The organism is Klenkia soli (assembly GCF_900103975.1).
Lineage (GTDB): Bacteria > Actinomycetota > Actinomycetes > Mycobacteriales > Geodermatophilaceae > Klenkia > Klenkia soli.
Genome location: NZ_FNIR01000010.1, coordinates 1 through 57,671, shown reverse-complemented (window position 1 = coordinate 57,671; position 57,671 = coordinate 1). Strand labels below are relative to the sequence as shown.

Here is a 57,671-nt window from a genome sequence, read left to right as displayed (position 1 = left end):
CCAGCTGTCGTAGGCGTCGCGGACGTCGTCGTCGATCTCGACGTCCCGCAGCGGTGGCCGCTCGAGGGTGCTGTTGTCGCGGTCGACAACGGACACGAGCCCATGCAGAGCGTCGGGCAGCGCCGGCGCCGGATCGGACACCACACGTGGCACGCGGACGACGACGTCGCCGGTCGCGGCGTCGAGGTCCAACGCGGCCAGGTCCCGGAGGTCCTCGAGCCACAGGTGGTCCAGGTGGGCGCTCACCTGACGAACGGGAACGGCTTTCGCGGTCACCAAGTCCTTGAGGAACTGCACGAGCCTCCCGACCTTGTCCTTCAGCTGAGGATCCGAGGCGCGCACAGCAGCAGGCGTAGACGTCAAGCTCTCCCCCGAGGCAGGTGCGGGCCGACGCAGCTCGGCCCCTTCGAGCAACCTACGTTCCGTATCCGACAAGTCTCCAGACCCCGCCGGGGTGAGCGCGGCAGTTGTAGCCCAGGAACACCACCGACCACATGCGCCTCCTTCTGGGCACACCTGACGGTCGGGTATCGGAAATGTCGGGGCCGCCGGTTAACGTCCGTCCACCAGCAGCGAGCGCTGGGTAACGGGGCGAACGGAGTTGGCATGGAGGCCGTGGTTCACGACGAGGACGTCGTAGACCCCTGGGTCGTGCTGCGCCGGTTGATGGCGGAGAACCACTCCCTCAAGGCTGAGCGGGACGAGCTCACGCGAGACAGGGACGCGCTCGCTGAACGGATCGCCGTAATGGAGCGGTTGGCGGCTCCAGCGGTCTCTCCGCCATCCCCCCCGCCCGCACTCCGCCCCGCCGGCCAGGACGATCGGGGCCGCCACCGGGCGCCCGCAAGGCCCGCCGCAGCTCAGGCCCCGACGCAGTTGACGTACCAGCCCAGCCTGTCTGCGCCACGCATCCCGGCCTTGCCTGACCTGGCCCACCGCCTTCGCTCTTGGCAGCGAGATGCGCTTGCTGCCTGGCGGGATGCGGGCCACCGCGGAGTCGTCGAGGCGGTGACCGGGGCCGGCAAGACATTCGTCGGGCTCGAGGCTGCCCGGGAGACGCTCGGCGACGGGGGCCGGGTGGTGGTGCTGGTGCCCACCACGGAGCTGCAGGAGCAATGGTTCCGCACGCTGGTGGAGACGTTCCCCGATGCGGACGTCGGACGTCTCGGCGGTGGGCGGAGCGACGAGCTGACGGACTGCCACGTGCTCGTCGCGCTGGTCCAGTCCGCGAGCCGGCGGACCCTCCGCAGCCAGGCCACGGATCTCGTCGTCGCCGACGAGTGCCACCGCTACGGGACACCCGTCTACGCCGATGCGTTGGAGCCTGGGTTCGGACGGCGGCTGGGCTTGACGGCCACCTTCGAACGGGAGGACGACGGGGTCGAGCAGCTGCTCGTGCCCTACTTCGGCCCGGTGGTCTTCCATCTGTGGTACGACCGCGCCCTCGCCGACGGCGTCATCGCACCGTTCGACATCGCACTGGTCGGGGTCCGGCTCACCGGCCTGGAGCAGCAGGCCTACGACAACGCCGCCGACCGGATGGAGCAGGTCGGTCGGTCCCTGCAGCACGTGCACGGCATCCCTCGCGAGCCACACGGCCAGTTCCTCAAGACGCTGAACCGGTTGGCGCAGTCGCCCGCGGATCCGGCCTCCAGAGCTGCCCGGGCATACCTGGCACCGATGTCTGAGCGTCGCCGGCTGCTGGCCGCATCCCGCAACAAGATCGATGTGCTCGCCGCTCTGGAGCCCGTCGTGCGGACGGCGCAGGGCGCCCTCGTCTTCACCCAGACCAAGGAGAGCGCGGAGTCAGCCGCGACTGTGTTCGAGGACGCCGGGATCCCTGCGGCGGCGCTCTACTCGGGCCTTGACCGCGACGAGCGCCGCGGGCGGATGGATGCCTTCCGCGAGCGGACATCGCAGCTGCTGGCTGCGCCCAGGGTTCTGGACGAGGGCGTCGACGTCCCCGAGGCTGACCTCGCGGTGATCGTTGCTGGTAGCCGGAGCCGGCGCCAACTGGTGCAGCGACTGGGTCGGGTACTACGTCCCAAGACGGATGGCCGCCACGCCAGGCTGGTGCTCCTGTTCGCGTCGGGCACCGTCGAGGACCCCACGTTGTTCCCGGACAGTCCGCTCATGAGCGTTCTGCCGCATGGACGGCGGCGCGGCGACTTCACTGTTCCCCAGGACACCCGAACCCTGCTGGACTTCCTCGGCGCAGCCTCAGGGAACCGAGCCGACCCCTCACTGGTCGTCGAGCCGACCAGCAGCTGCCCACTCGCTGCAGAGCAGCCTCCCGAGCTGGAGCCAAATCACGCACCGCGGGAGGTGAGAACACCCCGGAAGAAGGCCGCTGCTGGCGCCCGTAAGGCCCGCTCGGCCGACGCGGAGTCCGTGCAGATCGCGCCTGCGCCGGACGCCGACGCGGAGGAGGTGGAGCTCGAGGAGGACGAGGCCGACCTCGCCGACGAGCCCGCCGTCCCGGCCGCCGCCTCCGGTTCCTTCGAGTGGGACGAGGAGGAGTCGCTCGCCCTGCAGAAGGCTCGCAAGGACGCCGAGCTGGCCACCTCGACCGACGCCGTCCGCGCCTACCTCAAGCTGATCGGTCGGGTCGCGCTGCTGACCGCCGAGCAGGAGGTCGATCTCGCCCGCCGCGTCGAGGCCGGGCTCTACGCCGCGCACAAGCTCGCCGACACCGACGCCAAGTTCACCCCCACCATGCGCCGCGACCTCAACTGGGTCGTGCGCGACGGCGAGCGGGCCAAGACCCACCTGCTGGAGGCCAACCTCCGCCTGGTGGTGTCGCTGGCCAAGCGCTACACCGGCCGCGGCATGGCGTTCCTGGACCTGATCCAGGAGGGCAACCTCGGTCTAATCCGCGCGGTGGAGAAGTTCGACTACACCAAGGGCGTCAAGTTCTCCACCTACGCCACGTGGTGGATCCGCCAGGCGATCACCCGGGCGATGGCCGACCAGGCGCGCACCATCCGCATCCCGGTGCACATGGTCGAGGTCATCAACAAGCTCGGTCGTATCCGGCGTGAGCTGCTCCAGGAGCACGGACGTGAGCCCACAGCCGAGGAACTAGCCGTCGAGATGGACCTGACTCCGGCTGCTGTTCTGGAGATCAAGGCTTACGCACGTGCTCCGTGGAGCCTCGACGAGCTTCTCGAACTCGACCTGGAGCTCCCAGTCTTGGTGGACGCCACTAGCGATCCGGGGTCCGAGCACGCGGGCTGGATCCAGTGGGGCCGAGACGTCCTCGGGTTCGTCCATCAGCGCGAGGCGAAGATTCTCAGCCTCCGCCACGGCCTGGGCGGAGGAGAGCCCCAGACGTTGGACGAGATCGGCCAGGTGTACGGCGTCACCCGGGAAAGGATTCGACAGATCGAGAGCAAGGCCCTGGCCCGATTGCAGCAGAAGCTGGAGGGGGACGGTTCGTGGCGGGAACCCATCGCCGCAAGCGCAAACTCTCGGCCAATCTTCGATAATCAATCTGACCTGGCGTCATCCCCTGGCGCTAGAGAGCTACGTGTCCAGGATCGCGGACTTTCATCCTTGAAGCTATCGAGGTAAATTCCCGGCCAATGCGGCAAATTCATCGCCGCAACCGCAATGCTCTTTCGACGCAACACCACCGGGATAACGTGATGAATCAGCACTCCGGACATCGGAATCAAGATTTGCGTCATTCCCGGATCGGCCCGCCCTAAGGCCGAGCCAGCGGTTGCGCACTTCGCCTGGTCCAGCCGGACCGCGACGATCGACATCGGGCGCCGCATCCGACGCTGACCCACGGCGACCCGTCTGCCGGCGAGGGCTGCGCGGTCTTCCACGAGCTCGTCCGCGTCGACCTGAGCGGCAACGACCCGCTCACCGCGGTCGACAACGCGCTCACCTCCGTCCCGGGGCAATCCATCGAACCCTTCGCCAGCGTGGTGAGCCGACGCCGCGATCTGGGCGTGAGCGAGCGGTGCAGCGGCTGGCGGCGTTGCTCCACTTCTCGGTGGGGGGATGGCGGGTGCCCTTCAGCAGCATGGAGGACTAGCTCGAGCTGCTCCTGGCCAACCCGGGCCGGGCGGAGGAGCTAACCGAGCTCAGCAGCGTGCTCCGTGAGGGCATCCGGCATGCCGCGCCCACCCTCGAACCGACGGAGCCGTGGCCGCTCCACCTACACGCGCACTACAGCCGTGACGAGGCGCTCGCCGCCTCCGGCCTACGGGACCTCAGCGGGACTTTGGGACTGCCCAGGGTTCGGTTGACTCCTCACCTGTGAGCCTTGTGGGCTCGCTGGAAGGATCGTCATCGTGCCCAAGCCGTTCCCGCTGGAGTTCCGGCGCGACGTGATCGCCGTTGCCCGTCAGGGTGAGCAGTCCATTGCCCAGGTCGCCAAGAGCTTCGGCGTCTCGGAGTCCTGCCTGTCCCGCTGGCTGAAGATCGCCGACCGGGAGGACGGCCTGACCGGCCGCAGCTCCCCGCCGACCAGCACCGCCGGCGCCGGGGGTGATCTGGAGGCGGAGAACCGGGAGCTGCGCCGGCGGGCCAAGCAATTGGAACAGGAGAACGAGATCTTGCGCCGCGCGACGGCCTACTTCGCCCGCGACATCCTCCCAAAATGATGTACCCGCTGGTCCAAGACCTTGCCGCTGACAACATCCCCGTCGCGGTGACCTGCCGGGTGCTCGGGTTCTCCAAGCAGGCGTTCTACAAGTGGCAGGCCAACCCGGTGACCCAGCGGGACTGGGACGACGCGCACCTGATCAACACCGCCCTGGACATCCACCACGACGACCCCGAGTTCGGCTACCGGTTCATCACCGACGAGCTTGCCGCCGCCGGGGTGAAGGCCTCCCGCAACCGGGTGAACCGACTGTGCACCCAGCAGCGGATCTGGTCGGTCCACTCCCGCAAGCGTGGCACTGGGCGCCGGCCCGGACCGCCCGTGCACGACGACTTGGTGCGCCGGGAGTTCACCGCTGAGGCCCCGAACAACCTGTGGCTCACCGACATCACCGAGCACCCCACCGCCGAGGGCAAGCTCTACCTCTGCGCGATCAAGGACGCCTGCACCAAGCGGATCGTCGGCTACTCCATCGACGCCCGGATGACCTCTCAGCTGGCCGTGGACGCCCTGACCAACGCCCTCGCGCTCCGCGGTGGGACCGGGGGCATCGTGCACTCCGATAGGGGGTCGCAATTTCGTTCCCACGCCTACGTCGCGGCCCTCCGCGACGCCCAGCTACTGGGGTCGATGGGACGAGTCGGCACGTGCGCGGACAACGCCGCGATGGAGTCCTTTTTCGCGTTGCTGCAGGAGAACGTCCTCAACCGCCGGCGCTGGACCACCCGGGCCGAGCTGCGGCTGGCGATCGTCACCTGGATCGAGACCACCTATCACCGCCGCAGGCGCCAGGACGCCCTCGGTCGACTAACACCTATCGAGTTCGAGACACTCACCCACGCTGCTCACGCGGCCTGACCCACCTACCGGACCGGGGTCAACTGAAGTCTGGGCAGTCCCGCCCCAAACCCGTAACGCTTCAACGAGTCTAGGGCCGACGGCAGCCCGCAACCGATACGCGCGCGCTTCGCGCGCGTTCTGTCGCGAGCCTCCGTGTTGGCGGATCCAAAGCTGGCTGACCGTCATGGTTGGCCGTTAGCTCGCTCTGTCATGGCAACTCGTTTGCCGTGACAGCGGTCAGGTCGTCGGGGTTCCAGAGTTGCTTGGCGATATCGCGGTACAGGTGGCCACGCTCGACGATGTCAGCCGCTTTGAACTCCTCGTGGGCGCGGAACGGCAGACCCGCGTCCTTGACGAAGGCCACGAAGCCGGGGTTCTTCTCGTAAGCCTGGGGATCCAGGCTGGCGGCAAGCAAGTTCTGACTGAAGTACCGCGGACGCTTCTGCGCGTAGGTCTCGTCGTTGTAGCTCGCGTTAAACTGCTTGGGCAGCAGCAACAGGTCACCGATCCGGTTTCGATGGCGAGCGAAATCCGCCTCGTGGCTGAAGTCGTCGGCGTGCCGCTCGGGATGGTCGGCCCAGATGTGCTCAACCTCGTACTTCACCTTCGCACCGTTCGTGAGCTCGATGTAGTTCGAGGCTTGGCCGGACTTCACGGTGATGTGGTCGGTGATCCGAGCAAGGATCTTGTGGAGTTGGCTCCGGTTTTGCTGGTGGACGTACAAGCCGTCGTAGTCGAAGGACTCGTCGACCTTGAGCAGGTAGTCACGGAGCACCTTGGCCAGGTCAGGCTCGCTAAGGCCACGGATGTCGCGCATGACGGTGAACATGGCGTATTGCATCGTTGAGTAGGCCGTCGCCCGGAAGTTCCAGATACGGCGGGCGAGGAGGATGTCGGTGAACCGGCCGACCAGCTCCAACTTCCTGTCGATGGCGGCTGTGTTGTCATCGACTCGGAGCGGCGCCAGGAGCAGCTGATTCTGGAGTGTGAAGCCGAGGTCGGCGTTGAACCGGATGAAGCGCAGAGGGCTGTCCGGCTGGAAAGATCCGGTCGATGCGTCGAGGATGCGCGCATAGTGGTGGCTGTAGAACTCGAGGTCACGGAACACGAAGTTGTAGAAGTCGTCGCGCACCTTCAGGCCAACGCTATCGTTGGCGCCGCGGACCCAGCGGTGGAACTCGGTGCCGATCCGGTCCCAGTCCTCGGGACGCGCTCCCTTCTTGCGCTCACGGATCTTGGTCGAGTACTGGCTTCGCAGCCACGTCTTGAGGAAGTCGGAGCTGGCGTCCTCCGCCTGCTCGTCGAGGCTGCGCAGCCGCTTGCGCCACAGCTCGTTGGCCTTGGTGCGAGGCTTCCCGTCTTCCATGTTGGCGAGCAGGTACCCCTTGAGCATGTCTGCCGGAGTGAGCTTGAGGCCGCGATCGTTCATCGTTTCAAAGATGGCGTACGCGTCGTCGTCGCTATACGCGGTGATCTGGACGAGCTGCACCCGGTCCTTGAGCCAATCGATGAAGAACGGGAGCGCGGCGTCCTTCAGCTCGTCGGGGAAGAGCCCGTCAAGTTCCGCGTACCTAGCGACGAGCGTGTGCACCGACTCCGCTGAGTCCGACGGCGGCTCGTATTCACCGAACTCGAACAAGGCCTCCATGCAGTCGTTGCGATCGGGAACGTCGAGGTTGAACGATTTCTCGCCGAATCTTTCGGAGTAGATGAGCTCGTCGATGTTGACGACATCCTCCCGTCCCTGCTGGAGACGCCGCAGGTACGTGAGCAACAGCGTGAGGCTGGTCAGCCGCTGCTGGCCATCAACGACGAAAGGCTGGCTGCCCTTCTGTGAGATAATGATGGAACCGAGGTAGTAGCCGGGGTACTTGGCGACGTCCTTGCGGGCGTGGTCAGCCTCATAGAGGTCGAGGAACTTGGCAGTCAGATCGGCGACGAGCTCAGCGATCTGCTTCGACTCCCACTTGTACTCGCGTTGGTAGTAGTCGATTGAGTACTTCTTTTTCTCCAGGACTTCGGCGATGGTCTTGGCAACCCCGTCGATCGTCCGGTCGATATCGGTCACAGTCATCGCCCCTATCCCGTTACGAGTTCCATCAGCTTGGAGTAGCCGTCGGCGACTTCGTACTTCACCCGGCCCTCGAACTTCTTGTTGACGTCGTCGAAAAATTTCCGGGCGCACGCGATCTTGGCGTTCTCGACACCCTTCAGCTGAAGGGTGGACAGGGAGCCTTTCGTCTCGGCAACGAAGTACACGTGCTTGACCGAACCCTCTGTGAACGCGATTGCCCAGTCGGGGTTGTAGTCACCGACCGGAGTCGGGATGAAGAAGCCGCGCGGCAACTTGACGTACACCTCTACCTCGGAGCTGGTGTCCAAGTCCGTGACGAAGTCGCGCTCAACCGTCGAGTCCGTCACGACGTAGTCGTATACGTGCTTCTTGAGCTTCTCCCCGGCCTTAGAGAAGTCCTGGGCACTCTGATTCTCCGTGAAGATGGCCATGTCGAAGCGGTCCTCTAGCGCTTCGTAGGCCAGATGCTCCACAATGACCGTGGCCTTCTGCTCGTTGATGAGTCGCGCGGCTTCGGTGATGAATTGCTCCGGATTGAGACGGAACTTGCCGAACGTGTTCGGATTGATTCGGCCAAGGATCGCAGCGGCAGTGCGCCGAGTGAGCTGGGTCTTCTCGGTCACCTCCCCCAGCAGGTCGTACTTCACCTGGGACCCAGCAGACACCGACGCGGTCTGGGTGGAAGTCGTGGTGACGTCGAATCCGGTGCCACTGGCCAGGTCATCAGCGTCGAGCGACTCCCGCTGCTTGCCGGCTTGGACGACGTACTGCATGGCTGCGACGTTCAAGTGGGTGTCGAGTGATGCGACGCACTTGCCCACCAACTCGGCTGAGTCGAACTCGACCTGATAGACAGCCTTGTGGTTGATCCGACTCCAGAGCTCTTGGAACTCCTTCTTCTTGAAGTTCGCCTCGTTGAGCGGGATCTTCTTAGGCTTGCGGTCGTTGGTCGGCGCGGGGATGTCGATGTACAGGGCGTCGATCAATGGCCACACGAAATCGATGACCGGCTTGAGCACTTCGGACAACGGCTCGGCCAGCGACCTGGCGTGCTTGTCCTCCTTGTACTTCTGCGTCACGAGCCCGTCGTCGTCGACGTAGTCGTTGCGCACAAGGTAGTTGTACAGAGCGGTCGCGAGCTTCTCGTCGACGGCGCTCTCGCCGGACTCGGTGTGGATCGTCTTGCCAGTGAAGAACTTGACGCTGGCCTTCCGTGGGCGCGCCGCCAGCGACTCTGCAATCTCCTTCTGCAGCCCGCCCACGAAGTCGGTGTAGGACTCGTCGGTCACGACGGTCAGCTGGTTGATGGCATGCACGGTGACCGGGTTGTCCATGCGGTCGCCGTTCTGGTCCACCGCAAGCCGCAGCCCACGCCCAATCTCCTGCCGCCGCGAGATGGTGTTGTCGCTCTTTTTGAGCATGCCCATGACGAACACGTTGGGGTTGTCCCATCCTTCGCGAAGGGCCGAGTGCGAGAACAGGAACCGCACAGGCTCCTTCAAGGACAGCAGGCGTTCCTTGTCCTTGAGGATCAAGTCGTAGGCGGCAACGTCCTTAGACTGACCCTTCTCATCGCCGGTCCTGTGCACGTCGCCGTCGACGAGCCGCTTACTCTTCTTGTCAATCGAGAAGTAGCCCTGGTGCACATCCCGGGCCTCGTCACGGCTGAGGTACTTCTTGTAAGTCGCTGTTGCGTCATCGAGCTCCAGCTCCCCGAGGACCTCCTCTACAACGGCGGCGAATTCATCCTCGAACACTCGGGCGTAGTCGCCCAGGGTGTCCTCGCGGGAGTAGTCGCGGTACTTGGCGACCTCATCGATGAAGAAGAGTGAGAGGACCTTGACGCCCTGGCTGAAGAGCTCGCGCTCCTTGTCGATGTGCGCGCGGATGACCTCGCGGATCTGGATTCGCCGCTTGGTTTCCTCTGTTACGTCACGATCCGCGAGCTGGCCCGCGACGACGACGTCCCCGTTGCTGAGCGTGATGGTGTCGTCGATCGCGCTGACGTCGGTGACCACAAGCTCCTTGTAGACCTCGATACCGTTCGCGAGGTCATGAAGTCGGGAGCCCTTCGTGACCCGCTTGAGCTGCCGCTTGATCGGGCCGCCCTTGGTCTGAACTTCCAGTTCCACGCGGGCCGTGGGTGGCCGGCCCTTCTTGACCTCGACCGCGTCGAGGTAGAGGTAAGCAGTGGAGCCGGCAAGGCCCCTGACCGTGATGCCGCGGACAGCGATTTTCTTGACGAGCCTCTGGTTGTAGGCATCCAGGGCGTCGAGTCGGTGGACTTTGGTGTGCTCCACCTTATGAGTGGCCGAGTAGCGCAGCACCATCAGCGCGTTGAAGCGGGATAGAGCCTCAAGCGACTTCGGAGCGCCGATCTTTTGTGGCTCGTCGATGATGACGATCGGCCGGTTGGCGCTGATCACGTCGATCGGCTTGCGGGACTGGAAGTCGTCCAGCACATCGTAGATGCGGCGGTTGTCCTTCCCCGTTGCGTTGAAGGCCTGGATGTTGATGATCATTACCTGCACGCCCGCATCGGAGCTGAAACGCTCAAGATCATGCAACTGAGAGGAGTCGTAGATGAACGAGCGCGGCTTCGTGCCGTAGGCCTGCAGGAAATGCTCAGCCGTTACGTCGAACGACTTCTTGACGCCCTCGCGGATCGCTACGGACGGAACCACGACGATGAACTTGGACCAGCCGTAGCGCTTGTTCAGCTCCATAATCGTCTTGATGTAGACGTAGGTCTTGCCGGTGCCGGTCTCCATCTCGATGTCGAGGTTGGGGGCACCAGGCGCGGCCTTGCTGTCGATGATCTTCGGCACCGGCGGCAAGTTCCGCGCTTTTTGCACTTGGTGAATGTTAGCGAGCAACTGAGCAGCGGAGAGCTCAATCGCGGCATTGCGCAGACCTGAGTCGGCAGCCGTGCCTGTCTCGAACAGGGCTGGGGCGGCACTCCGCATCACCGTGCCAGGATCAATCCTGTACGCGATGCCTGTACGTCGAGGCTGGCCCGCAAACACCTGAACAACCGAGTCGACTGCATCGGTCTGATACGGCTGGATCTTGAACTGAAGTTTCATTCGCTCAGATGGCCTTCACGTCGGTGGAAGGCGAAAGCTCCTTGAAGATCTGCTGCGCATTGATCCGTGCATCGTCTGAGGCAAACCCTGAGTCACGGAACACGGCACGCAGCGGCTCGCGCGTCGCCAGGATGCGCACCAGTTCGGTGGTCACTGAGCTTTCGAAACAAGCGACGAGTGCGCCGTCCTCGACCACGAAGACTTCGTGGCCCTCCACCTGCTCGACAGCGATGGAGACACCGACGTCGAGCCCCCAGTCCAGCAGTACCTGAAACAGCAGGTCTTCCCCGGTTCGGCCAGGCTTGACGCTGTCCTCAAGCCCGGACAGTGACGTCTGATCGGTTTCATCCGGTGTGCGGAGCACATCAGTCATGTTGGTCGTGTCGACCTTTAGGGCACGGAATCCTACGTCGCAGAGGTCCCCGCCCGAGCCCGCTCCCTCTCGGATCGCTGAGCCTGCTTTACGGAGTCGGTTTCTGGACACCGATGCTATAGTGCCAGCCCCGGCCTTAGCTGCTGCCGATTTCTCGTTCGGCTTCTCGCCCAACTGCACAAGGACATAGCGCCGACTACCGCCGTCGGCGGCATTGACGTTCATAACAGCGTGCCCCGTCGTCGCCGAGCCGGCGAAGAAGTCGAGAACGATCTCGTCTGGACCGCACGCCCAACGAACGATTCGCTGGAGGAGCGCAGTGCTCTTCTCAGTGTCAAACTCCTCCGTCTCGTTACCACTGAGAGTAATATCCATCCAGTTATCGCTCAGCAACTTTCCTTCGCTGGGCGGGACGTAATACTGAACCGTGCCATCATCGCTTCTGCGGACAAAATTCAACTTTACGTTGGTCGCCGTTAGGTGATCGAGATAGTAATCATCGAGGCTGAGCCCGCCTTCGACCTGCGCCAGGAAACGCTCGTAGTTCGCCACAGCTTCGAGTGAGCGACCACGCTCCCAACGCCACTGGCCCGATTCAGGTGTAACGCCCAGCAACTCATATCGCATCGTCGGGCGGTCAGTCCCCCGCCAATATGTGTCCCACTTGCCCGGCTTTCGGTCCTCATGGACCAAGGAAAGTTTGGGCAGCCGAACCTCGGAACTTCTGGCGTAGAGCAATATGTACTCGTGCCCCTGAGAGAGCGCACTGAGGTCCTCGAATTGCGCCTGGACGTTCTTGATACCCCGACGGACCGCGATGGTGTTCTTGTGACTTCCTGCGCCGAAAATCTCGTCGCAGATCTTTCGGAGATTATGCACCTCATGGGAGTCGATGCTGACGAAGAGCAGTCCATCGTCGGTCAAGAGATTCCGGGCCAACTTGAGGCGCGGGTACATCATGCTGAGCCAGTCCGAGTGATACCTGCCGTCTGACTCCACGCTCGTCTTCAACCGGACTCCCTCGTCGTTCACTTGGCCAGATTGAGCGAGGTAAGTCCCAGTATCAGTTGCGTAGCTATCCGGATAGACGAACCGGTCGCTGCCGGTGTTGTAGGGAGGGTCGATGTAGATGACCCGGATCTTTCCGAGGTAGGACTCCTGAAGAAGCTTGAGGGCGTCAAGATTGTCCCCCTCGATGAACAGATTCTTGCTGCTATCGAAATCAACCGACTCTTCACGCATCGGTCGAAGCGTTTTCGCGATGGGCGCGTTCGCGGAGAACGCCGCGACCCGCTTGCCCGGCCAGTCAAGCTGATAGCGCTCCTGGGGCCCTTCCACCACGCGACCGGAGAGCTCTTGGCGGAGCAAGTCGAAGTCGACTACGCGAGCCTGGTTCCCTTCTGCGTCGATGGCCTCAGTAGTGACGCCCGGGAACATCGTAGCGATTTTGTCGATATTGGCCGCCGCGAGATCGGGTGACGTCATTCGAAGCTTCTCCACGGTGGTCCTCAGTTCGTGTTGCCCGTGGCCGGGCTAGGGGTCGGGCTCGTGAGGTCCACGAGCATTGCCTGCTTGGTCTTCAAGATCCGACGCAGCTCGACCTTCCGATTGAGCTGCGGTTCGTTCCGGAGCTTCCGCTCCAAGGCGGTGATCTCGCGCTCGAGCGACTGAACGGTCGTAAGTCTGCTGACGATTTTCGACACACTCTCGCCAGCCCGCGGTGCGACCGGCGTCAACGGTTGCAGGAGCGCCGTGTACATGGTCGTCAAGTCGATGGCCGCCGGGAGCGGGGTTCGGTCGCCGGGTGCGGGTTGCCAGGAGGTGCTCAAGTAGGGGCCCAATTTCGGGGCACCGGTGCCGAGCTGCTTGTGAGCAGCGACCATCCGGATGGTTCCGTTACTCCCCTCCCCCCGGCTGATCTCGAAAATGATCGGAGTTCGGACCGCCTTGTCGATCGCAGCGAGAACGCCGTCCGCGACGTCCTCTTCCTTTGCTCCGATCTCGAAGACCTGGATCTCTGGGACCTCAACGCTGCCCGGAAGGTTGATCGTCGACTCGGCGAGCTTGTAGGCCCATGTGATCCGTCGTACGTCGGAGACGAAGCGGTCCTTGATCGTTGATCCGATGCTCGCGTGCTCGTAGAACTTGGTCTTGGGAACCGTGCGGCCGAACCGGGCTGCGGACGGCCAGCGATAGAGCGGATCCCTCATGCGGTGCCCTGCGCTGGGTCGACGATGGCGATGAAGGCGATGAGCTCGAAATCGTCCAGTCCGCCGATGGTCTGGGTGAGCGCGGTCGTAGCTCCGTCGGAGAAGAGGCTGTCCAGGTCGCGTTCGGCCGTCACGTCGACCATCGAGCTGATCGCCGCGGTGAGCAGCTCCGAGTAGTGCCCCATCTCAGCGCCCTCGTTGGTGGCCGAGTTGAAGACGCGCGTGACCGCACCGACCGGCTCGTCGTACGGGCGGCATCCGGCACGGATGAGGTCGAGGAGGTGCTTGACCTCCGTGTGGTCGGCAATGACGTTGCCGTCGCCGTCTAGATAGACGAGGTAGTGCGGGTGGAGTCGGTTGCCGCGGTTGATGTTCTTGTCGGCGTTCACATCACGAAGGACGAAGAGCGCTCCTGGCTTGAGTCCATTGTCCGCTTGGGCCGGCACGACGGCATGGAGCCCCTTGGGCGCGCCGGCGAGGTCGCCGTACTCCTTGATGTAGCCCAGGAGATCCATGCGGAAGTCGTTGAGGCCCAGGTCGGTGATCGAGACGCCGGTGCGGACGTCTTCGAGCTCGATGACCTCGTTCTGCAGCTTGCGGAGCTGTTCCTTGCGGAAGGCTGCGTCGCCGTCCTCCAAGGTCAGAACGTTGTCGTCGGCGGTTCCCGCTAGGTCAGCGATCACCATGCGGTTCTCGACCCGTTCCTTCAGGTTGATGTACTCGTCTAGAGAGATGTCGGGCCAGAAGTTCACCAGCCGGATGTACGTGTTTGTGGAACCGATGCGGTCGACGCGACCGAAGCGCTGGATGATCCGGACCGGATTCCAGTGGATGTCGTAGTTGACGAGGTAGTCGCAATCCTGAAGGTTCTGGCCCTCGCTGATCACGTCGGTGGCGATCAGCACGTCGAGCTCGCCGGTCGCCTTGGGCATGGTCAGGTGTCGCTGCTTTGACTTCGGCGAGAAGAGCGTGAGCACCTGTTGGAAGTCATAGCCGGAACCGAGCGTGGTCTTCGCGGCGTGACCGCCGCCGGTCACTAGGGCGCACTCGAGGCCAGCCTTACTCAGGCGCGGAGCGAGTTCCCGGTAGAGGTACTCGGCCGTGTCGGCGAAGGCCGAGAAGATGAGCACCTTGCGGTTGCCCTCGTTGATCGGCTGAGCGACCTTCCCGGCGATCAGGTCCGTGAGGGCCCCGAGCTTGCGGTCGTGCTCGGGGGTCACCCTCCGCATCTCGTCGAGCAATTCGCGGAGCGTCTCACGGTCGTTCCTCAGGTCGCGTCGCCACGACTCAACGTCGACGTCATCGAGATCGATCTTGATGTTCTGGCCGAACAAGAGAGCGTTGGCGCCGACTGTGTCCTCGTCATCGACGTCTAGGCCAGCGAAGTCGATGTTCATGTCGGCGATCGCGCTCTCGTGAGAGTCGAGCCGGCCCATCGTGTGGTCGACCGCCGCCTCGATCTTCGCGAGGGTGAGCCGAAAGGCCTCGACCGAGCTCTCCAACCGCTTCAGCAAGTTGACGGTCATCAACTTCTTCAGCCCTTGCTCACGGCCCCGCTGCCCGAGGTTTGACCGTGCCGTTCCACCCTCGACGTTGTACAGGTCTTCGTACTTTCGCACACGGCTATCGAGCACGTACTTCAACGGCGTGTACACCGCGAGCGTTAGCTCCTGCAGTTGCTCAAAAATGTCCTTGAACGTCGGGACATCCTGAAGATCACTAAGCGGCTCACGGATAGAGGCTGGCGGCATACGCTCGGGAAAGGCGCCGATCTCGGTGGTGTCGTAGAACGCCTGGATGTGCTTGCGTGACCGTGCGATGGTGACCGAGTCGAGCAACTCGAAGAAATCGAAGTCGAGCATCTTCGAGATCGCGGCGGGGGTGCGAGACTCCGGCGGTAACTTCGACCACTCGTTGAACGCCCGTTGGGCATCACTGAAGACCCTCTCCACGGTCGTGGACAGGCTGAGATGCTTCGCCAGGTTCTCCGACTCACCCTCATAGGCGAGCTGGAGCTGGTTCTTGAGGTCGTTGAACCGGTTGTTGACCGGCGTCGCCGACAGCATGAGCACCTTGGACTTCACGCCCTCGCGGATCACCTGGCGCATCAGCCGCTGATAGCGAGATTCCTTCTCCTCCGCATAGTCGGCGTTGCGGAAGTTATGGGACTCGTCGATGACGACGAGGTCGTAATTGCCCCAGTTCACTCGGTCAAGCCGAAGTCCCCCTGACTCACCCTTGGTGCGGGACAAGTCGGTGTGAGCGAGGACGTCGTAGTTGAAGCGGTCCTTGGCGAAAATGTTCGTCGTCAAGTTCGCGTTGTAGTTCGTCCAGTTCTCCGCGAGCTTCTTCGGCGCGAGCACCAGGACCGACTTGTTCCGCAGCTCGTAGTACTTGATCACCGCGAGTGCGGTGAAGGTCTTTCCGAGGCCCACGCTGTCCGCGAGGATGCAGCCGTTGTAGGTCTCGAGCTTGTTGATGATGCCGGTGGCAGCGTCCCGCTGAAAGTTGTAGAGCGACTGCCAGACCTGGGTGTCCTGATAACCCGTGCGATCGTTGGGAAGCACGTCTTCGCTGATGTCCTCGAGGAACTCCGCGAACAGGTTGTAGAGGATCATGAAGTAGACTCGCGCGGGCGAGTTCTCTGCGTAGACGCTTGCGATGTGGTCGTAGACCGCGTCCGTGACATCATCAAGCTGGTCGGAGTTGTGCCAGATCTGATCGAACAAGCGGACGTACTGCGCCGTCATCGGCGCATCGTCGATGCGGTGGACCATGTTCGATACGGCGTTCCCAGGCTCGTAGCCAAGGTCTGCGGTCGTGAACCCCTGAAGCGGCATGTAGGCCGCCTCGTCATCGACAACGGCGAACTGCTGCATCGGATTGCCCGTGGAGTTCGACCGGAACGTGACCTTGCGGCGCACCCAGTCCGCGCACTCCCGTGCGATCGCGCGTTGGGTCAACTTGTTGCGCAGGCGGATCTCGAAATCAGAGCCGTAAAGGCTGGACTCGCCACTACCGACCTGTGGGATGAAGAACTCACGGCGTTCCTTGCGGAGCTTGTCCGTCGCCTTGCTGGTCACGAAGGAGGGTGAGGTGAAGATGAACTCCAGCTCGCCGACCTGCTCCAGCTCCTTCCGGAGAGCCTCGAACGCGAAGATTGAGAAGGTCGAGGCGGCAATGCGCACCTTGGATCCCGGCGCGATTTGTTCTTTGAAATCGTCGCCGAGCAACTCGTTGACGTTGTCGATGATCTTCATGCGCCACCCCGTGAAACTCGCGAAGATTGGTCAACGTTCGCCTGTCCCCGGCAAGGACTCAGACGCACCTTGTTCGCCCTTGCACTTGTCCAGTGGCCAGGCCCGCCGGTAGGGGTTAGCGATGCTGCGGCGCCCAGGAGCCCGCATCCCCGGACGATTGGCATCGCCGGGTCGCCCATCACGGGGTCAGCGAGACCTATCAGCTCGGCTGCTCGTGAGGCGTTGACGATCAAAGTCGACATTCGGACTGGCACCTCCCAGGCCGGACATTACATACGGGGACGGAAAGATTCGATGAACCACGATGCACGATGGCCCGATGTGGTCCATGGGCCCAAGCGCAAGCAACGGGACTCAGACGCGCCTGCGCTGGGATGGTGAACCTTCGGGTTCGCGCGGACAGAAGAGGCCTATGAGCGTATCGCTGGCCGCCCCTCCGCTGACGCTGTCGCTAGCGAACGTCGGGCAGTCGCGACAAGGGTTGCGCCTGGAGCAGGATGCCATCACGCACCTTTACTGCGTCCAGCAGCTCTCGCGGCAGCCCCCTATCGGTCCGCGAGCAGGCTGCCGGCAACCGTCGGACTGTCCGGGCGGTCTAGGAACACCCCAGTTAGCGAGGCCCCGTCGGCGCCGAAGTCGTCGGCCGATCGGTCCCACAGCTCGTAGGCCCGCAGCAGCGGCTCGGAAGCCGGGTCCTGACAGTAGGCCTGCCGGGTGATCCAGGCGCCGCCCTTATTGGAGCCCCGGTAGTGAGCCGGGCCGAGTCGCTCCAGGCCGAGCACCCGTTGCCTTCGGGCGGCGAGGTGCGCGGCGGCCGCGGTGCCCATGACGCCCAGGCCCATCACGATCGCGTCGTGTAGCGCAATCTGTCCCCGTCCTTCTGGTTCGCGCCCGGAGCCGAGCTCGTGCTCACATCCGTCGGGGCGGGGTCGGTGCACTGGGACTACCGGCGGCAACGGGGTTGCGTCGGAATTGGCCCGGCTCCTTCGATGCACATGTTGCCACGTTGCGATACGGCGAGAGCCAGCCTGGCTTTACGAGCCCAGGGTTGCCGACGTTCCCGGCGGCAGGTTGCCACACGGCCAGGGACGCGCCGCCCGAGGGCGAGGTGCGAGCCCCCAGGGCCCGCAACTTCCTCCGTTCTGGCCTTCGACGCTCAGAACGCCCTTGTCAGCGCCGGCGCAGCAAGGCGTCGGTGAGCGCGGGCGGGGCGTAGCCGGCGTCGTCGGCGCGGATGTTGGTCCCCGGCGGCACGATCGCGTCGATGGCGTCCAGGACGTCGTCCGACAGCTCGACGTCCACCGCCGGCAGCTGACTGGTCAGCTGCTCCATCGTCCGGGGGCCGATGATCGACGACGTCACCCCCGGGTGCCGGATCGTGAACGCGATCGCCAGCTGCGGCAGGCTCACCCCGGCCTGCTCGGCCACCCCGGCCAACGCGTCGGCGGCGTCCAGCTTGCGCTGGTTGATCGGGTCCGAGAGGTCGTACCGCGATGCCATCCGGCCGCCCATCGCCGAGGCGCGGTGCGTCTCCGGGGCATCGGCACCCTTGCGCCACTTGCCCGACAGCCAGCCACCGGCCAGCGGGCTCCACACCAGGGTGCCCATGCCGTACTCCTGGGTCACCGGCAGCAGCTCGCGCTCGATGCCGCGCACCAGCATCGAGTAGGGCGGCTGCTCGCTGACGAACCGCCCGCTGTGCCGCACCGATGCCGCCCACTGCGCCTGCACCACCTGCGAGGGCAGGAACGTCGAGCTGCCGAAGTAGCGGATCTTGCCCGCCCGCTGCAGGTCGGTCAGCGCGTCGAGGGTCTCCTCGATCTCCGTGTCCTCCGACGGACGGTGGATCTGGTAGAGGTCGATGTGGTCGGTCTGCAGCCGGCGCAGGCTGTTCTCCACCTCGGTCACCAGCCACCGGCGGCTGTTGCCCTGCTGGTTGGGGTCCTCCCCCATCGCGCCGTGCGCCTTGGTCGCCAGCACGACGTCGTCCCGCCGTCCGCCGGCCAGCGCCTTGCCGACGATCTCCTCGCTCTCACCCGCCGAGTACACGTCCGCGGTGTCCACGAAGTTGATCCCCGCGTCGAGGGCGGCGTGGATGATCTTGACCGACTCGTCGTGGTCGGGGTTGCCCCAGGCGCCGAACATCATCGCCCCCAGGCAGAGCGGGCTGACCTTCACACCGGTGCGTCCGAGCGTGCGCATCTCCATGTCCCCTTCCTACTCCCGATCTCGGGCACAGGTTGACAGCATCACTATCGATAGTGATGCTGTCGACCATGCGGATCGCAGAGCTCGCCAGTGCGAGCGGGGTGAGCGCCACCTCGATCAAGTGGTACGTCAGCGAGGGCCTGCTCCCCGCCGGCGAGCGCACCGGCTACAACCAGACCGAGTACGGCGACGACCACCTCGCCCGCCTGCGGCTGATCCGCTCCCTGGTCGAGGTCGGCGGCCTCAGCGTCGCCGCCGCCAAGGACGTCCTCGTCGCTGCCGACGACCCCGACCACCCGTTCGGCAACACCCTCGGGGTCGCCCAGGCCTCGCTGCCCACCCGCACCGCACCGCCGTCGGCCGCCTCCGTCGCCCGCGTCGCCGCCGCCGCCCGTCGCCAGGGCTGGACCGTCTGGGAGGACCACCCGGGCCTGCTCGCCGCCGCCGGCGTGCTGGACCGCTACGACGCCCTCGGCCGGGGCGACCTGGCCACCACACTGCCCGCCTACCTCCGGGCCGCCGAGGTCGTCGCCGACGCCGACGTCGACTGCATCAGCAAGAACCTCGACGCCGGACCGGCAGCAGCGGCGCAGACCGTCGTCGTCGGCACCGTCCTCGGGGACGCCCTGTTCGCCGGTCTCCGCCGCATGGCCCAGACCAGCGAGTCCGTCCGCCGTTTCGACTCCGGGAGCCCCGCATGACCGCCGTCCTCGACCGTCCCGTCCGCCAGCACGGCCTCAACCGGCCGCTGCTCGTCCTCGCCGCCGTCATGGCCGTCACCGCGGTGGTCACGCTCGTCCTGGCCGTCGTCGACCCGGTGCAGATCACCGGCACCGACGGGTGGCTCAAGCCGCTGAAGTTCTCCATCTCCATCGGCATCTACGCGGTCACCATCGCCTGGTTGCTCACCCTGCTGCCGGCCCGCCGCCAGCGGCTCGGGCGTGGCCTGGCCTGGGTGGTCGTCGCCGGCATGGTGGTCGAGATGGTGGCCATCGTCGGCGCCGTCGCCCTGGGCACCACCAGCCACTTCAACGTCTCCACCCCGCTGCACAGCGCCGTCTGGGCCTCCATGGGGACGGCGATCGCCGCCGTCTGGCTGGTCACCCTGGTGCTGGCCGTGCTGCTGTGGCGGGCGTCGGACGACGCCGCCCGCCGGCTGGCGATCCGGGCCGGGCTGCTCGTCGGGCTGGCCGGCATGGCGGTCGCCTTCCTCATGACCTCGCCGACGCCCGACCAGCTCGACAGCTTCTCCGGCATCGCCGGGGCGCACGCCGTCGGCGTCCCCGACGGCGGGGCCGGCATCCCGCTGCTGGGCTGGTCGACCGTGGGCGGGGACCTGCGGGTGCCGCACTTCGTCGGCATGCACGCCCTGCAGGTCCTGCCGCTGCTCGCCTTCGGCCTCGAGGCGCTGCGCGCCCGGGTGCCGGCCCTGCAGAACGCGGGCACCCGGTTCCGGATCGTGGCCGTCGCGTCGGTGGGCTACGCCGTCCTCGTCGTCCTGCTCACCCTGCAGGCCCTGGCCGGCATCCCGGTCACCTCGACCTTCGGCTGACGACGAGCCGAACACCGATCAAGCGGTACCCTCCACTGGTCGAATACTTATCCGACAGATAAGTCTGTGCACGGTGGAGGGAGGATCTCGTGACAAGCGTTCCGACGGCGATCACCCAGGCGCCGTTTCGCACGATCCGCCCGCAGGACCTGGCCACCGTCTACACCCAGCCCAACGTGCAGCTGACCCGGCTGACCCGCGGCGGGCGTGTGCGCAAGGCCGCTCCGGGCCTCTACTACGCCCTGCCCGACGACCGCGACACCACCTGGCTTCCCACGCTGGAAGCGGTCGCAGCCGGTGCCGCGACTGCGCTGTACGGCGACCAGGTCCCGGTCCTCATGCACCTGACCGCCGCCCGGCTGCACGGCGCCCTCCCCCGCGCCGTCGGCCTGGCCGTCGTCGCCGTGCCCACCCGACGACGACCACTGCGCCTGCTCGACCGGCCGGACGCCGTCCTCACCTTCGTGACACGCGACGTCGATGGTCTGGACGCCGTCCTGATGCCGACGGATCTCGGCCGCGTCCTGGTCACCACCCCGGAGCAGACCGTTCTCGACCTCGCCCGACGACCGCAGCTGGGCGACCTGCCCGACGAGGTCCGGGAGGCGGTCCGTGCACTCCTCCCCCGGTGCGCACCCGATCGACTCGACCAGCTGGCCGGCGCCCAGCGGATGGCACGCACCCTCAACCGCGTCCGCGCCGAGCACCCGTGACCGCCGGCCGGCGTCCCCACCGCGGCCTCGACCCCGCCGAAGCCGCAGCCGTGCGCGACACGTTCGGGGTGGCCGACTCCCAGGTGCTCCGCGACCACGCGATCAGCCACGTGCTGGCTGCGCTCTCCGCGGCCGGCCTGGCGGACGCGCTGGTCTTCATCGGCGGCACCGCCCTGTCCCGCACCCACCTGCCCGACCTGCGGCTCAGCGAGGACATCGACCTCCTCGCGCTGGAGGACCGCGGCGTCGTCGGGCCGGCGATCGAGGAGGCCGTGGCCCGGGGTCTCCAGCGCAGCCACGGCACCGTCGCCTGGCTCCCGCCCCTCGCAGAGACCCGGGGCGCGCAGTCCAGCGTGCTCGTCGTCGCCGACACGATCACCATCCGCGTTCAGCTGCTCGGTGCGACGGGGTACAGCCGGTGGCCCGTGGAACGTCGGCCGCTCGAGCAGCGGTACTCCGATGCGCCGCCGGCGTCGTTGACCACCCCCACGGCGGCGGCCTTCGCCGGCTGGAAGGCGGCCACCTGGTTCGACCGGGAGGCTCCACGCGATCTGTACGACCTCTGGGGTCTGGGTCGGGCCGGCCTCGTCGACGCCGAGGCAGCACGCCTGTTCCGCAGCCACGGCCCCACCGGCGGCGACGTGCAGCCCTGGATGTTCGACCACGTGCCGACCGATGCGCAGTGGGCGACGGCGCTGGCCCACCAGGGCCGGATCGAGGTGGGCCCCCTCGCCGCACGCGACGAGGTCCGTCGGCGGTGGGCGGACGCCGTGGGGACGTCGGACTGATCCGGCTGCTCGTCAGCGGCCGGCGGCCTTGGCCTCCTCGCGCCACCGGCGGCGGGCGGCCGCGACGAACTCGTGCATCGGGTGGCCGCGGTTCTCGGCCTGGTTCAGCGGGGGCTCCAGCTCGGCGATGACCGCGGACTCGACGGTCCATGGCTCCGGGTGCTCGGCCCAGCTGACGTGCAGCGTCTGCGCCATCCAGTCCGAGAGCGCCAGCTCGTCCTTGTTCACCAGCACCGGCCGCGTCGTCCACCGGCTCCTCCAGGCCTGCTGCTCGACCAGCAGCGCGGCCAGCGAGCGCCGCAGCGTCGACGAGCCGGTGGTGCCGCGGATGTGGTCGCCCACCACCCTGGACCGCAACGTCGACCGCGATGTCGACCCGTTCGGCGCGATGCCGACGTACAGCAGCTGGACCGGAGCGGTCGGGTGCCGCGGGCCGGAGATGCCGGGCAGCGCACCGAACCGGCCCCACCAGGCGTAGAGACCGGCCACCGCCGGCACGGCCTCCGCGGCGTCGGGCACCGGTACGGGCGGGGAGTGCAGGGCAGCGACCACGGCGTCCACGTGCACAGTCAACGTCACCACGTCGAGCCCACCTAGGCTCCTCCCGTGCCCAACCCGACCCCCGCCGGACCCGAGAGCCGCTCTGCCCCCGCCCGGGTGCTCGGCGCCGTGGGCGTCGTCGGCATGGCCAGCCCGCTGATCTGGGTGGTCGTGCTCGCGGCGCTGTGGCTGGTCGCCCGGGACCGGCTGAACGGTGGGCTGGTGTTCTACGTCTTCGGGTCGACGCTGCTGGCGATGGTGGTCGGGGTGCTGCTGTTCGCGTGGGCCGACCGGCTCGACCAACGGCGCCGTCCGCATGGGGACGGGACCACACCGGAGCCGTGACCACGGGGCCGGAGTCAGGACGAGCCGGCAGCCCTCAGCCGCCGCCCGGGGGCGTCGCGCCCCGCAGCCGGGCGGCCTCGCGCTGCAGGTGGTCGCGCTCGGCGGTGTTGGTCGCCGCCCGGGCCGCCTGCGTGTAGAGGTCCGCCGCCGTCGCCGTGTCCCCGGCCGCGGCGTGCAGGTAGGCCGCCACCGCCGCCCACCGCGGCAGACCGGGATCGAGGTCGGCGAGCGCGGTGAGACCGGCCAGCGGGCCGTCGGCCTCCCCCACCGCCACCGCCCGGTTCAGCCGCGCCACCGGCGACCCGGTCAGCGCGACCAGCTCGTCGTACCACTCCACGACCTGCACCCAGTCGGTCTCGGCGGCCGAGGCCGCGTCGCAGTGCAACGCCGCGATCGCCGCCTGCGCCTGGTACTCCCCCAGCCGATCGGCGGCGAGCGCCGCCTGCAGCACCGACACCCCCTCCGCGATCAGCCGGGTGTCCCACCGGGACCGGTCCTGCGACGCGAGCGGCACCAGCGCACCGGAGGACGAGAACCGGGCCGGACGGCGGGCCGCGTGCAGCAGCATCAGCGCCATCAGACCGGCGACCTCGGGGTGGTCGTACGCCTGGTGCAGCTGGCGGGTGAGCCGGACCGCCTCGGCCACCAGGTCGACGTCCCCGCCGTAGCCCTCGTTGAACACCAGGTACAGCGTGCGCAGGACGGTCCCGACGTCCCCCGGCGCGTCCAGGCGCTCGCCGGAGATCGTCCTCTTCGCCCGGCTGATCCGCTGCGCCATCGTCGCCTCGGGCACCAGGTAGGCCTCGGCGATCTGCCTAGTGGTCAGCCCGCCGACCGCCCGCAGCGTCAGCGCGACCGCCGACGACGGGGTCAGCGACGGGTGCGCGCAGAGGAAGTACAGCTGCAGCGAGTCGTCCCGGCCCGGCACCTCGACGGGTTCCGGCGGCGGAATGTCCTCCCGGCGCTGTCGGGCGACGTCCGAGCGGACGGCGTCCAGGTACCGCCGCCACGCGACGGTCACCAGCCAGGCGCGGACGTCGCGGGGCGGGTCCGCCGCCCAGGTGCGCAGGCCCTCGACCAGCGCCTCCTGGACGGCGTCCTCCGCGGCGGCGAACTCCGCGCCCCGCCGGACCAGCGCCGACAGCACCTGCGGGACGGCGGCCCGCAGGTCGGCGTCGGTCACTCGGTGATCGTCGGCGGCTCGCTCATCAGCGGCCGCAGCTCGAGCCACTCACCGATCGGCTTGCCGCCCTCACCCGGCGCGGCGGACAGCTCGCCGGCCAGCTCCAGCGCCCGGTCGTAGCTGTCGACGTCGATGATCATCCAACCGGCGATGAGGTCCTTGGTCTCGGCGAACGGCCCATCGGTGACCGGCGGCCGACCCTCGCCGTCGAACCGCACCCAGGTGCCCTCCGGCGCCAGCGCGGCCTCGGCGACGAACTCGCCGCTGTCGCGCAGCCTGTCGGCGAAGTCCCGCATGTACTGCACGTGCGCGCCGAACTCGGCCGGGGTCCACCGATCGAACGGGACGTCGACGGTCGCCGCCGGAGCGCCGCGGTAGTGCTTGAGCATCAAGTACTTGGCCATGTCGTTCTCCTCCGTCGGTGCGGCCCATCCTGGCCGCTTCCGCACAGGGGACGGAACCGGCCGACGGTTCTCGACATCCCGCCGCCGGAACTCGTCGGCAATGCCGCCGACACCGACCGCACGCCGAGGGTGGACCACCCGTGCGGAAAGGTTGACCACAACTCATCGCGGTCGGAACGGGCCGGCAGCGCCTCGGCGGTGAGCTGGGGACCTCCCACCGAGAGGACCTCCCGTGCCCGACCTCTTGTCCCCCTTCACGCTCAAGGGCGTCTCGCTGCGGAACCGCATCGCGATGTCGCCGATGACCATGTACGGCTCGGTCGACGGCCAGATGGACGACTACCACGTCATGTACCTCGGGGCGCGCGCCGCCGGCGGCTTCGGCCTGGTCTTCCCCGAGCAGATCGCCATCACCCCGGACGGCCGGACGACGACCTCCTGCGCCGGCATCTGGTCCGACGACCAGGTCGAGGGCCACCGCCGCGTCACGAACATCATCAAGATGTTCGGCGGCGTCGCCGGGATCCAGCTGGGCCACACCGGTCGCAAGGGCAGCGAGGTCCCGCCGCACAAGGAGACCAACGCCCAGGGTGGCTGGAAGGCCCTGCCCCCGGAGCACCCCGACGGCTGGCTCACCGTCGGCCCGTCGAACATCCCGGCCGGCGGCGACCACTCCTACCCGGTGCACGCCCTGACCGTCGACGAGATCAAGGCCCTGCACCGCAGCTACGCCGACGCCGCCCGCCGCGCCGCCGACGCCGGCTACGAGTGGCTGGAGATGCACTTCGCCCACGGCTACCTGGCCGCCAGCTTCTTCTCGCCGCTGGCCAACCAGCGCACCGACGAGTACGGCGGCTCCAACCGCAACCGGGCCCGCTTCCTGCTCGAGGCGCTGGACGCCGTCCGCGAGGTCTGGCCCGAGCACCTGCCGCTGACCATGCGGCTGGGCTCGGACGACTTCCACCCCGACGGCACCCAGTTCGAGGACTCGATCGAGGCCATCGGGTGGATGAAGGAGCACGGGCTGGACCTGGCCGACCTGTCGATGGGCGGCAACACCGACGACATGCGCGACCCGCACTTCTTCGACGAGCCCGCAGGGTTCGTCCCGCGCGCCACCCGGGTGCGCCGCGAGGTGGGCATCCCGGTGGCCACCAGCTGGAACCTGGGCGTCCCGCAGACCGCCGACGCCGTCATCCGCGAGGAGCTCATCGACATCGCGATGATCGGCCGCCCGGCGCTCTCGAACCCGCACTGGCCGGTCTGGGCCGCCCGCGAGCTCGGCCACCCGGCACCGTTCGACCTGGTGCCGGCGGACTGGCGCTGGTGGCTGGAGAACTTCCGCGGCCACGCCCCCAGCATCGGCCTGCCGCCCACCCCGGCCGAGGTCGCCGAGGCCGCGCTCGCACCGGCCGAGGAGGCCACCGCCGCCTGACCCCGCCGCACCGTGGTGGCCCGGGACCCGAGCGGTCCCGGGCCACACGTGGGTAGCCTCTGCGCCGTGATCGCGGACACCCTCGACCTCACCCCCGAGGCCTTCGCCGCCGGCACCGGGTGGGCGATCAAGCCGCAGGGCGCCTGCCGCGGCGACGCCTGCGTGCCACTCGGCGGCGGGCCGTTCGACGCGCGGACGACGGCCGAGCGGCTGCGGATGGCCGTCGTGCACGAGCCCGCGGCGGGCCTGTGGGCCATCGGCCCCGACACCCTGGGCGACCGGGCGCTGACCACCGCGACGGCCCCCGACCTCGAGCTGGCCCGGCTCGACGGCACCCCGTTCCGGCTCGCCGAGCTGCGCGGGCAGAAGGTCGCGATCGTCTCCTGGGCGCCCTGGTAGGGCTGCGCCTTCGACCTGCCCGGGTGGCAGGCCCTGCGCACCGAGCTGCACCCCCGCGGCCTCGAGGTGGTCACCGTCTGCCTCGACGACGCCGACGCCGCGCGCCCGCACATCGAGGCCACGGCCCCCGACCACCCGTCGCTGGTCGACCCCGGCCACCGGATGGACGCCCTGTTCGGCGTGGTCAACGTGCCGAGCGTCGTCTGGGTGGACGAGGAGGGCACCGTCGTCCGGCCGCCTGAGCCCGGCTGGCCCGGCTTCCCGCGCACCCTGCCCGAGGGCTTCGGCGTGCTGCCCGCCATGGGGAAGACGAAGGAGACCCCGGAGGTCGACCAGCGCGCACTGCTGAACTCCGGGCAGGACCGCGCCGGGTACGCCGCCGCGCTGCGCGACTGGGTCGAGCACGGCGCGGCCAGCCGGTACGCGCTCTCCCCCGACGAGGTGGTCGCCCGCTCCCGCCCGGCCCCGCCGGAGGCCTCGTGGGCCGCCGCGCACTTCGAGCTGGCCCAGCACCTGTGGCAGGCCGGCCGCCGCGACCTGGCGATCCCGCACTTCAACGCCTCGCACCTGCTGCAACCGGACAACTGGACCTACCGCCGGCAGGCCTGGTCCCTGGTCGCCCAGGAGCGGGACGGCGGTCCGCTGGGCCGCTTCGCGCAGGGACCGCTGGCCGGGCAGGAGGCGGACTGGCCCTTCGAGAGCGACTTCGCCTCCGACCTGGCCCAGCTGGGCGAGGGCGAGTACTACCCGCGCACGCTCTGACCGGCGATCAGGGGTGGCGGTGCATCGCGGCGGCGACGTCGCGCAGGTAGCGGCCGACCACCGCTTGCTGGTCGGCCGGCAACCCCTGGGCGGCGGCGTCCATCGCCCGGATCACCGGCTCCCACGCCGTCCAGCTCTCCTCCCGGCCCGGGCCGGTCAGGTGCACCACCGTGCTGCGCCCGTCCTCCGGGTGCGGACGGCGCTCGGCGCGGCCGGCGGCGACCAACCGGTCGACCAGGGCGGTGGCCGACGGCGTGCGGATGTCCAGCCCGGCGGCCAGGGCGCTCACCGTCAGCGGGCCGATGGCGTCGAGCATCCCGACGGCGGTCACGTCGGTCACCGGCATGCCCAGGTCGCGGGCCAGCCGACCGGTCAGGTCCCGCGAGGCCTGCATCAGGTCGCGCAGGGCGATGGTGACCTCGGTGAGCCCCGGCATGGCGCCGTCGTCGTCCATGTTCGACAATCTACCTAGATCGTCTAACCAAAGGAGCACCATGCCCACCGTGCTCGTCTCCGGCGCCAGCATCGCCGGACCCACCACCGCCTCCTGGTTGGCCCGCGCCGGGTTCGACGTCACCGTCGTCGAGCGCTTCGACGCCCTGCGGGACGACGGCCAGAACATCGACGTCCGCGGGGCCGCCCGCGAGGTGATCCGCCGCATGGGCCTGGAGGAGGCGGCCCTCGCCGCCGGCACCGGCGAGCAGGGCACCGTCTTCCTCGGCGCCGGCGGCCGCGAGGTCGCCCGCTTCCCGGCCAGCACCGACGACACCTCGGGCGCCACCGCCGAGATGGAGATCCTCCGCGGCCGGCTCGGCCAGCTGCTGCACGACCACGGCGCGGACGACGTCGCCTACCTCTTCGGCGACCAGATCACCGGCCTCGACCAGGACGCGGGCGGCGTCGACGTCACCTTCGCCTCGGGGAAGGAGCAGCGCTTCGACCTCGTCGTGCTGGCCGAGGGCGTCAACTCCCGCAGCCGCGACCTGGTCTTCGCGCAGGCGCAGCGCCGCTACCTGGGCATGGTCATCGCCTACCTGACCATCCCGCGGCAGGACGACGACACCGACTGGTGGCGCTGGTACGTCGCCGGCCGCGGCCGGGGCGTCAACCTGCGCCCGGACGACGTCGGCACCATCCGTGCCGCGATCAACATGATGACCGACACCCGGGGCATCGACGACCTCCCGCGCGAGGCCCAGACCACCCTCTTCCGCCGCACCTTCGCGGGCGCCGGCTGGCAGACCGACCGGGTGCTCGACGCCATGGACGACGCCCCGATGTACGTCGAGGACCTCTCCCAGGTGACCCTGCCCCGCTGGTCGCAGGGCCGCATCGCGCTTGTCGGCGACGCCGCCTGGTGCGCCACGCCGGTCAGCGGCATCGGCACCACGCTGGCACTGAGCGGCGCCTACACCCTGGCCGCCTCCCTGGCGGCTGACACCGACCACCGCGCGGCCTTCGCCGAGTACGAGCGCCGCATGCGGCCGTTCGTGGAGAAGGGCCAGTCGCTGCCGCCGGGCACCCCGCGGATCGCCAACCCGCGCACCGAGCTGGGCCGCAGGGCCTTCACCTCGGTGCTGAAGGTGGCGGCCAGCCCGCTCGCCACCAGCCTGGGCGGGGTCCTCGGCCGGTTCACCACTCCCCCGGCCGACCGCTACGAGCTGCCCGACTGGCCGTAGCCGGACACGCCGGTCGGCGTCGGGCAACCCCTGACGTCCGGCGGCGACGAGAACCAGCAGAACCGGGTGGTTCCGCCTCGCTCGGCGCACAGGTGAGTCTCAGGTCACATCGACGACCTCGGGGAGACCACCGTGCGACTGCGCACCACCGCTGCTGCCACCGCCCTCGCCACCGCGGGCCTGACCCTCGCCCTCACCGGCACCGCCTCCGCCGCCGACCTGAACTGCAGCGACTTCGCCACCCGCGACCAGGCGCAGGCGGTGCTCGACGCCGACCGCAGCGACCCCAACGGCCTGGACCGGGACGGCGACGGGGTCGCCTGCGAGTCCCTGCCGACCGGCGGAGCCGAGGACGGCACCGCGCTCACCGCGCAGGTGGCCGACCGGCCCCAGGGCGCGGTGGCCGCCGGTGACGGCAGCTCGACCCAAGGCCCGGGTGTGCTGCCCTACGCCGTCGGCGGCCTGGCCCTGGTCGGCGCCGCCGGTGCTGCGGTCGCCGCCCGGCGCAGCGCCCGCGCCTGACCCCGCTGCCCCGTGCGGCACCGCGCACCCGAGTCCGACCTCCCCGAGCAGCTGCTCGGGGAGGTCGACGCCGTACGCATCCTCGGCGCATACCCGCCGCCGGTGATGTGCCCGGTGCTCCCCAGGTCGGTGCCCGCCGTGCACGTCACCCGGTACGACCGGCGTCGGTCCCGCCGCACCACCACCCGCGCCTGGACGACGGTGTCGGCGTCGTTGGCCACCGCCGGGGTCGCCGTCCTCCTGCTGGCGCCCACCAGCTCCTCCGCGCCCGTGCGGCAAGAGGTTGCCGCGGCCACCGCGCCCACCGGGCAGGTCGACGTCGTCCCCTCGGCGGCCCCCGCCGTGACCGCAGCCGTGACCGCAGCCGCACCAGCGGTCCCGGCCCCGCCGGTGCTCGCGGCCAGCGCGCCGGTCGCGATGCGGATCCCCGTGCTCCGCGCCGACGCGGACGTCGTCGAACTGGGGCTGCGGCGCGACGGGTCGATGGAGACCCCGAACGGCGCCGAGCCCGTCGGCTGGTACACCGGGTCGCCCACCCCGGGGGCCCTGGGCCCGGCGGTGCTGGCCGGGCACGTCGACTGGGACGGCGAACCGGGCACCTTCGTCGGCCTGCGCGAGTTGCTGCCCGGCGACGAGGTCGAGGTGCTGAGGGCCGACGGCACGACGGCGGTGTTCACCGTCGACCGGGTCGAGGAGCACGCCAAGGACGCCTTCCCCACCGACGAGGTCTACGGCGACACCCCCACCGCCCAACTGCGGCTGATCACCTGCGGCGGCAGCTTCGACGAGGACACCGGCGACTACCGGGACAACGTGGTGGTCTTCGCCTCGCTCGCCGGTGCGCGGTGATCATCGGCGAGCGGCCGGTCGACACGCCGCGGGTGCCGACCGGATGACGATGATCATCCGATGGGGGACGCTGGGCGGATGATCCGCCGCGCCCTCGCCTGCGCCCTCGCCGTCCTCGGGTCCTCGGCCGCGTTGGCCGCGTGTGCGCAGGGGAGCGGCGCGCCCGCGGCGACTCCTGCCGACCCCGACGCGCTGGTGCTGCGGGTGACCCAGGGCGGGGGCTACACCGCACCCGGGGCCGACCTGGGCCGGTTGCCGCTGGTCAGCGTCTACCGCGACGGCCGGGTGATCACCGAGGGACCGGTGGCGGCGATCTACCCGGGCCCGGCCTGGCCGAACGTGCAGGTCGCCCGGATCGACGCCGACGCCGTGACCGACCTGGTCGACGCCGCGCTGGACGCCGGGGTGACCGCCACCGGTGACCTGGGCAGCCCCGGCATCGCCGACGCGACCACCACGACCATTACGCTGATCACCGCCGACGGCACCAGCACGCGCGAGGTCTACGGGCTCCGCGAGGGGCAGGGCGACCCGGCGCTGACCACCGAGCAGGCCGCCGCCCGCACCGCGCTGGCCGACCTGGTCGACCGGCTCACCGCCCCCGCCGCCGAGCAGGAGACCGAGGCCTACCAGCCCACCGCCGTGGCCGCCCTGGCCGGCAGCTACACCGCCGAGGACGGGCTCGAGCGCGACCCGGTGAGCTGGCCCGGAGCTGCCCTGCCCGGGGAGTCCGCGGCCCCCGGCCTGGGGTGCACGGTGAGCACCGGCGACGAAGCCACCGCCGTCACCGCCGCCGCGCAGGACGCCGACGCCCTCACCCCCTGGACCGACGGCGGGAGCACCTGGGCGGTGACCTTCCGCCCGCTGCTGCCCGACGAGACCGGCTGCGCCGACCTGGCGGGGTAGCACCCGGAGGGGTGATCGGCCCCGCGGCGGATCAAGGCCGCGGCCCCGACGGCCGAGAACCGGACCGTGATCACCTCTCGCACCAGGCTCTGGGCACCCGCTGCCCTGGGCGCGGGTTCCGTGGTCGCCCTGCTGCTCTCGCTGCTGCCGGCCACCCGCCCCGCCGCGGTCGTCTCGATCAGCGTGCTGGCCGTGCTCGCCCCGCTCCTGGGCATCGCCCTGCACCGACCGGGCAGGTCGCTCCCGTGGCTCGCTGCCGCCGGCATGCTCACCGGGTGGGCGCTGTCGATCGCCTTCGGCGGCCGGTGGCCGGTGCCCGGCGAGGCGGCGCAGGACGCCGGCACCGTCATCGGGCTGGGCCTGCTGCTGCACATGTTCGCCCAGCACGTGCGCACGCAGCCCGCCGACCGCCGCACGCGGGAGCGCGCCGCCTGGGGCCGGCGCGCCGACCAGCTGGCCCTCCTCCTCCTCGTCGGCTCGGCCGCCGCGCAGGTGATCACCACCGCGCACGCCGACAGCGCACCGCCGAGCGCCTGGTGGGCACCGGTGGACGTCGTGCTGGCCGCCGTCCTGCTGCGGTTCGCGTTCTCCCGCGCCCGGCTCACCCCGAGCATCCGGCTGGTCATCGCCGGCGGGGTCACCGCCGCCGGCTACGACGCCGCGGCCGCCACCAGCGGGATCCGGCTGCAGCCGCTGGAGAGCTGGCTGTCGGTGATCTGGGCGGTGTCGATGGCGCTGTTCGTGGCCGCCGCCCTGCACCCCAGCATGGCCACCGCCTTCCGCAGCTCCGAGCTGCGCCGGCTCCGCCCGGAGTCCGGCCGGGTGCTGGGCCTGGTGGCCCTCGCCCCGGTGCCGCTGGCCCTGGCCGCGCTGCACCCCAGCGGCCGGTTGCCGTGGCCGGTCTACCTCGGCACCGCCTGCGTGGTCGCCGTCCTGGCCATCGTCCGCGGATCGCAGGCGCTGCGGTCCAGCGAGGGCCACGCCGGACGTGACCCGCTGACCGGGCTGGCCAACCGGCGCGGGCTCCAGATCGCCTTCGACGAGCTGCTGCTCACCGCCCGTCCGGGCACCGAGCCCGTCGGCCGCCTCGCGCTGCTGGACCTCGACGACTTCAAGGACGTCAACGACACCCACGGCCACGAGGCCGGCGACCACCTGCTGTGCGCGGTCGGCGAGCGGCTCTCGGCCGCCGTCGGCACCGCGGGCACCGTGGCCCGCTCGGGCGGCGACGAGTTCGTCCTCGTCCTGCACCCCGACGCGCCGTCGGTGGCCGACGTCGTCGCGACCGCGTTCGGCGCCCCGCTCGCGGTGCACGGCCCGCTCCGGCGCACCTCGCTCGTGCGGTGCAGCGCCGGCTGGGTCCCGCTGACCGCCGCCAGCCAGCTCTCCCTCGCCCTGGCCGACGCCGACATCGCCCTCTACGTCAGCAAGGGCACCCACCGCGGCGCCGCGACCGAGTTCGCCCCGGTGCAGCGGGCCGACGTGCTCGCCCAGATCGGGCTCAGCGAGGACCTGGGGCGCCTGGTCGCCGGGCACGACGACGTCGGCGAGCTCACCCTGGTCGTCCAGCCGCTGGTCGACCTGCGCAGCCGGGCCGTGCTCGGCGTCGAGGCGCTGGTGCGGTGGCAGCACCCGACCCGCGGGCTGCTGCTCCCCGACACGTTCCTGCCGGTCGCCGAGGCGCAGGGCCACGGCGCCGCGGTCGACACCCTGGTGCTCCGGCAGGCCTGCGCGGTCGCCGCCGGCTGGGCCGCCCGCGGCCTGGACCGCACGGTGAGCGTCAACCTGGGCCGCTCGTCGATGGTCGACCCCGACCTCGCCGACCGGGTGCGCGACGCCCTGGCGACGACGGGCCTGGCCCCGCGTCTGCTGCACCTGGAGATCACCGAGCACGACCAGCTGCCGGTCGACGCCGGGGTGCAGGCGCTGCGCGAGCTTGCCGACCTCGGCGTCGCGATCAGCCTGGACGACTTCGGCACCGGCTACACCTCGCTGGCCTACCTGCAGCGCTACCCGATCAGCCTGCTCAAGCTCGACCGCTCCATCACCGGCGCCGACGCCGGTGACGACCTGATCGCCGGCATCACCAGCCTGGCCGGCATCCTCGGCATGGCCGTGCTCGCCGAGGGCATCGAGACCGAGGAGCAGCACGCCCGGTTGGCCGGCTTCGGCATCGACTCCGGCCAGGGGTGGCTGTACGGCCGACCCGTCCCCGCCGAGCAGCTCGACGCCCGGCCCGCCGTCCCGCTGGCCTCCTGAGGTGCCACCGGGGGGCCCGGTGCAGGACCATGCCGGGGTGACCACCGCCGGGCGACGCACCCGGACGGCGGCGCTGGTCTCCGCCGCGGTGGCCGTCGTCCTGGTGCCGCTGGCCGCCTGGCCGGTCACCCGGGTGCCCGCCGTCCTCACCGCGACCGCGGTGTCCGTGCTGGCCCCGCTCGTCGGGGTGCGGTGGCACCAGCCTGCGCGACCGTGGCCGTGGCTGGCCGTGTCGGCGATGCTGGCCTGCTGGCTGGTCGCCCTCGCGCTCGCCCGGACGGCGCCCACCGCCGGTGTCGTCGTCCAGACCCTCGGCGTCGCCGTCGCCCTCGGGTTGTTCGGCGTCCTGTTCGGCCGGCACCTCCGGCGCGGACCGGCCGAGCGCCGGCGCACCCGCCGGGAGACCTGGGGACGCCGCACCGACCAGCTCGTCGTCGCCGCCGTCGTGGCGCTGGCCATCGCCCAGTCGGCCGCCGCCGCGCTCGCGCCCGGGGTGCCGTGGGCGGTCTCGGTGGCCCCGTTCGACCTGGTGCTGGTCTGCCTGCTGCTGCGCTTCGCCGCCACCCGGGCCGACCTGGGCGCCAGCATGGGTCTGCTGGTAGCCGGCGGGGTCGCCGCGGCGACCTACGACTGCCTGGCCGCCGACGGCGGCGTCCGGTTGCCGGGTCCGCAGACCGGCGCGGGCGTGCTCTGGACCGTGGCCGCCTGCCTGTTCGTCGCCGGGTCGCTGCACCCGGACATGCGCACCGCCTTCACCGGGGCCCGGCTGGGCCGGCTGCGCTCGGAGTCCGCCCGGCTGCTCGGCATGACCCCGCTGGTGCTGGTGCCGGTCGCGCTGTGGCTGCTGGACGAGGGCGGCCGGCTGCCCACCACCGCCTACCTGGGCACCGCGGCGCTGGTCGGCGCCCTGGCGATCGTCCGCGGCTCGCAGACCATCCGGGGCAGCGAGCAGCAGGCGCGGCAGGACCCGCTCACCGGGCTGGCCAACCGGCGGGGGCTGCGGGTCGCGTTCGACGACCTGGTCGCCGACGGCTCCCCGGACGACGTCCCGGTGGGTCGGCTGGCGTTGCTGGACCTCGACGACTTCAAGCACGTCAACGACACCTTCGGCCACGAGACCGGGGACCACCTGCTGGTCTCGGTCGCGCTGCGGCTGGCCGCCGCCGTCGGCGAGCGGGGCACCGTGGCCCGCTCCGGCGGGGACGAGTTCGTCCTGCTGCTGCCCCCCGACGGTCCGGCGGTGCCCGACCTGCTGGCCTCGGCACTCCGCGCTCCGGTGGTGCTCGGGGTCGGCGCGGCCGACCGCACCTTCCCGGTGCGCTGCAGCGCCGGGTGGACCGAGCTGACCGGGGCCAGCGAGCTCCCCCTGGCCCTCGCCGACGCCGACGTCGCGCTGTACGTCAGCAAGGCCGCCGCCCGCGGCACGGCGACCCGGTTCGCCACCACCCAGCGCGAGGAGGTGCTCGGCCGGCTCGCGCTGGGGTCCGACCTGCGGCGGCTGGTCGCCGGCGAGCCCGGGGTGGGCGAGCTGCTCCTGCTGTTCCAGCCGCTGGTCTCCCTGCGCACGCGGGCGGTGCAGGGCTGCGAGGCGCTGGTCCGCTGGCGGCACCCCACCCGGGGGCTGCTGGGTCCCGACACCTTCCTGCCGATCGCGGAGTCCCAGGGCCAGGGTGCCGCGGTGGACGCCTGGGTGCTGCGGGAGGCCTGCGCCACCGCGGCGGGCTGGCCGGACCCGCTCTGGACGGTGAGCGTGAACCTGGGCCGCTCCGCGATGGTCGACCCGGGGCTCGCCGAGCTGGTGCGCGGGGTGCTGGCCGACACGGGGCTGGACCCGCACCGGCTGCACCTGGAGATCACCGAGCACGACCAGCTCCCCGTCGGAGCCGGCGTCCGGCCGCTGCGCGAGCTGGCCGCCGCCGGGGTGGGCGTGAGCCTGGACGACTTCGGCGCCGGCTACACCTCGGTGGCCTACCTCCAGCGCTACCCGGTCTCCGTGCTCAAGCTCGACCGCTCGATCACCGGCCCGGACGCCGCCGGGGCGCTGCTCAGCGGGCTGGTCGGGCTGGCCGGGGCGCTGGGCATCACGGTCCTGGCCGAGGGCGTCGAGACCGACGAGCAGTGCACCCGGCTGGCCCGGCTGGGCATCGACACCGGCCAGGGCTGGCTGTTCGGCCGTCCGGTCCCGGCCGACCGCCTGATGCGTGTCGGCAACCCCACGTAGCTCAGCTGTCACACCCCGGAGCGGTGCACCGGGATCGGACCCTCCGCCGACCTAACCTCCACGCGATCACGCGCACCGGAGGAGGGGGCAGGCATGCAGGTCGACGACAGCGTCGACGCGGTCGCCGCGCTGCAGCAGCACGCCGCCTGGCGCCTGCTCCGCGCCGACGACGCACCCCTGGTCATCGCGTTCCTGTCCCGCGTGTTCGTCACCGGCGGCGCGCACGGGCTGCCGGCCGGCGAGCTGGCCGACCGGCTCGGCGACCTGCTGGCCGAGCTCGACGGCACCCCGCGTGCCCAGGTCGACGCCCGCGGCTACCTCGACGGCTGGGCCGGTCCGGACGGCGGCTGGCTGCGCGCCTGGTACCCGCCCGGGTCCGACGAGCCGCTCATGGACGCCACCCCGGCGGCCGAGCTGGCCATCGCCTGGGTCGCGGGCCTGACCCCCCGGCCCTTCGTGGACACCGCGGCCCGGCTGGACTCCGTGGTGGACCTGCTGCGCTCCCTCGCCGTGGGCGCCGCCGACCCCACCACCCAGCGGGACCGCTACCTGCACCTGACCCGCACCGCCCGCGGCCTGCTGGGCGACCTCCGCGCGGTCGAGGCGGCCTTCCGCGAGCGGGACCGCGAGCTGCGCGACCGGATAGCCGGCGGGGACGGCGCCCTGGCCCTGGACGTCGCCGCCGGCCGCCGCGGCATCGCCGACGGCGACCAGGGCCGCAGCTTCCACGCCTGCTACGACCGGCTGCTCTCCCCGCGGCTGCAGGAGGAGCTCGCCGACCTCCTGGCCCGCGTGCACGAGCTGCCCGCCCTGCGCACCTGCACCGACCCCCGGATGCGCCGGGTGCAGCACGACCTCGTCATCGCGGCCGAGCACACCCGGATGGTGCTGCGCGGGTTGGCCGAGGGCCTGCGCACGGGCCTGGACGACCGGGTGTGGCGGGAGAACCGCCGGGTGCTCGAGCTGCTGACCGGCATCGAGGACCGCGCCCGCCGGCTGTCGGCCGGGTTGACCGCCCTGGACGGGTTCGCGGTCGAGCTGGACGACCTGGCCCCCACCGTCGTCCTCCCGGTCGAGCGGCACCTGTACGCCCCGCCGCGCCGGGCCGCCGTCGACAGCGCCCGTCCCGAGGCCGGCGACGAGGACTTCGCCGCGGCCGCGCTGTTCGGCCAGGTCCAGGTCGACCCGGTGCCGCTGGCCGCCCACGTGCGCCGCGCGCTGCTGCAGCGGCCACGCGTCGAGCTCGCCACGGTGCTGGAGCAGCACCCGCTGCAGCACGGCCTGGCCGAGCTGATGGCCTACCTCTCGCTGCGCGACGACGCCTTCGACGTGCTGTTCCCGCTGCCCGCCGACGACGACCCCGCCGACGACCGGCAGGACGACGACACCGTCTCCTGGACCGACCCCGACGGCCGCCCCCGCGCCGCCACCCTGCCCCGCGTCGTCTACGCCCGCCGGGACGCCGGTCCCCGCGCCGGCAGCACCCACCCCGCCGGCCGCCGTGCGCGGCTGTCACCCGTGAAGGACGCCCGATGACCGCACTGCTCCCCGAGCTGGACGGGGCCCCCGCCCGCGCCGAGCTCGACCTGCCGCTGGTGGTGACCTCGCTGATGCGCGGTGTCGTGTACCGGGAGACCGCACCCGAGGTCTGGCGGCACCTGCTGGCCCTGCAGCCCGACCTGCGCGACCACGTCGCCGTCCTCGGGCTGGTGCCGGTGGTCGACGAGCGCGAGGGGTACGCCTTCCTGCGGCAGCGGCCCGAGGACCCCGACGCCGAGCGGCCGCTCCCCCGGCTGGTGGCCCGCCGGTCGCTGTCGTTCCCGGTGAGCCTGCTGCTGGCCCTGCTGCGCCGCCGGCTGGTCGTCGCCGACGCCGGCGAGGGCGGCCGGCTCGTGCTGACCCGCGCCGACCTGGTCGACCTGCTGGCCGACTTCCTCCCCGACCCCGGCCGCCGCAACCGGCTGGTCGAGCAGGTCGACGGGCACATCGCCAAGGTCGTCGAGCTGGGCTTCCTGCGCCGCATGCCCGGCCCGGACGGCGGCTTCGAGGTGCGCCGGGTGCTCAAGGCCTTCGTCGACGCCCAGTGGCTGGGCGAGCTCGACGCGAAGCTCGCCGAGTACGCCGCCCAGCAGCCTGCGCCCACCACCTCCACGGGCCTCGAGGAGGACCTCCTGTGACCACCTTCCCGCCGGTGCCGCACCTGCTGCTGACCACCGAGGACGACGCCCCCTCCACCGCGGCGGGCTTCCGCCTGGACCGGCTCGAGATGCTCAACTGGGGCACCTTCGACCGCCGGGTCTGGACGCTGCGCGCCGACGGCCAGAACACCCTGCTGACCGGGGACATCGGGTCGGGCAAGTCGACCATCGTCGACGCGCTGACCACCCTGCTGCTGCCCGCGGCCGGCGTGTCCTACAACAAGGCGGCCGGTGCCCCCACCCGCGAGCGCGACCTCCGCTCCTACGTGCAGGGGCACTGGCGGGCCGAGCGCAGCGACGCCACCGGCGCGCCCCGCACTGTGGGCCTGCGCCCGGGCAGCACCTGGACCGCGCTGCTGGCCGTGTTCCGCAACGAGGCCCTGGACGAGACGGTGACCCTGGGCCAGGTGTTCTGGCTGCGCTCGGGCGAGGTCGGCCAGCCCGACCGGTTCCACCTGGTCGCCGACCGCGACCTGTCGATCGCCGGGGACCTCGCCGAGTTCGGCAGCGACCCCGCCGCCCTGCGCCGCCGGCTCTCGGCGCGGGTCGACGTCGAGGTGTTCGGCACCTTCACCGAGTACGGCCGGGTCTTCCGCAATCGGCTGGGGATCGGTTCGGAGCAGGCGATGGACCTGTTCCACCAGACGGTGTCGATGAAGGCCGTCGGCGACCTCAACGGCTTCGTCCGCGACCTGCTGCTCGAGCCCGGCGACTCGGCGGGCTGGGTGGACCGGCTGCTGGGCCACGTCGACCAGCTCACCCGCTCGCACGACGCCGTCGTCACCGGCCGCCGCCAGCTCGCCCAGCTGGCCCCCGTGCTGGCCGACGCCGACCGGCACGCCGTGCTCACGGAGCAGATCGTCACGGTGGACGCCGACCTCGCGGCCCTCCCCGCCTGGGCCGACCGGCTGCGCGAGAAGCTGCTGGCCGCGCAGGCGACCACCCAGCGGGCCGAGGTCGCCGCGGCCGACCGCGCGCTGAGCCAGGGCATCACCGACCTGGACCTGGCCCGTGCCCGCGAGCTGTCGCTGACCATGCAGCGCACCGGCAACGGCGGCGAGCGGCTGCGCTACATCGACGAGCAGCTGCTCGAGCTGGAGGTCGCCCGCCGCGAGCGGCGCACCAGGGCCGGCCGGTTCGCCGCCCTGCTCGAGGCCACCGGCCTGGACCCGGTCGCCGACGGCGAGGCCTTCGTCGTCCGGCGGACCGAGATCGCCGAGGCCCTGGCCCGGGCGGTCGAGGGCGAGGCCGAGGTCGAGGAGCAGCTGGCCGAGGTCGAGGTCGCCCTCGCCGGGCTCCGCTCCCGGGCGGCCGAGATCGGCCACGAGCTCACCGGCCTGCGCGGGCGCACCGGCGTCGTCCCCCGGTCGTCGCAGCGGTTGCGCGACCGGCTGGCCGCCGCGCTGCCCGTGGACCCCGCCGAGCTGCCGTTCGCCGGCGAGCTGGTGCGGGTCTCCCCCGTGCACGCCGAGTGGGCCGCCGCCGCCGAGCGGGTGCTGCGCGACTTCGCGCTGACCGTGCTCGTGCCCCACCAGCACTACGCCGCCGTCACCGCCTGGGTCGAGGAGCAGGACCTCGGCGCCGAGCTGGGCTACCTGCCGCTCCCGGCGCAGCTGCCCACCACCTCCCCCATGCCGGCACCGCAGTCGCTGGCCGCCACCCTCGAGGTGCGGTCCTCACCGCTGGCCGGCTGGGTCGAGACCCAGGTGGCGCTCCGCGCGCCGCACCTGCGGGTCGACGACGTCGAGGAGTTCCGCCGCACCCCCGTCGCGGTCACCCGCACCGGGCAGGTCAAGGACCGCACCGGCCGGCACTCCCTCGACGACCGGCACCCCGGCGGCGACCCGCTGCACCAGGTGCTGGGCTGGGACAACGCCGGCAAGGTGCGCGCGCTGACCGCCGCGGAGAACGCCCTGCTGCCCCAGCTGACCGAGCTCGGTGCCGCGCGCGACGCCGTCCGCGCCCAGCGGGCCCGCACCGTGGCCCGCGGCCGCGACCTGGCCCAGCTGTCGGCCCACGACAACTGGAAGGCGCTGGACTGGCAGGGCGCGATCCGGCAGATCGCCGAGCTGGGCCGCGAGCGCGACCTGCTGGTGGCGGCCTCCGGCGTCCTGTTCGGGCTGGACGGCGCCATGGACGACCTGCGGCGCGACATCGTCGGCCTGGCCACCAAGCAGGCCACGCTGCAGCAGCGCCGCGGCGCCGCCGCGCACGCCCTGGGCGAGACGTTCCGGGTGCTGGAGGGCGTGCGCCGCCGGCTGGGCCCGGACCAGCTCGACGACCCCGCGGACGCCGTGCCGGCCCGCGAGGCCGTGGACGACGGGAGCGCGGTGGCCCGGGCCCTGCGCATCGACCGCGCCCTCTCCGCGCCCCAGCGGCTGGACCGGCGGGGCTGGATCGCCTCGACCCCGCCCACCGACCTGGACGACGTCGACGAGCGCGAGCGCACCCTGCGCGCCGCCCTGGAGCGCGAGCGCACCACGCAGACCTCGGTGCGGGCCGAGGTGGAGGCCCGGATGGTGCGGGCGATGGCCGCCTTCCGCGCCGAGCACCCCGACGCCGCGGCCGGGCTGGACGCCTCCCGCGACGCCGCCGACGCCTTCCGCGAGCTGCACGAGCGGCTGCGCACCGACGAGCTGCCCCGCGCCGGGGCCACGTTCACCGCGAACCTGGAGCAGGACACCGCACGCGACGTCGCCGGGTTCCTGGCCGAGCTCGAGCGACGGGCCGCGCAGGTCACCGAGCGGGTCGCACTCATCAACGGCTCGCTGCACGACATCGACTACCACCCGGGCCGCTACCTGGCCCTGGAGGCCCGGCGCAGCGGCGCCCCGGAGATCGAGGACTTCCGGGCCGACCTGCGGGCCTGCACCGACGACGGCACGGCCGACCCCGAGGAGCGCTTCGCCCGGATCGCCCGGATCGTGCACCGGCTGCGCGGCCGGGTGGGGCACGCCGCCGAGGACCGTCGCTGGGCGCGCACGGTCACCGACGTCCGCACCTGGTTCGTGTTCTCGGCGATCGAGCGCTGGCGGCACGACGACGCCGAGCACGAGACGCACACCGACGCCGGCGGCAAGTCCGGCGGCCAGAAGGAGAAGCTGGCCTACACCGTGCTGGCCGCCTCGCTGGCCTACCAGTTCGGCATCGACCCGGCCGCGACGATGGCCCGCGACTTCCGGTTCGTGGTCATCGACGAGGCGTTCGGCCGCGGCTCGGACGACTCCACCCGGTTCGCCCTGGACCTCTTCGGCCGGCTGGGCCTGCAGCTGCTCGTGGTCACCCCGCTGCAGAAGATCCACGTCATCGAGCCCTACGTGGCCTCGCTGGGCTACGTGGACAACCAGCAGGGCGACGACTCCCGGTTGCAGTGCCTCACCGTCGAGGACTACCGCACCCGCCGGGCACTGGCCCGGTCGGTCACCGCCTGACTCACAGCTGGGGGACGCACGCCCCCGCGCCCAGGCGGGCCAGGCCGGCCAGGTCGCCGTCGGCGAAGTCCAGGACGTCGCCGCTGGTGGTCGCCGCCATCAGCTGGTCCTCGTCCCACACGTGGGCCAGGCCGACGACGTGGCCCAGCTCGTGCAGCAGGATCGCCCGGCCCAGCGCCTCGTCGCCGTCGGCGAGCAGGGTCTGGTACTCGGGGCCGTCCAGGGTGACGCTGCCGGTGACGTAGGCGACCGGGCCGCCCTCGGGCCCGGCCGAGGCGCTGCCGCCCAGCCCGGCGACGTCGCCGGCCAGCGCGGGCTCCTGCTCGGGGGTGCGCCAGCCGACCAGCACCGGCGCCCAGCGGTCGCCGTACCGGTCGGGCTGGTAGGCCGCGCGGTCGCTGCCGGGCAGCTCGTCGGTGGTGCCCTCGTAGCGGAACTGCAGGCCGGTGACCTCGGTCATCCGGGCCAGCGCGTCGACCACCATCGCCTCGGCGTCCACCGGGGCGCCGTCGGTGCTCAGCACGACCTCCACCGGCCGGCAGGGGTCGTAGGCCACCGGGGTCACGCCGTCGTCCTGGGTCGCGATGAAGCCGTAGACGTCGCTGTCCGGCGCCGCGGGCGGGGTGCCCAGCGGCTCGTCGGACTCCTCGTGGCCGGGGGTCGGGACCGTGCGCGTCGCCTCGACCGGCGCCACCGAGGGCTGGGTGACCAGCGGCAGGGACGGCGTCCGGCCGGTGCCCAGGTACCACCCGCCGGCGGCCACGGCGAGGACGACGACCAGCGCCAGCAGGGTCGGCCACACGCGCCGGCGGCGCGGGGGCGGCGGTGGCGCCGGCGGGTCCCACAGCGGGATCAGGTACCGCTGCGTCGGCTGGTCGTCCCAGGGCTGGCTCATCGCCGTCCAGTGTCCGGTGCGCCACCGGCGGCGTCACGCACCGCGCCGGGTCAGACCCCCAGATGGGCGAGGGCCTGCACCACCAGGGCGCTCTGCCCGTTGGCCAGCTCGGCCAGCACACCGGGCTCGCGGGCCTCGTCGGGGCTGAACCAGGTCAGCTCCAGGGCGTCCTGCTGGGGCTCGCAGTCGCCCTCGACCGGGACGACGTAGGCCAGGCTCACCGCGTGCTGGCGGGGGTCGTGGAACGGGGTCACCCCCGGTGTCGGGAAGTACTCGGCGATGGTGAAGGGCTGCGGGGCCGGGGGCACCCGCGGCAGGGCCAGCGGGCCGAGGTCCTTCTCCAGGTGCCGGAGCAGCGCCGCGCGCACCCGCTCGTGGTAGAGCACCCGGCCGGAGACCAGCGCCCGCTTGATCTGCCCGTCGCTGCCCACCCGCAGCAGCAGCCCGACCTTGGTCACCGCGCCGTGGTCGTCCACCCGCACCGGGACGGCGTCCACGTAGAGGATCGGCAGCCGCTCGCGGGCGGCATCCATCTCCTCGCGGGAGAGCCAGCCGGAGTCGGACATCGTGGTCGCCTCGGTCATGTGCACTGTCTATCCGACCGCACCCCGGTTCAGGCGCAGCGGGGTCCGGCGAGTGGGCCGAGCCGGGCCAGCCCCTCCAGGTCGCCCTGCTGGTACTCCTCCGTGCCGACGTTGCGGTCGCTCATCAGCTGGCTGGTGTCCTCGACGTGGTCCAACCCCACGAGGTGCCCCAGCTCGTGCAGCAGCACCGCCCGGGCCTGCTCGGGCGTGGCGTCGGCGTACCAGTCGGCGTCGAGGGCGACCTGGCCCCGGCCGTAGACGGGACCGACCGGCACCGGGCGGGCCCAGCCCACGACGTCACCGGTGCGGAACAGCGGGTCGTCGGCCGCGGGGGCCCAGGCCACCAGCACCTCGGCGCCGGCCGGCAACGCGTCGGTCGCCCGGGTGGTGGCCGGGGTGAGCCGGGTCGACCCCAGCGCGGTGAAGGTCAGCCCGGTGGCCGCCTCGACCGTGTCGACCGCCTCGGCCACCAGCTGCACCGCGCCGTCCGGGGCGTGGTCCCAGTTGACGACGTAGCCGATCGGGCTGCACGGGTCCCAGGTCACCGGTGTGCCGTCGGCGGCGCGCTGCAGGAAGGCGTGCTCACCGGCGGCGCGGGCCGGCGTCGGGTCGGCGAGCTGGGCGACCAGCATCGCCAGGAGCAGCGGGACCTCGACCACGACCAGCAGCAGGGCGGCGACCCGGACGCGGGACCGCCGGCGCGGCGGCGAGGAGGCAGGCACACCCCAGGTCTAGGGCACCCGTCGGCCCGGCGCCCCTGCTGCTCACGCAGCGTCACCAGGTCGGGGTCGGGCGATCACCCGGACGGGCGTCATCCCGCGACCGGCAGCGGCTCCTCGGGACAGCTGGTGAGCACGGTGGCCATCGCGGTGTGCTCCGCGGGCGTGGTCCAGAGGCCGTAGGTCAGCTTCACGGCGACCTGGCGGGCGACGTAGGCGCAGCGGTAGGCCCGGTTGGGCGGCAGCCAGGTCGCGGTGTCGCCGTCGCCCTTCTGCTGGTTGAGCGGGCCGTCGACGGCCAGCAGGTTGAGCGGGTCGTTGGCGAAGGCGACCCGGGTCTGCTCGTCCCACTGCTGGGCGCCGGTCTGCCAGCTGTTGGACAGCGCGACGACGTGGTCGATCTGCACCTCCTCGCTGGTGCCCTGGCCGCGGAGGAAGGAGATCGTCGTGCCGGAGTACGGGTCGGCCAGGACGCCGCTGGTGACCACGCAGTCGTTCGTACCCGGCCGGAACTGCTCGGCGGTCAGGTCTCGGGCCAGCACGTCGTTGCGGGTGTCGCAGCCGTTGCGGTCGGTGTCGACCCAGCCGCTGCCGAACTGGTCGCGGTCGTAGCCGGTCCGCGGCGCGCGGCCCTGCACGGGCAGCTGCGCGAGGGCGGCCAGCGCGGTGCCCGGCGGGGCGGCCGAGACCGCGGCCGCCGCGTCGTCCTCGCCCAGCAGCCCGGTGTCGGGGTCGAGCGTGACCGGCGCCGGCGTGGGGCTGCTCGTCGCGGGCGCTGAGGTGGACGGCTCAGGGGTGGACGGCGCTGGCGTGGACGGCGCTGGCGTGGTGGCCGCCGTCGGGCTGGTGGTCGGGTCCTGGCCGAGCGCGCCCACGCCGACCCCGAGCAGCACGGCGATCGCGGCCACGACAGCCAGCAGGGTGCGCCGGCCGCCGCGGGACAGCCCCGACCGCGTGCCGGGCAGGCGGGTGGAGGTCACCTTCAGCGGGTCGCGGCTCATCGCCGTCCAGGGTGCTGCGCGGGCCCGGGCGGGCCGCGGTCCGACACGCGCCGGGTTCTGCCAGGATCTGCCGGCATGACCGGGGACGACGAACTGCACCGGCTGTCGATGACCGTGCTGATGACCCCGGACATGAGCAACTTCTCCGGGAACGTGCACGGCGGGCAGCTGCTCAAGCTGCTGGACCAGGTGGCCTACACCTGTGCCAGCCGGTACAGCCGCACCTACGCGGTGACCCTCAGCGTGGACCAGGTCGTCTTCCGCGAGCCGATCCGGGTCGGTGAGCTGGTCACCTTCCAGGCCAGCGTGAACTACACGGGGCGGACGTCGATGGAGATCGGCATCCGGGTGACCACCGAGGACCTGCGGGCGGGCCAGGTGCGGCACACCAACAGCTGCTACTTCACGATGGTCGCCCTGGACGCCGAGCGCCGGCCGGTCGCCGTGCCGCCGCTTGAGCTGGCGACCGACGACCAGCGCCGCCGGCACGCGGCCGCGGTGCTGCGCCGGGACCTGCGGCGGGAGGTCGAGGCCCGCACCGAGGAGATCCGGACGGCGATCCCCTAGCGTCCGGCGCATGGACGAGATCGCCGAGGCCTTCTACCTCCCGCTGGGCGAGGGCCGGTTCACCCCGACCCGCGCGACGGAGAGCCCGTGGGACGTCGGCGCCCAGCACGGCGGTCCGCCGTCCGCACTGCTCGCGCACCTGGCCGCGGCCGCCGGTGGGCAGCAGCCGGCGCGGGTGTCCGTCGACTTCTTCGGGGCCATCCCGCGGCGGGAGCTGACCGTCGAGGTGTCGCCGGTCCGACCGGGGCGCCGGATCGACCTGACCGAGGCCGTGATGACGGTGGACGGGCGGACGGTGGCCGTGGCGCGGGTGTGGTCCCTGGCCCCGGGCCCGACGCCGCCGGTGGTGACCCCGGCCGTGGCGCCGCCCCCGGTGCCCGACGAGGGCACCGTCGTGTTCCCCGGGTTGCCGGACTTCGGGTACCAGGAGGCGCTGGACTGGCGGTACACCGCCGGGTCACCCGAGCAGGTCGGCGCTGCCGACGTCTGGACCCGCGTGCGGATACCGCTGGTCGCGGGCGAGGAGCTCACCGGCACCGACCGCACGCTGATCGCCGCGGACGCCGCCAACGGGATCTCGGTCGAGCTGCCGATCGCCGAGTGGCTGTCGATCCCGCCGGGGATGACCTGTCACCTGACCCGCGAGGCGCAGGGCGAGTGGGTGCACCTGGCGTGCCGGACCCGGATCGGCGAGAACGGGCTGGGGCTGTGCACGGGCACGATCGCGGACGCCGGGGGTGTGTACGGCGAGGTGAGCCAGCCGCTGCTGGTCCGGGCGCGCTGATCCGGTTCCGGTGGGCGGCACCGGGTAGCCCGCAGGGCATGACCTCCAGCAGCCCGGACCGGCACGACGAACTCCCCAGCCGGAGCCAGCGCCACGCGCGGAGCCGGGCGGTGTCCGCGGTGGTGGGTGCCGTGGGTCTGGGCATGCTGGTCGCGCCGGCGTGGACCGTGCGGCACCTCGCCCCCGGCCAGCGGGCGCCGCGGAGCTGGCTGGTGCGGGTGCTGGGTGCGCGGACCGTGGTGCAGAGCGCCGTGCTGCTGGCCACGCCTACCCGCCAGGCGCTGCAGGTGGGTGCCGCGGTCGACGCGCTGCACGCCGCGAGCATGGTCCCGGCCGCGCTGATCTGGCCCAGCTACCGCCAGGTCGCCGCGGTCAGCGGCGGGATCGCGACGGTGTCGGCCGCCCTGCAGCTGGCCGTCGCCCCGCAGTCCGACGACGCGGTTCGCATCCCCGGTGACGTCCCCGCCCGCTGATCCACCCATTCGGTCGAGCACAGCCGCGGCCGGGGTCGGGTGCTCCCCCGGCCGTGGACTGCCGGTCGGCGCATCGAGGGTGCCGACTCAGCGCTGCAGCTGCGGCCGACGCGGCACCTCCGTCGGTCAGAACGGCGGTGGATCATCCCCTGCCTGGTCCTGGCACGGGTCTGGATCCGGGTCCCGGTCCCGGTCCTGCACGATCGACTGCTCGGGACGGTCGTCGACCTGCTCGGCACCGTGCTCGGCCGCGAGTCGGGCGGCCGCAGCGGTGAGCTCGGCCTCGATGTCGGCGGCGAGTCGTGCACGTTCGGCGGCCGTGGCGCGGCGTGCGGCGCGTTTCTCCGGGGTGGGTGAGCGGTACCGCTTCGGGGTGGGGCCCAGGAGGTCGGTGAGGCTCTGGAGGTGGCTGGGTGTCGACATGTCGACCTCGGCGATGCGGTCGGGTCGGGTGGTGCGGGTGCATCCGCCGGGTGGGGTGACGTGCAGGGTGCCGTCGGGGTCCATGGCGAACACCCAGCCCGGCGCGTGGGTCTTGAGCCGGTGGTGCCTTCGGCACAGGCACACCAGGTTCGTCACGCAGGTCGGGCCGCCCGCCGCCGGGTCGTCGTGGTCGTAGGCGGTGACGTGATCGAGGTCGACGTACTCGGCGGGCCGGTGGCAGCCGGGGAACCGGCAGTGCTGGTCGCGTGCTCTGACGAAGCGGACCTGCTCGGCGCTGGGGCTGTACCGGTCGACCGCCGGTGGCGGTGCGAGGCCGGTGCCGCGGTGATCGGCGGCGCGGGCCTGGGTCGGTGAGGTGAGGGCCCGGAGCCGACCGGTGGCATCGACGATCTCGAACCACACCTCACCGCCGTCGACCCACCCGCGGGGACCGGTGACCAGCAGCGCCTCATAGCGGGCCAGCAACTCGGCGACCGCCACCGGGGACACCGTCAGCCCCCCGATGGACGCGACCCCCGACCCACCGGTCAGACGGGTGTCGTCGAGCAGGGCCGCGCCGTCGTCGGGCGTCGGCGTGGGCTGCAGTGGGGCCTTGGGCGACTCCTCCTCGACTGCCGGGCCGTCATCAACAGCCGCGTCCTCCTCCACCTCTGCCTCATTGGGCGGGGTCGGTTGCTCGGGTGGGTTCAGCACGGGGCCGAGGTGGTCCAGGTCGGCCAGGTCCACGCGCAGGCGCAGCTGCCAGCGCACGGCGGCGACGTCGGCGGGCAGGGGCTCCCAGGGGCGGGTGACCAACTGGTGGTGGGCGGCGACCCGGAGCTGGCCCATGGGCCGTTTGTCCCCGTTCTTGCGCATCGCGGCGGCCAGGGCGTCGATGACCTCGAGCTCGTCGGCGACATCAGCGGCGTCGGCCAGGTCGGTGCGCAACCCGGCCAGCCCGTCGCCCTGGCTCAGGCTGGTGACGTTCTGGCGTCGCTTGCGGCGCTCGGCCCGGCGGTCGGCCTCGGCCGGGTCGGCGGCGATCACCGCACCGGCGATCCGGTCGGCCAGCGGCGTGGGACCGACGCCCTCACCGATCCACCCCAGGCCCTGGGCGGCGATGGCGTCCACCACGTCATCGGGCAAACCACCGCCGGCGGACTGCTTGCGGTCGGCCAGGCCATCCACCAGCACCTGGGCGCGGCGCACGTCGATCCGGCCGTCGGCCAACGCCACCCACACCCCAGGCAGCTGCTCGAACAGTGCCCGCTGCTTGGCCACCAACGCCGACGCCGACCCCACGCTGATGCCCAGCACGACCGCGACCTCGTCGGCCACCCAGTCATCGGGACGGTCCGGGTCAGCCGCGTCGTCGGGACGGGCACCGGGCAGCACGGTCTGCGCCGGCTGCAGCTCGGCCAGCCGAGAGATCGCCGCGGCCTGCAAGGCATGCAACTCGGCCTGGGCCTCGGCCACGTCGGCCAACACCGCCTGCACCCCCGCCCGGGTCGTGGCAGAGGTGACCAGCAGCTCGGACAACCGCATCGGCCGGTGCACCAGATCCACCGGCACACCAGCCGCGACCTGCGCAGCCCGCTCGGCCTCCAGCACCGCAGCCTTCGCCGCAGCCGAGGCGAACACCTCCACCTGCGCGATGCCCAACGACAACCCGAACCGGGTACCGACCACCACCGGGCCCACCGCACACCACCCCTTGCCCAGATCGAACGTATGTGCGAAGAATACCGCATGCCGGGACCCGTGGCGAGGTGAATGCACAGCTCAGGAGCCTGTCCACAGGTGGAGGACGAGATGTCGGAGGTCTGCGGCATGGTCGTCGCGGAGCTCCGCGCGACTCGCCGGGGGGGCGCCTGGCAGGCCCGGACAGCGCGACCGAGCCGGGGGCGGCAGCAACCGTCACCCACGGATCGGTGCGGCCACCTCCCACAGGTGGCCGGCCGGGTCGGCGAACGTCGCCGTCCGCACGCCCCAGGGACGGTCCTGGGGACCGTTCCGCAGCACCACCCCCAGCCCGGCGAGCTCGGCGCAGACCGCGTCCACGTCGGCCACCTCGACGGTCAGCAGGGAGCGGGGCGCACCGGGAGCACCCACGGCACCGGGCTCGACGAGCTCGTCCGCCCGGTCGGCCTGCAGCAGGTTCACCACCACGTTGCCGATCGACAGCGCGGTCGAGACGTCGTCCGAGAAGAGCTCCCGCCCGTCGAACACGGCGGCGTAGAACCGGCGGGCGGCGTCGAGGTCCTCGACGAACAGGGTGATGGTCTGCAGGTCGCGCAACGGCACGGGAACTCCTCGGTCGGTGTGCACCAGGGACTCCCGGGCAACGCAGAACTCAGCGGCGCGGCACCGGCGTCCAGTCGGTCGCCGTCCGCAGCGGGCCCTTGAGCACCTTGCCCCCGGCGTTGCGCGGCAGCGGACCGTCCAGCACTCGCACGTACTGCGGCACCTTGAAGTCAGCCAACCGCTCGCGGGCGAACGCCGCGAGCTCCCCCACCGCCAGGGAGACGCCCGGCCGGGTGAGGACGACGGCGCCCACCTTCTCCCCCATCACGTCGTCGGGCACCCCGACCACGGCCACCTCGAGGACGTCGGGGTGCTCGGCGAGGGCGTTCTCCACCTCGACCGAGTACACGTTCTCGCCGCCGCGGTTGATCATGTCCTTGGCCCGGTCGACGATCCGGACCAGCCCCTCGTCGTCGATCGTGGCCAGGTCACCGGTGTGCAGCCAGCCGTCGACGAACGTCTCGGCCGTCCGGGCCGCGTCGCCCCAGTAGCCGACGGCGACGTTGGGGCCGCGGACCAGCAGCTCACCGATCCCGCTGTCGGGGTCCGGTCGGTGCAGGTCGACGTCCACGACCGGCGCCGGGAAGCCCACCGAGTCGGCGTGCTCGTCGGTCCAGGCGTCGGGCAGGAAGGTGGCCAGCGCGCTGGTCTCCGAGAGCCCGAACCCGTTGCCCAGCCGCACGCCGGGGAACGCCTGCCGCAACCGGTGCACCAGCTCGGGGGCCATGGGCGCGCCGCCGTAGGACAGCGCCCGCACGCTCGACAGGTCGGTGGTCGCGAGATCGGGGTGCCGCAGGACCAGCTCGTAGATCGTCGGCACGCTGGTCAGCAGGGTGACCCGGTGCTCGGCGATCGCCGCGAGGAACCCCGGCGCCGAGAACTTCGGCATCAGCACCGTGGTGCCGCCCATCAGCACCTGGGTAATCATCTGCGAGCAGCAGCCGGTGACGTGGAACAGCGGCACCGAGATGAGCGAGACGTTGCTCTGCGCCGGGTCCAGCTCACGGCACCGCTGCACGTTCTCCGCCGAGCTGACCAGGCACTCCTGGGTGAGCATCGCGCCCTTGGGCCGGCCGGTCGTCCCGGACGTGTAGAACAGCGCAGCCACGTCGCCGGGCGCCGGATCGGCCGGCTCGACCGGGTCGCCGTCCGGCAGGTCGGTCGAGTCGACCACGACGGCTGCCCCGGAGTCCTGCAGGACGAACGCCGTCTCGGCCGGGGCCAACCGCGTGTTCAGCGGGACGACCACCGCGCCGGCCAGCTGGGCGCCCCAGAAGCCCAGCGTCCAGGCCAGCCCGTTCGGCAACCCGACGGCGACCCGGTCACCGGCGCCCACCCCCGCCGCGCGCAGTCCACCGGCGACCCTCAGCGACCGGTCCCACAGCTCGCGGTAGGTGACCGCGGCGCCGCCGAGCTCGACCACGGCGGTCCGGTCGTGGTGCTCGGCGACGGTGCGGGCGAACCCGCGCACCACGTTGGGCTGCAGCCCCTCGTACCGGGCGACGCCGTCCGCGCCGCGCTGGACACCCGCGCTGTCGAAGATCACCGTTGCATCCTGCACCTAGCCGGCGAGGACGGCCCATCCGTGGGCCGGCAGCTCCAGGTCCCTGCCCCGCACCTCGCCGCGGCCGGCCACCAGCTCCCCGGACGACGGGACGACGGCGGGCTCGTCGGCCAGGTTCAGCGCCACCACGAGCGCCCCGCCGTCGGCCGCCGTGCGGTAGACCAGCTGCTCGTTGGTCAGGTGCAGCTGCTCGGTGCGGGCCCGGTGCAGCCAGCGGTGCCGGCGACGCAGCCCGACGAGCTCCTGGTGCAGCGCGAACACCGCCCCGCCCTCGACGGCGAGGGGGTCGGCCGGGAACTCGGGCCGGATTGCGTCGTCCCCGCCGGCCCGGTGCTCCTTGATGCCGTGCCAGCCGAACTCGTCGCCGCTCCACACCGCCGGGGTGCCGCCGACGGTGCACAGCAGCACCAGGGCGTGCGGCAGCAGGGGCTCGCCGACCTGGTCGACGATGCGGGTGACGTCGTGGTTGCCGACGAAGGTCCACGGCACGAAGGCCTCGAGGAACCCGTCGTGCCGCTGGAGTGCGTGGGCGGTCTCGAACAGGTTGCCCTCGGCCAGGCCGTGCCAGACGCCCTGCCACAGCTCGTACTGGGTGACGGCGTCCATGCCCGACTCCCCGACGATGCCGGCGTAGTCGCCGTGGATCACCTCGCCGACGACGTACACCTCGGGGAACCGTTCGCGGACGACGGGCAGCACCCGCGCCCAGAACTCCGGCGGCACCGCGTAGGCCGCGTCCAGCCGCCAGCCGTCGACCCCGCGCTCGAGCCAGTGGCACATGACGTCGACCACCAGCTGCACGACGTCGTCCTGGGTGTGGTCGAGCTCCACCAGGGCGCCGTGGCCCTCGAACACCGCCGGCTCGTCGCCGTCCCACCGGAACCAGTGCCGGCGGGCCGGGTCGGTGAATGCCGGGTGGGCCCGGCCGACGTGGTTGAACACGCCGTCCAGCAGCACCCGGACGCCCTTGTCGTGGGCCGCGGCCACCAGGGCCTCGAAGTCCGCGTCGTCACCGAGCCGGGGGTCGACGCGCAGGTGGTCGACGGTGTCGTAGCCGTGCGTGCTCGACGCGAACACCGGCCCGAGCGCCAGCCCGTTGCAGCCCAGCGCCACCAGGTGGTCCAGCCACCCGACGATCCGCGGCAGCCGGTGGGTCACCGTGTCCACGGCGTCCCGCTCGGCCCCGACGAACCCCAGCGGGTGGACCTGCCACCAGATCGCGTCCTGCACCCAGTCCGGCATGCTCACACCAGTCCGGTCAGCACCGGCCACGGGTCGGCGCCGGCGACGGCGGCGCCCAGCACCCGCGCCCACGTGGTCTCGTTGCCGGCCTCGTCGCGCCAGGACCACATGCGCTTCGTCAGGTGGTGCAGCCGGTGCTCCTGGGTGAAGCCGATCGCGCCGTGCACCTGGTGCGCCAGTCGGGCCACGACGTCGACGGCCGCCCCGGCCCGGACCTTGGCCGCGGCGGCCGCGAGCTCGAGCGGCTCACCACGCTCGAGGCGCTGCACGGCGGCGTCGACCAGCGCGCTGACCGCGGTGACCTCGCCGGCCATCTGGGCCAGCTGCATCTGGATGCCCTGGAACTTCGCCAGCGGCCGCCCGAACTGCACCCGCTCCCCCGCGTACTGCACGGTCCACGCGAGCACCGTCTCGGCGGCCGCGGACAGCTGCACCGCCCGGGCCAGCGCGTACCGAGCCCGGAGATCAGCCGGCAGCGGCCCGACCTGCGCGGGCAACCCCTCGAGCACGTAGGACCCGCGCGGCTCCCCCGCCAGGTTCGCCGCGTCCGTCGACCCGAGACCGGAGACGTCGACCAGCGCCAGGACGTCGCCGTCCGGGCCGGCCGCCACCACGGCCAGGTGGTGCACGACCCCGGCCCAGGCCACCGCGGTCGTCGTCCCGGTCACCCGGCCGTCCGCGAACCGCACCGCCCCGTCCACGGCGACCGAGAGCGGCTGGTCCACCGGGGGCAGGTCGAGCCCCGCAGCGAGGACGGCGGGACCGGCGACCAGCAACTGCTCGGCCACCGGCACCGCCCCGGCACCCGCGGCCAGCGTGGCGACCACGGCCACCGCGTCGGCCAGCTCGCCGCCGGAGCCACCGGCCTCCTCGGGCAGCCCCACCCCGGTCAGCCCGGCGTCGGCCAGGTCGGTCCACAGCGCGGCGTCCCAGCGCCGGTCGGGGGTCAGCTGGGCCGGCTCGTGCCCGGCGAGGATCTCCCGGACGGTCTGGACGACGAGGTCCTGGTCCGAGCTCATCGCAGACCCAACCCGCGCGCCACGATCCCGCGGAGGATCTCGTTGGTGCCCCCGCGCAGCGTGTAGCCCGGCTGGTGCAGCTGCGCCTCGGCCAGCGCCCTGCCCAGCGGGTCGGGTGAGTCCAGGGACGCGGGCACGTCCACCACCTCCCGGATCGCCTCGACGACGTCGGCCTCGAACGTCGTCCCGACGTCCTTGACCAGCGCGGCCGGGATGTCGGGCAGCTCGCCGCGGTCCAGCGCGGCGGCGATCCGCAGCGAGAGCTGGCGGAGGGACAGCAGCCGGGCGGACAGCCGCCCGAGCGTCGCGAGCTCGGCCGGGGACGACGCCCGGCGGGCGAACTCGGCCACCAGCGGGAACGTCGAGAGGAACCGCTCGGGCCCGCTGCGCTCGAAGGCCAGCTCGGCGGTGACCTGGTGCCAGCCCGCGCCCTCCTCGCCCAGCTGCATGTCGCCGGGGACGACGACGTCCTCGAAGACCACCTCGTTGAAGTGGTGGCCGCCGTCCAGGATCCGGATCGGGTTGATCGTGATGCCCGGCAGCGACAGGTCGACCAGCAGCTGGGTCATGCCGGCGTGCCGGTTCGCGGTGTCCACCGGGGCGGTGCGCACCAGGGTGATCGCGTAGTGGCTGTGGTGGGCGTTCGACGTCCAGACCTTGGCGCCGTTCACCACCCAGTCGCCGTCGCCGTTGCGCACGGCCCGCGTGCGGATGGAGGCGAGGTCGGAGCCGCTGTCGGGCTCGCTCATGCCGATCACGAAGAAGCACTCCCCCGCGGCGATCCGCGGCAGGATCTCCCGGCGCTGGGCCTCGGTGCCGTAGCGCAGCAGGTTGGGCCCGGACTGCCGGTCGGCGATCCAGTGCGCAGCGACCGGCGCGCCGGCGGCCAGCAGCTCCTCGGTGACCGCGTAGCGCTCCATCGCGGTGCGCTCGTGGCCGCCGTACCGCGCAGGCCAGGTCATGCCCAGCCAGCCCTGCTCGCCCAGCTTGCGGGAGAAGGCCGGGTCCACCCCGGACAGCCAGGTGTCCACGTGGGTCTCGAACGAGCCGGCGGCGAGCTCCTTCGCCAGGAACTCGCGCACCTCCAGGCGGACCTGCTCGGCGGCCGCGGAGGGCGGGGCGGGGGCGAGCGTCAGCGTCGACGGCATGCCCGCGATGGAAGCACCTCAGCGCACCGTCAGCAGCATCGGCCCCTTCGGCTTGGGGATGGGGATCGGGGAGATGACGACCCCGGCGCGCGGGTCGGCGGTGACCCGCCGGGTGGCCAGCAACCGGGCGACGATCGCCTTCACCATCACCTCGGCCACGTGGTTGCCGATGCACAGGTGCGCGCCGCCGCCGAAGGGCACGAACAGGTGGCTGTGCTGCTTGTGCTCCTCGCGGCCGGGGGCGAACCGGTCGGGGTCGAAGGCGTCGGGCCGGGTCCACCAGTCGGGGTGCCGGTGCAGCATCAGGCTCGAGACGCTCACCCCCGTGCCGGCGGGCACGTGCACCCCGGTGATCTCGAGGTCGGCGGTCGCCCGGCGCGGCGAGAAGGGCACCGGCGGGCTCAGCCGCAGCGCCTCCTGCATGGCCCGCGTGGTGTGCACCAGGTCGCCGTGGTCGGCCGGGGTCACCGGCGCGCCGTCCAGGGCACGGACCTCGTCGGCCACGCGGTCCTGCTCGGCGGGGTGCAGCGCGAGCTGCCAGAGCAGCACCGCCAGCGTCGACGTCGTGGTGTCGTGCGCGGCCAGCATGAGGAAGACCATGTGGTCGACCACGTCGTCGACCGGCAGCAGCTCGCCGTCGTCGGTGGTGGCGTGCGCCAGGCGCGACAGCAGGTCGGTGCGCGGTTCGGCCTCCCGCCGGCGGGCGGCGACCAGGTCGCCGAACACCCGGACCAGCTCGGCCCGGCCCCGCAGCCCGCGCCGCCAGGGCGTGCCCGGCAGCGGCACCCGCAGCGGGGTGATCGAGGCGGCGACGGCGTCGGCGAAGGCCCGGTTGACCCGCTCGGACTCCGCACCGAGCGAGACCCCCACGAACACCTCGGCGGCGATGTCGAGGGTCAGCCGCTTCATCAGCAGGTAGACGTCGACGTCGCCGTCGGGCAGGTCGCGCAGGTGCCGATCGGTGACGTCGTGGATGGCGTCGACGTAGCCGGCCAGCGCGGCCCGGCTGAACGCCTGCTGCATCACCCGGCGGTGCCGGTGGTGGTCGTCGAAGTCCCGCAGCATCAGCCCGTTGCGGAACAGGTCGCCGATCGTGTTCGACCAGCCCTGCTCGCTGGAGAGCACCTTGCCCGGGTCGAGGAACACCTCGCGGGTGGCCTGCGGGGTGAGGAAGGTGATGCCCTCCCGGCCCAGCACCCGCATGCGGTAGACGTCGCCGTACCGCTGCCGGTTGCGCTCGGTCAGGCCCCGGGCGTCGCGGACGAACATCAGCGTGTGGCCGACCAGCGGCCACCCCCGGTCACCGGGCACGTGCGCGAGCGGATCCACCACGGAGCACCTCCGAGCCGGCCGCGCCGTTGCGGCCCTGCCCGCGACCCTAGGGGCGCGGGAGGACGGCGTCCACGACGTGCGGACCGGGTTCGGCGAACGCGGTGCGCAGTGCACCGGCCAGCTCGGGGCCGGTGGTCACCCGCACCCCGGGCACGCCCATGCCGGCCGCGAGCGCGACGAAGTCCAACGACGGCGAGCCGAGGTCCAGCAACCGGCCGGCCCGCTCCCCGCCCGCCGCGGCACCCACGTTCTCCAGCTCCCCGGCCAGGATGGCGTAGGCACCGTTGTCGCAGACCAGCACCGTGACGTCCAGCTGCTCCCGGGCCATCGTCCACAGCGCCTGCAGCGTGTACATCGCCGAACCGTCGGCCTGCACGGCGAGCACCGGGCGATCCGGGCAGGCCACCGCCGCGCCGACCGCCATGGGCAGCCCGTCGCCGATCGCGCCGCCGGTCAGCGACAGCACGTCGTGCCGCGGCGACCCGGCCGTCGCCGGGAAGAGGGCGAACCCGCTGGTCAGGGATTCGTCGACCAGCACGGCCCGCTCCGGCAGCACGGCGGCGACCACGTCGGCGAGCACCCGGGCGTCCAGCGGCGCGTCCGGGACCGCCGGCACCGCGGCCTCCGCGAGCACCGGGTCCGCGCCCACCGCCTCGGCCAGCGCGGCGAGGGCGGCCAGGGCGGACTCCCCGGGCTCGGTGAGGACGTCGACCCGGCACCCCTCGGGCACGAAGCTGCCGGGCACGTCGGGGTAGGCGAAGAAGGCGACCGGCGCCGGGGCGCCCACCAGCACCAGCTGCCGCACCCCCTCGAGCGCGGCCAGCGCGGGGCCCGGCGGGTAGGGCAGCTTGGGGACGTCGGGCAGGCCGGCGCCGCGGGCCATCCGCGCCGGGAACGTCTCGGCCATCAACCGCGCGCCGGTGCCGGCGGCGACCCGGGCCGCGGCGAGCAGGGCATCGGCCGTGAGCGCGTCGCCGCCGAGGAACAGCACGGTGCCGGCGTCCAGCGTGTGGGCCAGCGCCGTCGGGTCGGGCACCTGCGGGCGGGCCCGCGGCCGCGGCGCCACCCCGGGCGAGGCGCCGCTGGACCAGGAGACGTCGGCCGGCAGCACCAGGGTCGCGACCTGCCCCCGCGTCGCGGCACCCACCGCGTCGGCGACGTCGTCCCCGACGGTGCCGGGGGTCAGCGAGCGGCGCACCCAGCCGACGGCACCGGCCAGCGCGTCGAGGTCGGACTCCAGCGGGGCGTCGAGGCGCTTGTGCGCCAGCGCGTGGTCGCCCACCACGACCACCACCGGCGCTCGTCCGCGCCGGGCGTTGTGCAGGTTCGCCCACCCGTTGCCGAACCCCGGGCCCAGGTGCAGCAGGGTCGCCGCGGGCCGACCCGCCATGCGGGCGAACCCGTCGGCGGCGCCGGTGGCCACGCCCTCGAACAGCGTCAGCACCGCCCGCATCTCGGGGACGTCGTCCAGCGCGGCCACGAAGTGCATCTCGGACGTGCCCGGGTTGGCGAAGCACACGTCGACCCCGGCGTCGACGAGCGTGCGGATGACTGCCTGGGCACCGTTCACCACCGCACCCTGGCACCTCCCCGGGCGCGGCGCCTCAGCCGAGGGCGGGGACGACGACCACCGTGGCCAGGCACAGCGCCGCGACCAGGACACCGAGGACCACCGGTGCCCCCTCCCCCGGTCGGCGGCCGGCCAGCAGCGCCCGGCTGCGCAGCTGCCCGAGCACGACGGCGACCCCGGCCACCGCGAACGCAGCCACCACCAGCACCCGGCCGGCCGGCGACGCCTCGCCGGTCACCGACCGGAGCAGCAGGAGGGCGCCGTTCGCCGCCGCGGCCAGTCCGGTGCGGGTCCAGGCCAGCGCCGTGCGCTCGGGCGCCAACCCCGGTGGCGCGCTCATGCACCGACCACCAGCAGGACCGAGACCACCAACCCGACGACGACCAGCCCGGCACCCAGGACGACGCCGGCCCGCGCGGTCGGCAACGCGGCGCCGGCCCGCATGGCCCGCTGGACGCGGCGCCAGCGCAGCAGCCCCCCGGCGGCGGCCAGCACGCTCAGCGCCCCCAGCCCCGCGCCGACCGCCGTGCGGTACCCCGGCGCCCCCAGCTCGGGCACGAACTGGTCCAGCGCGACCCCGGCGGCCAGCAACGACAACGCGGTGCGCAGCCAGGCCAGGTAGGTGCGCTCGTTGGCCAGCGTGAACCGGTAGTCGGGCTCGGCATCCCCGGGGACCTCCGGCTCGTGTCGGACCACCGGCCTAGTCTGGCGGGGCTGCTGTTCCACGAGTCGAGGATGCCCCTGTGACGATCGCCCCCGCTCCGATCGTGAGCCGTCCGAGTCCGGTTCATGTGGCCGAGAAGGGTTCGCGGCTGTCGATGCTGCTGCGGACCACTGATCACAAGACGATCGGCTTGATGTACCTGGCCGTGTCGTTCTCCTGGTTCATGGTCGGTGGGCTGATGGCCATGCTGATGCGTGGTGAGCTGGCGCGGCCGGGTCTGCAGTTCTTGTCGAATGAGCAGTACAACCAGTTGTTCACCATGCACGGCACGGTGATGTTGTTGTTCTTCGCGACGCCGTTGTTCTTCGCGTTCGCGAACTTGATCCTGCCGTTGCAGATCGGGGCGCCGGATGTGGCGTTCCCGCGGTTGAACGCGTTCTCGTTCTGGCTGTTCCTGTTCGGCGGTCTGATCATGATCTCGGGGTTCTTCACCCCCGGTGGTGCCGCGGACTTCGGCTGGTTCGCCT

Annotated in this window: 49 protein-coding genes (1 of these 49 running past the window's edge); 23 read left to right on the top strand and 26 right to left on the bottom strand. The window is 71.6% G+C overall.

The features are described 5' to 3' along the window. Nucleotides 1-297 carry the 5' end (the start) of an AAA domain-containing protein gene (locus BLS67_RS15845; protein WP_091246954.1) on the bottom strand. It extends 4,845 nt beyond the left edge of the window, so the window shows 297 of its 5,142 coding nt (coding positions 1-297); the start codon lies at nt 295-297; its stop codon lies beyond the left edge, outside the window. A gap of 309 nt (nt 298-606) precedes the next feature. Between BLS67_RS15845 and BLS67_RS25075 the strand changes: the two genes are divergently transcribed. Beyond that, the gene (locus tag BLS67_RS25075) at nt 607-3,573 is read left to right on the top strand and encodes a sigma-70 family RNA polymerase sigma factor (RefSeq protein WP_165617621.1); all 2,967 of its coding nucleotides are present in this window, start codon (nt 607-609) and stop codon (nt 3,571-3,573) included. A gap of 731 nt (nt 3,574-4,304) precedes the next feature. Beyond that, nucleotides 4,305-5,476, top strand: a protein-coding gene (locus tag BLS67_RS15835) for an IS3 family transposase (protein WP_091246951.1) whose coding sequence is annotated in 2 segments (ribosomal slippage) — nt 4,305-4,605 and nt 4,605-5,476 — 1,173 coding nt in all. Because the reading frame shifts where the segments join, the coding sequence is not laid out codon by codon here. 190 nt (nt 5,477-5,666) lie between these two features. Here the strand turns inward: BLS67_RS15835 and BLS67_RS15830 are convergent. The 7 genes from BLS67_RS15830 to BLS67_RS15800 form a co-directional block, all read right to left on the bottom strand. After that, on the bottom strand, nt 5,667-7,526 hold the full coding sequence (locus tag BLS67_RS15830) for a DUF262 domain-containing protein (protein WP_207500649.1): 1,860 nt from the start codon (nt 7,524-7,526) through the stop codon (nt 5,667-5,669). A gap of 11 nt (nt 7,527-7,537) precedes the next feature. Next, nucleotides 7,538-10,618 (bottom strand): type III restriction-modification system endonuclease, encoded by a 3,081-nt coding sequence (locus BLS67_RS15825; RefSeq protein ID WP_091246947.1) that lies wholly within the window; start codon nt 10,616-10,618, stop codon nt 7,538-7,540. 4 nt (nt 10,619-10,622) lie between these two features. Then, nucleotides 10,623-12,491, bottom strand: a complete 1,869-nt coding sequence (locus BLS67_RS15820; RefSeq protein WP_091246945.1) for a site-specific DNA-methyltransferase — start codon at nt 12,489-12,491, stop codon at nt 10,623-10,625. A gap of 8 nt (nt 12,492-12,499) precedes the next feature. After that, entirely contained in the window at nt 12,500-13,201 is a 702-nt protein-coding gene (locus tag BLS67_RS15815; RefSeq protein ID WP_091246943.1) for a DUF4391 domain-containing protein, read from the bottom strand. Further along, nucleotides 13,198-16,461, bottom strand: coding sequence for a helicase-related protein (locus tag BLS67_RS15810; protein WP_091246941.1), 3,264 nt, complete (start codon nt 16,459-16,461; stop codon nt 13,198-13,200). The genes BLS67_RS15815 and BLS67_RS15810 overlap by 4 nt, the downstream gene beginning before the upstream one ends. Before the next feature lie 545 nt (nt 16,462-17,006). Then, on the bottom strand, nt 17,007-17,303 hold the full coding sequence (locus BLS67_RS15805; protein WP_341350148.1) for an N-methyl-L-tryptophan oxidase family protein: 297 nt from the start codon (nt 17,301-17,303) through the stop codon (nt 17,007-17,009). Nucleotides 17,304-17,631: 328 nt separating this feature from the next. Beyond that, nucleotides 17,632-18,669: an aldo/keto reductase gene (locus tag BLS67_RS15800; protein ID WP_091246938.1), complete on the bottom strand. Its 1,038-nt coding sequence runs from the start codon at nt 18,667-18,669 to the stop codon at nt 17,632-17,634. Between the two features lie 68 nt (nt 18,670-18,737). Between BLS67_RS15800 and BLS67_RS24985 the strand changes: the two genes are divergently transcribed. The 4 genes from BLS67_RS24985 to BLS67_RS15780 all read left to right on the top strand — a co-directional run bounded on the left by BLS67_RS24985 (nt 18,738) and on the right by BLS67_RS15780 (nt 21,722). Beyond that, nucleotides 18,738-19,370: a MerR family transcriptional regulator gene (locus BLS67_RS24985; RefSeq protein ID WP_091247245.1), complete on the top strand. Its 633-nt coding sequence runs from the start codon at nt 18,738-18,740 to the stop codon at nt 19,368-19,370. Further along, nucleotides 19,367-20,221, top strand: a complete 855-nt coding sequence (locus BLS67_RS15790) for a hypothetical protein (protein ID WP_091246936.1) — start codon at nt 19,367-19,369, stop codon at nt 20,219-20,221. Before BLS67_RS24985 ends, BLS67_RS15790 begins: the two co-directional genes overlap by 4 nt. Before the next feature lie 89 nt (nt 20,222-20,310). After that, on the top strand, nt 20,311-20,934 hold the full coding sequence (locus BLS67_RS15785; protein WP_207500648.1) for a type IV toxin-antitoxin system AbiEi family antitoxin domain-containing protein: 624 nt from the start codon (nt 20,311-20,313) through the stop codon (nt 20,932-20,934). 50 nt (nt 20,935-20,984) lie between these two features. After that, nucleotides 20,985-21,722, top strand: a complete 738-nt coding sequence (locus tag BLS67_RS15780; protein ID WP_091247241.1) for a nucleotidyl transferase AbiEii/AbiGii toxin family protein — start codon at nt 20,985-20,987, stop codon at nt 21,720-21,722. Between the two features lie 12 nt (nt 21,723-21,734). On the opposite strand, the gene BLS67_RS15775 is transcribed toward BLS67_RS15780, so the two are convergent. Beyond that, the gene (locus BLS67_RS15775; protein ID WP_131801755.1) at nt 21,735-22,283 is read right to left on the bottom strand and encodes a GIY-YIG nuclease family protein; all 549 of its coding nucleotides are present in this window, start codon (nt 22,281-22,283) and stop codon (nt 21,735-21,737) included. A gap of 45 nt (nt 22,284-22,328) precedes the next feature. Here BLS67_RS15775 and BLS67_RS15770 point away from each other — a divergent pair, with 45 nt between their 5' ends. Continuing rightward, nucleotides 22,329-22,607, top strand: coding sequence for a hypothetical protein (locus tag BLS67_RS15770; RefSeq protein ID WP_091246933.1), 279 nt, complete (start codon nt 22,329-22,331; stop codon nt 22,605-22,607). Between the two features lie 34 nt (nt 22,608-22,641). On the opposite strand, the gene BLS67_RS15765 is transcribed toward BLS67_RS15770, so the two are convergent. Together BLS67_RS15765 and BLS67_RS15760 are read right to left on the bottom strand one after the other, a co-directional pair. Next, nucleotides 22,642-23,790, bottom strand: a complete 1,149-nt coding sequence (locus tag BLS67_RS15765) for an RNA polymerase sigma factor (RefSeq protein ID WP_091246932.1) — start codon at nt 23,788-23,790, stop codon at nt 22,642-22,644. After that, nucleotides 23,787-24,194 carry a YciI family protein gene (locus tag BLS67_RS15760; protein ID WP_091246930.1) on the bottom strand — a complete coding sequence of 136 codons (408 nt, stop codon included), beginning with the start codon at nt 24,192-24,194 and terminating at the stop codon, nt 23,787-23,789. Before BLS67_RS15760 ends, BLS67_RS15765 begins: the two co-directional genes overlap by 4 nt. Nucleotides 24,195-24,426: 232 nt before the next feature. On the opposite strand from BLS67_RS15760, the gene BLS67_RS15755 reads away from it, so the two are divergent. From BLS67_RS15755 to BLS67_RS25065, 3 genes are all read left to right on the top strand, one after another. Next, nucleotides 24,427-25,629: an oxidoreductase gene (locus tag BLS67_RS15755; protein WP_091246928.1), complete on the top strand. Its 1,203-nt coding sequence runs from the start codon at nt 24,427-24,429 to the stop codon at nt 25,627-25,629. A gap of 66 nt (nt 25,630-25,695) precedes the next feature. Continuing rightward, nucleotides 25,696-26,028, top strand: coding sequence for a hypothetical protein (locus tag BLS67_RS25070; protein WP_091246926.1), 333 nt, complete (start codon nt 25,696-25,698; stop codon nt 26,026-26,028). Nucleotides 26,029-26,094: 66 nt separating this feature from the next. Further along, nucleotides 26,095-26,790, top strand: coding sequence for a hypothetical protein (locus BLS67_RS25065; RefSeq protein ID WP_091246924.1), 696 nt, complete (start codon nt 26,095-26,097; stop codon nt 26,788-26,790). Between the two features lie 7 nt (nt 26,791-26,797). Here BLS67_RS25065 and BLS67_RS15740 read toward each other — a convergent pair whose 3' ends face one another. Beyond that, a complete protein-coding gene (locus BLS67_RS15740) occupies nt 26,798-27,244 on the bottom strand; it encodes a MarR family winged helix-turn-helix transcriptional regulator (protein WP_165617620.1) in 447 nt (148 codons plus the stop codon). 40 nt (nt 27,245-27,284) lie between these two features. Here BLS67_RS15740 and BLS67_RS15735 point away from each other — a divergent pair, with 40 nt between their 5' ends. The 9 genes from BLS67_RS15735 (at nt 27,285) to BLS67_RS15695 (ending at nt 40,855) form a co-directional block, all read left to right on the top strand. Then, on the top strand, nt 27,285-28,469 hold the full coding sequence (locus BLS67_RS15735) for an FAD-dependent monooxygenase (protein ID WP_091246920.1): 1,185 nt from the start codon (nt 27,285-27,287) through the stop codon (nt 28,467-28,469). 132 nt (nt 28,470-28,601) lie between these two features. Further along, the gene (locus tag BLS67_RS15730) at nt 28,602-28,991 is read left to right on the top strand and encodes an excalibur calcium-binding domain-containing protein (RefSeq protein WP_091246919.1); all 390 of its coding nucleotides are present in this window, start codon (nt 28,602-28,604) and stop codon (nt 28,989-28,991) included. A gap of 12 nt (nt 28,992-29,003) precedes the next feature. Further along, nucleotides 29,004-29,840: a class F sortase gene (locus BLS67_RS15725; protein WP_242654128.1), complete on the top strand. Its 837-nt coding sequence runs from the start codon at nt 29,004-29,006 to the stop codon at nt 29,838-29,840. 78 nt (nt 29,841-29,918) lie between these two features. Beyond that, nucleotides 29,919-30,746, top strand: a complete 828-nt coding sequence (locus BLS67_RS15720) for a hypothetical protein (RefSeq protein WP_091246917.1) — start codon at nt 29,919-29,921, stop codon at nt 30,744-30,746. A 66-nt stretch (nt 30,747-30,812) separates the two neighbouring features. Beyond that, nucleotides 30,813-33,005: a putative bifunctional diguanylate cyclase/phosphodiesterase gene (locus tag BLS67_RS15715; RefSeq protein ID WP_131801754.1), complete on the top strand. Its 2,193-nt coding sequence runs from the start codon at nt 30,813-30,815 to the stop codon at nt 33,003-33,005. Between the two features lie 37 nt (nt 33,006-33,042). Next, on the top strand, nt 33,043-35,226 hold the full coding sequence (locus BLS67_RS15710; protein ID WP_091246914.1) for a putative bifunctional diguanylate cyclase/phosphodiesterase: 2,184 nt from the start codon (nt 33,043-33,045) through the stop codon (nt 35,224-35,226). Nucleotides 35,227-35,319: 93 nt separating this feature from the next. Beyond that, a complete protein-coding gene (locus BLS67_RS15705; protein ID WP_091246913.1) occupies nt 35,320-36,762 on the top strand; it encodes a DUF3375 domain-containing protein in 1,443 nt (480 codons plus the stop codon). After that, a complete protein-coding gene (locus tag BLS67_RS15700; protein WP_091246911.1) occupies nt 36,759-37,403 on the top strand; it encodes a DUF4194 domain-containing protein in 645 nt (214 codons plus the stop codon). Before BLS67_RS15705 ends, BLS67_RS15700 begins: the two co-directional genes overlap by 4 nt. Continuing rightward, the gene (locus BLS67_RS15695; protein WP_242654127.1) at nt 37,400-40,855 is read left to right on the top strand and encodes an ATP-binding protein; all 3,456 of its coding nucleotides are present in this window, start codon (nt 37,400-37,402) and stop codon (nt 40,853-40,855) included. The genes BLS67_RS15700 and BLS67_RS15695 overlap by 4 nt, the downstream gene beginning before the upstream one ends. A 1-nt stretch (nt 40,856) precedes the next feature. On the opposite strand, the gene BLS67_RS15690 is transcribed toward BLS67_RS15695, so the two are convergent. The 4 genes from BLS67_RS15690 to BLS67_RS15675 all read right to left on the bottom strand — a co-directional run bounded on the left by BLS67_RS15690 (nt 40,857) and on the right by BLS67_RS15675 (nt 44,054). Then, a complete protein-coding gene (locus tag BLS67_RS15690; protein WP_091246908.1) occupies nt 40,857-41,750 on the bottom strand; it encodes a hypothetical protein in 894 nt (297 codons plus the stop codon). Nucleotides 41,751-41,800: 50 nt separating this feature from the next. Beyond that, nucleotides 41,801-42,334, bottom strand: a complete 534-nt coding sequence (locus BLS67_RS15685; RefSeq protein WP_091246904.1) for an NUDIX hydrolase family protein — start codon at nt 42,332-42,334, stop codon at nt 41,801-41,803. A 29-nt stretch (nt 42,335-42,363) separates the two neighbouring features. Next, nucleotides 42,364-43,056 (bottom strand): matrixin family metalloprotease, encoded by a 693-nt coding sequence (locus BLS67_RS15680; RefSeq protein WP_091246903.1) that lies wholly within the window; start codon nt 43,054-43,056, stop codon nt 42,364-42,366. Nucleotides 43,057-43,145: 89 nt separating this feature from the next. Further along, a complete protein-coding gene (locus tag BLS67_RS15675) occupies nt 43,146-44,054 on the bottom strand; it encodes an HNH endonuclease family protein (protein WP_091246901.1) in 909 nt (302 codons plus the stop codon). Between the two features lie 75 nt (nt 44,055-44,129). Here BLS67_RS15675 and BLS67_RS15670 point away from each other — a divergent pair, with 75 nt between their 5' ends. The 3 genes from BLS67_RS15670 to BLS67_RS15660 are packed head-to-tail and all read left to right on the top strand — an operon-like array spanning nt 44,130 to nt 45,878. Then, nucleotides 44,130-44,621, top strand: coding sequence for an acyl-CoA thioesterase (locus BLS67_RS15670; RefSeq protein ID WP_091246899.1), 492 nt, complete (start codon nt 44,130-44,132; stop codon nt 44,619-44,621). Between the two features lie 10 nt (nt 44,622-44,631). After that, complete coding sequence (locus tag BLS67_RS15665; RefSeq protein ID WP_091246897.1) at nt 44,632-45,405, top strand: thioesterase family protein; 774 nt, start codon at nt 44,632-44,634, stop codon at nt 45,403-45,405. A gap of 38 nt (nt 45,406-45,443) precedes the next feature. After that, nucleotides 45,444-45,878, top strand: coding sequence for a hypothetical protein (locus BLS67_RS15660; protein WP_131801753.1), 435 nt, complete (start codon nt 45,444-45,446; stop codon nt 45,876-45,878). 126 nt (nt 45,879-46,004) lie between these two features. On the opposite strand, the gene BLS67_RS15655 is transcribed toward BLS67_RS15660, so the two are convergent. From BLS67_RS15655 to BLS67_RS15610, 10 genes are all read right to left on the bottom strand, one after another. Further along, nucleotides 46,005-47,993: an HNH endonuclease signature motif containing protein gene (locus tag BLS67_RS15655; RefSeq protein WP_131801752.1), complete on the bottom strand. Its 1,989-nt coding sequence runs from the start codon at nt 47,991-47,993 to the stop codon at nt 46,005-46,007. A 225-nt stretch (nt 47,994-48,218) separates the two neighbouring features. Beyond that, nucleotides 48,219-48,605, bottom strand: a complete 387-nt coding sequence (locus BLS67_RS15650; RefSeq protein ID WP_091246892.1) for a VOC family protein — start codon at nt 48,603-48,605, stop codon at nt 48,219-48,221. Between the two features lie 49 nt (nt 48,606-48,654). Beyond that, nucleotides 48,655-50,151, bottom strand: a complete 1,497-nt coding sequence (locus BLS67_RS15645; protein WP_242654126.1) for a class I adenylate-forming enzyme family protein — start codon at nt 50,149-50,151, stop codon at nt 48,655-48,657. Between the two features lie 15 nt (nt 50,152-50,166). Beyond that, the gene (locus tag BLS67_RS15640; RefSeq protein ID WP_091246889.1) at nt 50,167-51,411 is read right to left on the bottom strand and encodes an alpha-amylase family glycosyl hydrolase; all 1,245 of its coding nucleotides are present in this window, start codon (nt 51,409-51,411) and stop codon (nt 50,167-50,169) included. Nucleotides 51,412-51,413: 2 nt separating this feature from the next. Next, nucleotides 51,414-52,430, bottom strand: coding sequence for an acyl-CoA dehydrogenase family protein (locus BLS67_RS15635; RefSeq protein ID WP_091246887.1), 1,017 nt, complete (start codon nt 52,428-52,430; stop codon nt 51,414-51,416). After that, nucleotides 52,427-53,578, bottom strand: a complete 1,152-nt coding sequence (locus BLS67_RS15630) for an acyl-CoA dehydrogenase family protein (protein ID WP_091246884.1) — start codon at nt 53,576-53,578, stop codon at nt 52,427-52,429. Before BLS67_RS15630 ends, BLS67_RS15635 begins: the two co-directional genes overlap by 4 nt. A gap of 18 nt (nt 53,579-53,596) precedes the next feature. After that, nucleotides 53,597-54,910: a cytochrome P450 gene (locus BLS67_RS15625; protein ID WP_131801751.1), complete on the bottom strand. Its 1,314-nt coding sequence runs from the start codon at nt 54,908-54,910 to the stop codon at nt 53,597-53,599. A 46-nt stretch (nt 54,911-54,956) separates the two neighbouring features. Further along, nucleotides 54,957-56,480: an acetolactate synthase large subunit gene (locus tag BLS67_RS15620; RefSeq protein ID WP_091247235.1), complete on the bottom strand. Its 1,524-nt coding sequence runs from the start codon at nt 56,478-56,480 to the stop codon at nt 54,957-54,959. Nucleotides 56,481-56,514: 34 nt separating this feature from the next. Then, a complete protein-coding gene (locus BLS67_RS15615; RefSeq protein WP_091246881.1) occupies nt 56,515-56,820 on the bottom strand; it encodes a DUF202 domain-containing protein in 306 nt (101 codons plus the stop codon). Further along, nucleotides 56,817-57,176: a YidH family protein gene (locus BLS67_RS15610; protein WP_091246878.1), complete on the bottom strand. Its 360-nt coding sequence runs from the start codon at nt 57,174-57,176 to the stop codon at nt 56,817-56,819. Before BLS67_RS15610 ends, BLS67_RS15615 begins: the two co-directional genes overlap by 4 nt. 47 nt (nt 57,177-57,223) lie before the next feature. On the opposite strand from BLS67_RS15610, the gene BLS67_RS15605 reads away from it, so the two are divergent. After that, nucleotides 57,224-57,671 (top strand): cbb3-type cytochrome c oxidase subunit I (locus BLS67_RS15605; RefSeq protein ID WP_242653641.1); only part of this gene is annotated, 448 nt, incomplete at its 3' end.

Bases quoted from the DNA above. Each gene is read 5' to 3' on its own strand.
- BLS67_RS25075 (WP_165617621.1), top strand. From the start codon at position 607: ATGGAGGCCGTGGTTCACGACGAGGACGTCGTAGACCCCTGGGTCGTG.
- BLS67_RS15825 (WP_091246947.1), bottom strand. From the start codon at position 10,618: ATGAAACTTCAGTTCAAGATCCAGCCGTATCAGACCGATGCAGTCGAC.
- BLS67_RS15815 (WP_091246943.1), bottom strand. From the start codon at position 13,201: ATGAGGGATCCGCTCTATCGCTGGCCGTCCGCAGCCCGGTTCGGCCGC.
- BLS67_RS15810 (WP_091246941.1), bottom strand. From the start codon at position 16,461: ATGAAGATCATCGACAACGTCAACGAGTTGCTCGGCGACGATTTCAAA.
- BLS67_RS15805 (WP_341350148.1), bottom strand. From the start codon at position 17,303: ATGGGCCTGGGCGTCATGGGCACCGCGGCCGCCGCGCACCTCGCCGCC.
- BLS67_RS15800 (WP_091246938.1), bottom strand. From the start codon at position 18,669: ATGGAGATGCGCACGCTCGGACGCACCGGTGTGAAGGTCAGCCCGCTC.
- BLS67_RS24985 (WP_091247245.1), top strand. From the start codon at position 18,738: ATGCGGATCGCAGAGCTCGCCAGTGCGAGCGGGGTGAGCGCCACCTCG.
- BLS67_RS15790 (WP_091246936.1), top strand. From the start codon at position 19,367: ATGACCGCCGTCCTCGACCGTCCCGTCCGCCAGCACGGCCTCAACCGG.
- BLS67_RS15760 (WP_091246930.1), bottom strand. From the start codon at position 24,194: ATGGCCAAGTACTTGATGCTCAAGCACTACCGCGGCGCTCCGGCGGCG.
- BLS67_RS15740 (WP_165617620.1), bottom strand. From the start codon at position 27,244: ATGGACGACGACGGCGCCATGCCGGGGCTCACCGAGGTCACCATCGCC.
- BLS67_RS15735 (WP_091246920.1), top strand. From the start codon at position 27,285: ATGCCCACCGTGCTCGTCTCCGGCGCCAGCATCGCCGGACCCACCACC.
- BLS67_RS15720 (WP_091246917.1), top strand. From the start codon at position 29,919: ATGATCCGCCGCGCCCTCGCCTGCGCCCTCGCCGTCCTCGGGTCCTCG.
- BLS67_RS15705 (WP_091246913.1), top strand. From the start codon at position 35,320: ATGCAGGTCGACGACAGCGTCGACGCGGTCGCCGCGCTGCAGCAGCAC.
- BLS67_RS15700 (WP_091246911.1), top strand. From the start codon at position 36,759: ATGACCGCACTGCTCCCCGAGCTGGACGGGGCCCCCGCCCGCGCCGAG.
- BLS67_RS15690 (WP_091246908.1), bottom strand. From the start codon at position 41,750: ATGAGCCAGCCCTGGGACGACCAGCCGACGCAGCGGTACCTGATCCCG.
- BLS67_RS15685 (WP_091246904.1), bottom strand. From the start codon at position 42,334: ATGACCGAGGCGACCACGATGTCCGACTCCGGCTGGCTCTCCCGCGAG.
- BLS67_RS15675 (WP_091246901.1), bottom strand. From the start codon at position 44,054: ATGAGCCGCGACCCGCTGAAGGTGACCTCCACCCGCCTGCCCGGCACG.
- BLS67_RS15670 (WP_091246899.1), top strand. From the start codon at position 44,130: ATGACCGGGGACGACGAACTGCACCGGCTGTCGATGACCGTGCTGATG.
- BLS67_RS15665 (WP_091246897.1), top strand. From the start codon at position 44,632: ATGGACGAGATCGCCGAGGCCTTCTACCTCCCGCTGGGCGAGGGCCGG.
- BLS67_RS15660 (WP_131801753.1), top strand. From the start codon at position 45,444: ATGACCTCCAGCAGCCCGGACCGGCACGACGAACTCCCCAGCCGGAGC.
- BLS67_RS15640 (WP_091246889.1), bottom strand. From the start codon at position 51,411: ATGCCGGACTGGGTGCAGGACGCGATCTGGTGGCAGGTCCACCCGCTG.
- BLS67_RS15635 (WP_091246887.1), bottom strand. From the start codon at position 52,430: ATGAGCTCGGACCAGGACCTCGTCGTCCAGACCGTCCGGGAGATCCTC.
- BLS67_RS15630 (WP_091246884.1), bottom strand. From the start codon at position 53,578: ATGCCGTCGACGCTGACGCTCGCCCCCGCCCCGCCCTCCGCGGCCGCC.
- BLS67_RS15615 (WP_091246881.1), bottom strand. From the start codon at position 56,820: ATGAGCGCGCCACCGGGGTTGGCGCCCGAGCGCACGGCGCTGGCCTGG.